Here is a 56,237-nt window from a genome sequence, read left to right as displayed (position 1 = left end):
ACGGGAACAGCCTGGAGAAGTTCTACGGCAAGCTCGGCTACCGGGTCGTCGGCAGCCACCCCCGCGCGGTCCGGGTCGCGCCGGACGACTACCGCGACGAGATCATGCTGGTGAGAGACCTGTAGCGCCGGATCCCGCTCCTCAGCGGGATCCGGCGCCGCGGTTCCCCACTATTGGCGGCCCCGGCGAGCTATCCGCATCAGCGTCACGCCCAGACCGACCAGCAGCCCGGCCAGGGTCAGCAGCAGGACCGACGGCCCACCGGTGTCCGGCAGTCCACCGGCCGCTCTCCTGACACTGGTCTGCGCGGCCGGCTGAGCCCCGACGGTCACCCTCACCTGCGAGTCCACTGTCACGCCCTCGGTGTCAGTGACCCGGTACGGCTGCTTCGCCGTACCGGTGAAGCCCCGCTCCGGAACGAACCTGACCGACCCGTCGGTACCGACCGTCCACCCGCCGACGTTCGGTACGGTCACCTGCTTCCCACAGGTGGCCGGCCCGGTCACCAGGCAGACACTGCCCGGGTCCCAGGCCGCGCCGCGGGTCGCGACGTCGTTCAGGAGCGGGTTGACGACCACCGGGTTGCCGAGACTTCCGGTACCGCTGTCCGGGATGGCCTTCGCCCCGCTGGGAGCACCGACGGTGATCTCCAGGCGAGCCGTGTCCGACGTCCCGTTCGCATCGGTCACCCGATAGGTGATCGATCTGGTGGTACCGGTGAAGCCCTTCACCGGGGTGTATCCGACGGTGCCGTCCGGCCGGGCCACGAAACTGCCCTCCTCCGCGACCGTCACCGAAGTCTTGTCCTTGCCGTCCGCCGGGTCGCGCAGCACGACCGACTCGGTCACCAGAGGCGCCGACGGATCACCTGCCTTGTCGTTGCCGAGCACCGCCACCACCACGCCCTGCCCGTACGGCGTACTCGCGCTGTCGTTCACCGCGACGGGCCGGACCGGCAACACGGTCACCGAGACCGTCGAGCGGGCCGGGTTCCGGTTGCTGTCCTTCACCTCGTACGCCGTCGGCCGCGTGCTGCCCACGAAGGCAGTCACCGGGGTGAAGGTGATCTTGCCGTTGGCAACGGCATAGCTGCCCTGCCCCTGCACCGACACCCGGTCGACCAAGTCACCCGAAGCGTTCACCAGCAGCAACGTCGCCGGGTCGAGCGTCGCACCGGCACCGGGCTTGTCGTTGGTCAGCGGGTCGAAGGTGACCGCGACCTGTTGCTTGGTCTCGGTCACATCCGGTAGCGCGACCGGCTTCGCGCCGACGGTCACCACCAAGGTCGCCGTACCGGCGCTGCCGTTCGTGTCGCTGACCTGATAGGTCACCGGTGTCGCCGGACCTGTCCAGCCGCCCCAGGGCTGCAGCCGGATCGCGCCGTCGGGCTGCACCGTATAGGTGCCCTGGCCCGCGACCAGCAGGCTCGCCACCGGATCACCGGTCGCGAAGTCGATCAGCCGGACGCTGGCCGCATCCAGCGGCGAGCTCGCGTCACCCGGCTTGTCGTTCGCCAGCACAGGGACGGTGGCCGGGGTGTCGAAAGCGGTCGTGGCCGCGTCGTCCGCGGCATCCGGAACGATCGCGGTGACCGTCACCGTCACTGTCGAGGTCGCCTTGTTGTTCGCCGTGTCCGTCACCCGGTAGGCGATCGAACTCGGTCCGCTGAAGGTCGGCACCGGATCGAAGGTGAGCTTGCCCGTCACCGCGTCGACCTTGTAGGTGCCCTGTCCGGCGACCGTCGCGGTCTTCCCCCACGCTTTGCCGTCGTAGAGCTCGACCGAGGTCTTCTCCAGTTCGGCGTCCGTGCCGGGCCGGTCGTTGGCGAGCGGCTCGACCAGCGCGTTCACGTTCTGTCGCGTGGTGCTGGTGTCGGGCTTCGCCTCCGGCCCCTTGCCGACCGTGAGGAAGAGCAATCCGTCGGCCGGCGTGCCGTTGGCGTCGCTGATCCGGTACGTCGCCGGCGTCGTCATGCCCTGGTAGTCCTTGACCGGCACGAACGTGACGGAACCGTCCGGCTTGGCCGTGTAAGTGCCTTCCCCAGGCTGCGTCACCGTCTGCTGGTACTTCGTCGCGTCGGCCGGGTCCTGCAGCAGCAGGCTCGTGGGCACCAGCGGAGCACTTGGATCGCCGGGCTTGTCGTTGGTCAGCACGTTCAGCGTGATCGGCCGGTTGAACGGGGTGATCGCCGAGTCGTCGACGGTGAACGGCTGCACCCCGGTGACCGCGATGCCGAGGGTCGACGACGCGGTGTTTCCCTGCGAGTCGGTCACCTGGTACTGGATCAGCCGCCCTCGACCGCTGAAGGCCGGGACCGGGTCCAACTGGATCGAGCCGTTCTTCTGCACCGTGTACTTGCCCTGCCCCGGAACCGTCGCCGTCTTGCCGAATCTCGCCGCCCTGCCGATGCCTTCTGCTGCCGGTACGTCGGGCAAGCCGATCACCACCGAAGCCGGATCGAGCTTCGCGCCGGTCCCGGGCTGGTCGTTGGACAGCACGTCCACGGTGACCGTGACGTTCTGCAGGGTGGAGCCGTTGTCGGCCCGCGCGACCGGCGGCAGCCCGACGGTGATCCACACCTCAGCCGTCGCCGTCGTGCCGTTGTCGTCGGCAACCTGGTAGGTCAGCGCGGTCCCCGGCCCGCTGAAGCCGGCAGCCGGCACGAACGCCACCACCCCGGCCCGCGCGGTGTAGACGCCTTCGTCCTTGATCGTCACCACGGTCTTGAAGAGTCCGTCGGCCGGATCTTTCAGCACCAGACTGCCGACGACGAGCGGCGCGCTGAGGTCACCCGGCTTGTCGTTGCCGAGCACCTTGACCGTCGCCGTCGCGCCGTACGGCGAGGTGGCGGTGTCGTCCTCGGCGGTGGGAACGATCGGCGTCACCCCGACCGTGATGGTCGAGCGGGTCGCCTGGTCGAACCAGTCGGAGACCCGGTACGTCACCGTGGTCGCCGTACCGGTGAAGGCCGGCAGCGGATCGAAGCCGACCGTGCCGTCCGGGTTCACGTGATAGGTGCCCTGGCCCGCTATCGTGACGACCTTCTTGAGCGAGCCGTCGGCCGGATCGATCAGTACGACGCTGAGCGGGTCCAGGCCGGTGCCCTGGCCGGGCTCGTCGTTGACCAGCGGGTCGAGGGTGACCGGGTCGTCCTGCTTGGTGGTCGCGGTGTCGGGTTTGGCCGCCGGTGGCGGCGGCTTGGCCACGGTGACCGTCAGCTTGGCCGGAGCGAGGGTCCCGTTCACGTCCGAGACCGTGTAGGCGAGCGCCGTCGCGACCCCGGTGTACGTCGGCAGCGGGTCGAACTGCACCTTGCTGTCGGCCACTACTTTGAAGGTTCCTTCGCCGTCGACGACCACCGTGAGCTGCGGCCTGTCGGTCAGCGGGTCGATCAGCTTGAGACTGCTCGGCACCAGCGGCACGGCGGGGTCGCCGGCCTTGTCGTTGGCGAGCACGTCCACGATCACGATCCGGTCGTACGCCGTACCGGCGGTGTCGTCCGTCGCGTCCGGCTGCACCTTGGTGACCTCGAGGGTGAGCGTCGCCCGGCCGATCGCACCGTTGCCATCGGCCACCAGATAGGTGATCGGCGTGGTCCTGCCGCTGAACGCCGGGACCGATTCGAACAGCACCCGGCCGTCGGGTTTCGCGGTGTACTTGCCCTGCCCAGCGACGACCACCGTGGTCACGGGTTCGGCGCTGACGCGGCTGGCGGGCATCGCGGCCGGAGTCTGACCCACCGGCGGGACGCTGGCTGCCGAGATGGCGGCCGGGTCCGGGGCCAGCAGCCGGAGGCTTCCGGGCACGAGCGTGGCGCCGGTCGGACCGGGCTTGTCATTGTCGAGCACCTGCACGAAGACCGAGCCACCTTGCAGCAGGGTGGTCCGGTCAGGGTTGGCCACCGGCGGTCCGGGCGCGTCGACCGAGACCGTGAGCTGGGCCCGCGCCGCAGTTCCGTTCTTGTCCAAGACCTGGTAGACGAGCGGGGTAGTGACACCGCGGAAGCCGTGCTGCGGCCCGAAGCGGACCTTGCCTTCGGCCACTGTGTACGTCCCCTGCCGGGGCACGGTGACCTGGTCGACGAGCTTTCCGCCGGCCGGATCGACCAGTTTGAGGGTAAGTGGGTCGAGCGGCGCTTCCGCGGTGCCCGGCAGATCGTTGTCGAGAACCGCAACCTCGACCGGGGTGTCGAACGGCGTGCTGACCGAATCCCCCGCGGCCTTCGGCGTCACCGGTGTCACGGTGACGGCCAAGGTCGACTCGGCGACCTGGCGGGTGCTGTCCGTGACGCGGTAGCCCAGCGTCGTCGCGACGCCGGTGAACTGTGGCAGCGGCAGGAAGTCGACGGTGCCGTCGGGCTTCACCACGTAGGTGCCCTCGTCCGGGACGATCACCTTCTTCGTGAAGGCTTCGGCGGCCGTCCGGAACGCGGCGTCGGCCGGATCCCGCAGTACCAGGGAGCCGGGGACCAGCGTGACGCCCGGCGCGGGAACGTCGTTGGCGAGCGGGGTCAGCGCCAGGCTGACGTTCTGCAGGGTGGTCGCCTGGTCGGCAACCGCCACCGGCTTCGCCGGCAGTGCGACGGTGACGGTCAGCTTCGCGGTCGCGGTCGTGCCGTTGGTGTCGGCGATCCGGTAGGTGACCGGCTTGCCTGGTCCGACGAACCCGGGCACCGGCTCGAACGAGATCCGGCCGTCGGGTTTGGCGACGTACTTGCCCTCGGCCACCACATTGACCATCACGCCGCACTTGTCACCGCTGACCAGGCAGAGCGTCCCGGGCGTCAGCGGGCTGGCCGGATCGCCCGGCTTGTCGTTGCCGAGCACATCGGTCGTCACGCCGGTGTCGTACGGCGTCGCTGCCGCGTCGTCGAGAGCGATCGGCGGAGGTGGTGGCGCGATGACGACCGGGTGGTCCTCGACCTCTCCGGTGTCCGCGGCACCGATCACCTGAGCCGTCGAATAGCCGGCCCGCACGCGCGCGTACGTCGTACCGGCGGTGAGCTTCGGCAGGGTCGGCCAGGTCAGCGTCACGGCACTCCGGCCCGCGGCGAAGGTGGCACAGGCACGCTCACCGGTGTCGAACTTGCCGTTCTTGTCCAGATCGATCCAGCCGCAGACGTGTCCGGCCTTGCTCGCTCCGCTGAGCGCGACGGCGGCAGAGTAGCTCTTCGCCACGGTGACCAGCGGCTTGAAGACGACCCCGTCGTCGGCCTGGTCCTGAGTCGCCGGGCCGGTGGTGCCGTTCGCGACGGTCCGGTTGTCCTCGGTCGCGTCGCCGCCCAGCCGGAGATCGCCGAGCACCGACCAGGCCGCGCCGTACGAAGCGGGCGCGTCGCCGAAGTCCTCGCTCGCGGAGGCGACGACGGAGAACGCGTCGGCGGAGGAGGCGGTGTTGAACGCCGGCAGCTTCGGGTTCTTGGTGAAGACGGCAGTGAGGTCGAAGCTGATCGACTTGGCGACACCGTTGACCCTGACCGATCCGCAGGCCGCGGTGGCCACGGAGTCGGGCCCCTGGCCGGTGTCGGTGTTGACGCAGTTCGGGCCGGCGTCCGGGTTCAGCGGGCGGATCGAGTCGGAGCCGACGGCCAGGTTGTTGCCCTTCCCAACCTTCGTCAGGCTGAGACCGGCGGTGGTGAGGCTGAGCACCGCGTGCAGTTCGGACTGGGCACTGACCCGGTCGTTCGTGGTCTGTGTGACCGCGCCGCCGATGCCGGCCAGATGCAGGATCGGGTTGCGGACCGGCTGAGAGAAGGTGATCGTCAGGGTGCCGCGGTGGCCGCAGGTGCCGATCGCGGCACAGCTGCCGGTGTTGACAAGCAGATCCTGGGCCGGGGTGGTGCGCGCGATCGCCGGGTCGTAGGTCTGGCCGGTACTGCCCCGGACGCCGGCGGTGGTTGCGTCCAGCAACTCCGTCTGACCGGTGACGGTGATGGTCTGGGTGAGACCGGAACCGGGCATCGTCGCGGTCGCCGTGTTGCCTTGGGCAAAGGGGGCCGAGGGCACCTGGTAGGCAATCGCCGGACCGGTCACGGTGGTGGCCAGCAGCGCGACGCCGAGTGAGGCCGCGGAGAGAACCACGGGCAGCCGATGGCCGGACCTCGTCATACCCACGCCCTCCCGAGCACTCACGTTTCCGCATGCGTCGGCCTCGGGGCGAGCGGGCCAGCGTAGAGCTAACGCTCTACGCCGGTCCGATGTTACGCGGGATCAGCCGGTGAGTTCGTAGATCCGGACCCGCTGCCAGCTGTGTCGGAGAACGGCGAGCTTCTCCAGCTCCGGCGAGACCGGTCCACCGAAGGAATCGGCGTACACCCAACGGACCTGGTACCGCTCACGCAGCAGCCGCAGCACCTCGGGAGTCGGACGGTAGATCGCCTGGTTGGTCAGCTCGACGCGCTCGGGCCAGGGCGACGGCTGCTGGTTGTAGCGCAGGCCGCCGACGCCGTGGTTGACCATCGCCTGCGAGGTGTAACCCCAGCCTTCGAGGAAGGTCCGGCGGCCGGCGATCCCGCTGACCAGGTAACCGCGGGCGTCGCAGCCCGGTCCTTGTTTCGGGGCGGGACGGCACCAGGTGTTGCTGACCACGACGTCCGTCGGCTCGGAGTTCTTCGCGAGCCAGAGCGCGGCGGCCTCCTCGTCGGGATAGACCCACCAGGTCGCCGAGGTGAAGGTCTGCGCCTGCTTGCCACCGTTGAGGTGCAGGTTCTGCTCGAAGATCCTTGCCGACGGCACCACCAGCAGAGTCAGCAGCACCAGCAACCCGCCGAGGCCCGCCAGCCGTCGTACTCGCTTGCGCAGCAGGAACCACCCGACCGTCAACACCGCGGTCACTGCGGCGACAACGAGCAGTGGCCGGGCAACCAGCGCGATCCGCCGCAACTGCGATCCCACCGGGACTGCATCGGTGGTCAGCAGGATGAAGGCGAACAGTGCACCGAGCACGACCGCGACGGCACTCAGTCCGAGAAGTACTCGACGCCTGTTCTCCTGCGGGTAGGAGCTGACCATGACAGCTGCGAGCCAGCCGACTGCCGCGAGGCTGAAAGGCACCGCGCTGTGGACGAAATAGGCCTCGCTGATCGACGGGTGGTCCACCACCAGGAAGCCGGCCCAGCCCGCGATCAACGCGCCGAGCAGGAACCAGCCGACCGGATCGCGACGCAACTCCCGCTTGCCGAGCAGCCCGTAGCCGACCACCGCGAGCAGCTGACCCAGCAACAACAGCGCGGTGACGACGACCACCCCACCGATCGACAGCAGCTGCCCAGATGTCAGCGCAGGCAGAATCGGCCCGCCCTCACCAGCCAGTGTCTTGTCACCAGTGGCTGCTGCATAGCCGCCCTGCGTCTTGACCACAGCCAGCAACTGCAGACCAGACCCGCTCGTGCTACCCGCGACCGTGACCATCGTCCCGACAGCCGCGGCGACCAGCAGCGAGCCCGCAGTGATGAACCGCCACGGCAGCCGCCGGTCGCGAATCAGCAGGAACAGCGCAGCCAGTCCCACCGCGCCGACCAGGATCGGCAAGGTCGTCGGCTTGGCGCCGCCCCCGACCACAGCGACCGTGAACGCGAGCAGCCACAAGCCCTTGCCGACCTCACCTTCGAACAACAGGTGGATCAGGAACACCGCGGCCGTAGTACCGGCGATCATCCCGAACGTCTGCGACGGACTCAGCAGACTCAACGGCGGCGACAGGTTCACCGCCGTGTCGATGAACAGGAACAGCTGCGGCCCAGCCAGCGCGGCAGCAGCCAGTACGCCGGTCCACCACGCGCGGCTGACCGTCCTGGCCAGTGTCGCGCACACCAGCAACGCCACCAGCAGTTGCGGCAGCAACCACAACCGGAAGAGCACCACGATCGGTGACAGCCCAGTGATGTCCACCGCCGCGGCCATGTCCGCGTTGGCGAACCAGTGGTACTCCAGCGCCTCGCCCGAGACCTGCGGCAGCTCCGGCGGCACCGATCGGGTCAGCTCGTTCAGCATCGACAGGTGGTAGAGCAGGTCCTGGTAGTACGACGTACCATCCGGGGGCGCCGGGTGGTACTTCATCGTGCCGAGCACCGTCCCGCCGAGCAGGATCGCCGAGGCGATCACCATGCCCCACGTCCACAGCAACGGCAGCGGCTTCGGCTCCAGGATCCGCCAGTGCTTCCTCAGCCGCGGGACCGCGGCGAAGGCGATCAGCACCAGCGCCGGCCAGACCACCAGCGCCCGTTGCCAGCCGAGTGCTGTGAAGATCGCCCAGCCAACCAGTTGGTACGTCGCTCCGACCGCAGAGCCGAGTCCGAAGTCCTCGGCCCAGTTGCCGGTACTCCGCCAGAGGGCACGCAGGATCAGGATTCCCGGCAGTGCCACCGCCAGCGCGAAGTACACGGTGTACTTCGCGATCGGGCCGACCGGGACGTCGAGCGAGATCAGGGCGAGGACGGTGACGACGTACGGGAGCAGCCACGGCAGCAACCGTGGCTGCAGCCGTAGGAGGGAACGCGTCATCTAGTGGGGACCTCGTCGCGGGCATCACGCCCGGCGTCGTCGAGACTGTCGTAGCCGATCAGGAACTGCGGGCGCCCCTGACTCGACTGGAACAAGCGGGCGACGTACTCCCCCAGCAGACCGAGGCACAGCAACTGGATCGCGCCGATCACGCTGACGGCGAGCACTGTCGAGGTCCAGCCGGGGACGGTGTTGCCGGACAGCTTGATCACCAGCGCGCTGACGGCGAACAGGCCGGACAACAGCCCGCCGAGCAGACCGAACCAGGTGGCCAGCCTCAGCGGCGCCGCCGAGAAGGCGGTCACGCTGTCGAAGGCCAGCCGGAACATCTTCGACCAGTTGTACTTCGTCACGCCGGCCGCCCGCTCCGCGCGAACGTAGGCGACCTCCGCGCTGGGAAAGCCCAGCCACGGGATCACTAGCCGGAAGACTCGGCCGTCCTCGGGCAGTGCATTGACCGCTTCCACGACCCGGCGCGAAACCAGCCGGAAGTCAGCGGCGTCGAACGGAACGTCCTTGCCGACCAGGCGGCACATCAGGCGGTAGTACAGCCGGGCGGTGGTGCGCTTCGGCCAGGAGTCGCTGGAGCGGTCGGAGCGGACGCCGTACACGACGTCGACGTCCTGGTCCCGCGCGGTGGCCAGCAACTCGGCGATCACCTCGGGCGGATCCTGCAGGTCGGCGTCGATGGTGACCAGGTACCTGCCGCGGGCGCGCCGGAAGCCGGCCGACTGCGCGGCCTGGTGACCGGAGTTGCGAAGCAGCCGGACGACGCGGAGCTGACGCCACTCGACGGCGGCCGCGAGCAGCATCGGGGCGGTCGCGTCCCGGCTGCCGTCGTCGACGACCAGCACCTCGTAGCTGATGCCGAGACCGTCCAGCAGGGGGCGCATCCGCTCGAAGAAGATCGGCAGTACCTCTTCTTCGTCGTACATCGGCACGACGACGGAGAGTTCGGGATCCGGCATGTCCGGTGTCCTCCACGACTGAGCTGGCTGGTCCCGTTCGAGCGGATCGGGTCGGCTGGGTTGGCAGGGGGTGAAAGTAGCAGGTCTCAGGTCGGGGGCGAGACGGCGACGGCCCCGGTACGCCGGGGATCGCCGACCGTGAGCAACCCGTCGACCGGGTCCCAGAAGGCCGCCGCGACGCCGCCGAAGTACATCGAGTGCGGCGGCATCGGACGGCTCGGCAGACTGCTCACGAAGCCGGAGTCGGCCAGATCCTCCTCGTAGTCCACGACGATGTCGTCGCGCACGCGAACGTGCAGCCGGGGATACTCGACGGCTTCCTGCAAGGACAGCCCGCCGTGGGTGTAGAGCGCGTAGACCTGCGCGATGGCGGTCGGGATCCGGTCGGAACCTGGCGAGCTGATCGCCAGCACCGCGCCGTCGCTGTCGCGGCGGGCGACACTCGGCGCCATGTTGGACGTGAGCCGCGTGCCGGGCGCGAGGCTGTGCGGGCCGCCGTGCAGAAGCTCCTGCTCGCCGAGCGCGTTGTTGAGCCAGATGCCGGTGCCCGGGGTCATCACGCCGGAGCCGTAGCCGGACGAGACGGTGATCGCGCAGGCGTCGCCTTCGTCGTCGACCACGGAGACCGTCGCGGTACTGGGTGAGCCGAGAGCGCGCAGATCTCCGGCAGACGCGAGGTCGAGCAGCTTCTGCCCTTCCAGCTGACGCACGTCTTCTTCGGCGAGCTCGGCCAGCCGACGACCGAGCACCGCGTGCTGGACCTCGATCAGGCGCTCCAGCTCGGCCGGGTTCCACGCGCCCTGCCCCGGCACGCCGTCGAGCAGCGCGAGAATGGCGGCCGCCGCGACCCCGCCCACCGCGGGCGGCGGGTTGGTCGCCAGGCGCCAGCCGTTCTGCCGGACCATCAGGGCCGGCCGCACGATCGCCTCGTACGCCGCGAGGTCCGCGGCGGTCAGGATGCCGTCGTTCTCGGCCATGTCGCGGACCAGCAACTCCGCCAGCTCACCGGTGTAGAGCGTCTCGGCGCCTTCGGCCGCGATCAGCTCGAGGGCCTCGGCCAGCTCAGGGATCACCACCGTCGTACCGGCCTTGATCACCTGGCCGTCGGCCTCGTGCACGACACCGTGGCTGGGCTGGTGCCAGCCGAAGATGATCTCGTGGGTGTAGCCGAGGTAGTAGCCCGAGGTCCGGCTGAGCGGGAATCCCTTCCGCGCGACCTCGATCGCCGGCCGGACCACCTCGCTCCACGGCGCCTTGCCCGAGCGCTGATGCGCCAGGTCGAGCGCCTTCATCCCACCCGGCGTCGCCACCGAACCGTGGCCGATCGTGGTGGTCGTCCCGCCGCCGTAGTCGGTCGTCACGTCCCAGACGCCCTGCCCGAACTTGTGCTCCGGCAGGCCACGCCCAGGCATCTCCACCCAGCCGTCGATGGTGACAGCCTCGCCACCCTTGACCTGCAAGGTGACGAAACCACCCGAAGCCGGCGAAACGACGCCGATCTCGTTGACCATCGTCACCAGAGTGGCAGCGATAGCAGCGTCGACCGCGTTACCGCCTTCGGCCGCGACCCGCACGCCGGCCTCGGCTGCCGCGGCGTTCGGAGCCGCCACCGCCACCCGCGGGTTGCTCATCGCTCCGGCGCGTTCGTGCCGTTCGCGACCGCCCGGCTCGCGGCACCCGCCCGGTTCGCGGCACCCGCCCAGTTCGCGGCACCCGCTCGGCTCGCACCACCCGCCCGGCTCGCGGCGCCGGACCCGCCTCGCGCCTGCGGGGCGCGAGACGGCTCGACAGAGATGCTTCGTACCGGCGGGAAGGCCGGAGCGATCCTGTTCACCGGCTCAGCCGACGCGCTGAACTGCGCCGAAACGGTCGACCGTCACCTGGACGGCCGCCTGCCGAGCGGCGCTGACCTCGGTCTCGGTCAGCGTGCGGTCGGCGGCACGGAAACGCAGCGCGAAGGCGAGCGACTTCTTGCCCTCGCCGATCTGCTCGCCGGTGTACAGGTCGAACAGCCGGATCGACTCCAGCAACTCCCCCGCACCTTCGACCAGGGCCGCCTCGACCTCGGCCGCCGCGACCTCCGCCCCGACGATCAGCGCGACGTCCTCCTTGGCGACCGGGTACGACGAGAACGGGTGCGCGACCACCGACGACGGACCGGCCGCCATCAGCGCGTCGAGATCGAGCTCGACCGCACTCGACCGCGCCGGCAACCCGAACGCCTGACACACCTTGGGATGCAGCTCGCCGGCGTGCCCGATGACCTGGTCACCGACCGAGACCTCGGCGCAGCGGCCGGGGTGCCACGGCGCGAGCTCGACGTTGCGCAGTACCGGCTCGACACCGACCACGGCGGCGACCGACCGGGCGATCTGCACCGCGTCGGCCCAGCCCGACGGCTGCCCCTTGCCCCACCAGCCGGTCGGCGTGCGCGAACCGCTCAGCACGACTCCGAGGTGCAGGGGCTGGTGCGGCAGCGCGTCGTACAGCGCCTGGATCTCTTCGTCGCTCGGCCGTTGCGCGACCGACGGCAGCGGCGCCGGCTTCGACTCCGCGCGCGGCAGGAACACCAAGCTGGTCTGGAAGATCGCCAGATCGGTGGCTCCCCGGCCGGCGTTGCGCTCGGCAGTGCGCAGCAGCGTCGGCAGCAACGTGGTCTGCATGGACGGCTCTTCGTCCGACAACGGGTTGGCGAGCTTCACCGTCGTCCGGCGAGCGTCGTCGGCCGGCAGCCCCATCGCGTCGAAGTCGGCGTCGCCCACGAACGGGTAGGAGACAACCTCGGTCAACCCGGCGCCCACCAGCGCGGTGGCGATCCGGCGGCGACGCTGCTGGGCAACGGTCAGCCCCTTGCCACCAGGCGCCTTCGGCAGCACCGACGGCACGTTGTCGAACCCGAACAGCCGGATGACCTCTTCGGCGAAGTCGTTGGGGTCCCGCAGATCAGGCCGCCACGACGGCGCGGACAGACTGATCAGGTCGGAAGGCGCAGGAAGTGCAGTGGTCTCCTGAACAGTGCAACCGACAGCCCGAAGGTGCTGAAGGGTTTCTTGGACGGAGATGTCGGCGCCGGCGACGCGAGCCGCGTGGTCGGCGCGAATCGTCACCGGCGCAGGCAGTACGTGCGTGTCGATGACGGTCTCGTCCGGCAGGATCGTGCCGCCGGCCAGCTCGGCCAGCAGGTCGGCGACCCGCTGGGCGGCGTACCGCGGGAGCTGCGGGTCGACCTCACGCTCGAACCGGCGCGACGCCTCGGACGACAACTTGTGCCGCCGCGACGACCGCGCGGTCACGATCGGGTGGAAGTGTGCCGCCTCGATCACCACGTCGGTGGTGGCGGCGGAGATCTCGGTGGACGCGCCGCCCATCACGCCGGCGATGCCGATCGGGCCGGAGTCGTCGGTGATCAGCAGGTCCTCGGCGTCCAGCTCCCGGGTCTGGTCGTCCAGCGTCATCAGCTTCTCGCCGGCCGTCGCGCGCCGTACGACGAGGTCGCCGGTCAGCCGGGCCTTGTCGTAGCCGTGGATCGGCTGCCCGAGCTCCAGCATCACGTAGTTCGTGACGTCGACCCCGATCGAGATCGGCCGCATCCCCGACATCACCAGCCGCTGCTGCAACCACCGCGGCGACGGCGCCGCCGGGTCGATCCCGGTGACCGTGCGGGTCACGAAGACGCTGCACGCCTCGGTGTCCTCGACCCGCACCGGATAGCCACCGGACTGCGAACCGGTCAGCGTCAGCGTGGCCGGGTCCTTCAGCTCCACCCCGTACGCCGTGGCGGCCTCGCGGGCGACCCCGCGAATCGACAGGCAGTAGCCCCGATCCGGCGTCACCGCGATGTCGAGCACGTCGTCGCGCAGCCCGAGCAGCTCGATCGCGTCGGTCCCGACCTCGGCCTCCCCCGGCTCCAGCACGACGATGCCGTGCGTGCCGTCGTCGCCCAGACCGAGCTCCGACGAAGAGCAGATCATCCCGCTGGAGACGTGCCCGTAGGTCTTGCGCGCCGAGATCGCGAACCCACCGGGCAGCACGGCACCCGGCAGCACGACGACGACCAGGTCGCCGACCTCGAAGTTGCTCGCACCGCAGACCACCCACTGCGGCTCGTCGTTGCCGATGTCGAGCGAGCACCAGCGGATGGTCTTGCCGTTCTTCTGCGGCTCCGGCTCGTAGCTGAGCACCTTGCCGACCACCAGCGGACCGGTCAGGCCGCCGCCCGCCTCGTCGACGGTCTCGACCTCGAGCCCGGCACGGACCAGCTTCTCGCCGACCTCGCGGCCGGTGACGCCGGCCGGCAGCTCGACGTACTCACGAAGCCATGACAGTGGGACCCGCATCAGATCTCCATCCCGAACTGGCGGCTGAACCGCACGTCACCCTCGACCATGTCCCGCATGTCCTCCACCCCGTTGCGGAACATCAGCGTCCGCTCCAGGCCCATTCCGAACGCGAATCCGGAGTACCGCTCGGGGTCGATGCCACACGCCTGCAGCACTCGCGGGTTGACGACTCCGCAGCCGCCCCACTCGATCCAGCCCTCACTGCCACAGGTGCGGCAGGGCCGCTCCGGGTTGCCGACCGACGCGCCCCGGCAGACGAAGCACTTCAGGTCGACCTCGGCCGACGGCTCGGTGAACGGGAAGAAGTTCGGCCGCAACCGCGCCTCCAGCCCCTCCCCGAACATCGACACCACGAAGTGGTCGAGCGTGCCCTTCAGGTGCGCGAGCGTGATGCCCTCGTCCACCACCAGGCCCTCGACCTGGTAGAAGACCGGCGTGTGGGTCGCGTCCAGCTCGTCGGTGCGGAACACCCGGCCGGGACAGATCACGTAGATCGGTGGCTTGCGGGTCAGCATCGACCGCGCCTGCACCGGTGAGGTGTGCGTCCGCAGTACCGTCCCGGACCCGGGCGGGTCGACGAAGAAGGTGTCCTGCATCTGCCGCGCCGGGTGGTCGGGCTGGAAGTTCAGCGCGTCGAAGTTGAGCCACTCAGCCTCGATCTCGGGGCCCTCGGCGACGTCCCAGCCGAGCGCGCTGAACACGTCGGCGACCTGCTCGGAGATCAGCGACAGCGGATGCCGCGCGCCGAGCTCGGGGGAGTGCCACGGCAGCGTCACGTCGACGCGCTCGGTGGCCAGCATCCGCTCCTCGTGCTCGGCCTCCAGCACCGCGAGCCGAGCGGCGAACGCCTCGTTGATCACCTTGCGGGCGGACCCGATCCGCTGACCGGCCTCCTTGCGCCCCTGCGGCGGCAACGCACCGATCTCGCGGTTGGCCAGCGCGATCGGTGACCGCTCGCCGAGATGCCCGGCCTTGGCCTCCTGCAGAGCGGCCAGATCGGCTGCCTTCGCGAAGGCAGCCAGAGCCTCGTCGCGCGCCCGCTCGACCTCGTCGGCATGCAGAGGAGTGACCTCGACGGGGTCGTAGTTCTTGTTGGGACCGGACATGACTCTCTTCCCGGGGTAGCTGATCACCGATTTGCTCAAAGCAGTCTAGGAACCCACAGGCCCCGAACGTGAATCGGCCGTCCACAACCCCCGGTCCCGGGCGGCAGAGCCTGCTCGACGGACTGCAAGCTGGACTCGAGAAGTAGCCATCAGCCGCGCCCGACACGCTGCCTGGAGTGGTGCTCACGACCGGCGGCCCGGCGCAGATGATCAGGTCGCACCGCGGCCATCGCGGTCTGCCCGCGCGAAGCACTCGGCCCGACGACCGCCTGCTCGTCGAGGTAGCCATGGCCGCCCATGAAGTCCCCGGGGTAACGGTCGCCGTGCCGGTCGCGCCAGTAGGCCCGGGCCACTCGGACCGCAGCCGTGCTGTTGATGTCGAGGTCGTAGTCACTCGGCTCCGGCTCGAGACCGAGCCTGTACATCGCGTCGTACGGACGGCGCAGCGGCCTCCTCTCGTCGCTGCCGAACCACTCCCGCATCCGTTCCAGCGCGTCCGGCTGGCCGGCCAACTCCGCCTCGGTGGGCAGCGTCTTGCGCAGACCTGAGAAGAACCCGGCCGCGGTGCCCTTGAGCCGGATGTCGACCTGTGATGCCTTGATCCGGTCCTGGTCGAGCGCATTCAGCAGTTCGCCGGCGAACTGCTGGTACAGCCTGGGGGTCAGGCCCATCGGCGACTTGCCGGTGAGCATCCACCGCACGTGCCGCGGATCGATGCGCAGGAATTCCAGATCCCGGCGGGCAATGCTGTAGCCGGAGTCGTCGCGCGGCCACCACGGCGGCACTTCCTCTTTGTCGTCGAGGATTCGCCCGATGCGGGCATCCAGCTCGTCCGGCGCTCGCGGTCGCGCCGCGACCAGGTGCGGCTGCCGATCAGGACCGACTGCCCGCGTCGCCCCGGAAAGGCTGCCGGCAGGCGCCGAACCGGCGACCACCGCCGACCGCTTCCGCTCGTCGATCAGCTGATCGGACACGACACCATCCACCACCGCCTGGTGATCGCCAGGCAGCGTCACCCATCTTTTCTGGCTCAGCAGCCCCATCCCGGTCATCGGGAGCGAGACCACATCCCGCGCCGAGTGCCGCGCGGCGAGGATCACGCCTGGCTTTCGCCGTGCCTTCAGCCAGTCCGCGATCACCTGACGGTCAGGCGACCAGCCGGCCAGCGGTCGCTGCGGAGCCTCGACGACCTGGCCCGGATTGGTCTCACCCCACGGCGGCCGTTCCTCGGCCGACCAGATCTGTGCCCGGTACGAGACCAGTTCGGTGATCCCGCGCGCTTGCAGAAGCTCCTGGGTCATCGCGTACTGCGTCCGCACGAAGTCGGTCAACGCATCCGTGTTGTACCTGAGCTCGCGCTCCACTTTCCACCGGGTATCACCATCCAGCTGCGAGCGCCGTACCCCGGACAGCCCGAACTCACCAGCGGTGATCTCCTGCAGCGCCAGCGCCCGGGCATTGTGACTCGAACCGTGCGACCAAGCACCCATCAGCTCGCTGGTCGCGATCATCCGCACGAGACGCTCAGCCTCCGCGGTGTCCATCCGGATGGCACGATGCGCAAACGGCCGGTACTGGGTGGAGCCGAGCTCGTCCGAGTGCAGTACGTCGGCACCCTTCGACGGATAGCGCTCGTCGTACGGGAGCAGCACGTACCGGCTGTCACCCAGCCGGCCGACCATGTCGCTACCGACGACGAGGCCCGTTGCGGCCAACGCCAGCTCGAGGGTCGACGAGCGCATCCGCGCAGCCAGCGCCTCGACCGCGATGGTCGTCGCCTGCGGCGTACCGATGACCCGGCCATTGTCTGTCAACAGTGCCTTGCCGAGGCGCTCGTACCCGAGCCGCTCGTCCGATCCGGGCGGTGGTATCGCGTCAGTGGCCATCGAGGAACTCCTGCGCCTCCCGGCGCAGCTGCGCCGGCGCCTCCTTCCAGACCATGGTGTCCATCAACGCACGCAGCTTGACCGCTCTGACCTCCCGCGGCGCATCCGGGCGCACCTGGAGGTACCGCCACACCCCGTCCAGCTCCGCCGGCAGATCCCAGTCGAGGTCCAACGCGGTCGCCGCGGCGGTGGCTGGATCTTCGGGAACGACCAGCACCTCGTCGGCTGTGGCCGGTGGCTCGATCTCGACCAGTCTGAGCCCGAGGTGGTCGATGGCAGCGCGGAACGCGGCGCGCTGGGTCTCGACGAAGGACGCGGACGGCCTGTCACCCGTTGTCTGGAAGAGCGTGAACAGCCAGGCTTCGCCGTTCATGCAGGCCAGGTCGAGGACGAGCTCGACACCGTCGGGGTCGGTCAGCCTCCGGTGCGCCAGGCTGTCCGCGGCACCCGGTGGCTCGGTCCGGGGGCCCTCGGTCAGGCCGAACGTCTCCCGGAGCCAGCTGACCTGGTCTTCGGACAGTTCGCCGGTGGAGAGAGCCTGAAGCGCGGGCCACAGCATGTCGGAGGTCCTTTCGTCGGCAACACGTGACGAAAGCCTTGCACACCAAGGGCGTTCAGTGAGTTGAGTTATCCACAGGGGGCAGGTGGATCGGATTGGTCCAGGCGCGGCCGCCGGCGGCGTCCTCGACGGTGATCCGGCAGTGGGTACCGCGGAAGAGGGCGAGCGGGAGCGCAGCCTCGGTCAGATCGATGCTTTGGGCAACTTCCGCGCCGGGGTGACCGCCGCTCAGCAGGATCTTCGTCGCGGGTGAGCAGCGAACCACGACCACATCGTCTTCGATCCGGACGTCGTACAACTCCGGGCCGGTACTGGAGTAGAAGTGGCCGGCCTTCAATGCGGCCAGCAGCGCGTCCGGGTCGAGGGTTTCGGTGCGGACGTGGACCCACGCCTGGCACGGAGGTGGGTCCTGGGGCTGTAGATGCGCGTCGTCCGCGGCGTACGTGGTGAGTCGGTGGCCGCGGTTCAGCAGAACATCGGTGAGGTGCCAGCTGTCGCCACGGTTCTCCCGGTCGGCGAGCGCGTTGTAGACCTCGACCGAATGCGCCGCGTCCAGACTCTCCGCATCGACCGCCGTCAGGAGTGAGGCCGACGGATGGGCCATCCCGATGAACGCCCCCGCGGCCCGCGCCCGGCGCGCGAGCTCAGGTCCCGTCTCCGCCTCCGCCGGCGGCTCGAAATCCAGCGGCAGACCCACCGCCACGATGTGCCAGGACTGCCCGAGCTCGGTGCGCGGCGCGTGCAGCTCCGCGCCGATCAGAGTCGTGAATCCCGCCGACCGCAACTCCCGAGTGTCCGTCACCGGGAACCCGTACTCCGGCCGGAAGTGGTCGGTGATCGCCACGAAGTCGTAGCCGGCCTCGCGATACACCCGCGCGGTCCGGTCCGGCGACCAGGCGCCATCGGAGCCGTTCGAGTGGGTATGCAGGTTCCCCCGCCAGAACTGCCCCGGAATCCCGAACGGCAGGACAGTCATCGACGCTGCGCGCGGGCCGAGGCGTAGAGGCAGACAGCTGCGGCGGTCGCCAGGTTGAGGCTCTCGGCGCGGCCGTAGATCGGGACCTTCACCGATCGGTCGACGATCGCGTCGAACCCGTCCGGCAGACCGTGCGCCTCGTTGCCGAACAGCCAGACCGACGGCTTCGCGAGGGTGCCGTCCTCGATGCACTCGTCGAGATCGGAACTGCCGTAACCGTCCGCGGCGAGCACCTGCAAGCCCTGCTCGCGCCACGACTTGGCGGCGGTGACGATGTCGGCCTCGACCGTGATCGGCAGGTGGAAGAGGCTGCCCACGCTGGCCCGGACGGCCTTCGGGTTGTGCGGATCGACCGATTCGGCCGACAGTACGACGGCGTCCGCGCCGGCCGCGTCCGCGGTCCGGATCAGCGTGCCGACGTTGCCCGGATCGCGCACCTGGACGCCGACGGCGACCAGCCGCGCGGTGCGCGGTACGGCGGCCTCGAGCGAGACGTCGACCAACTGGCAGACGGCCACGACGCCTTGTGAGGTGACCGTCTCGCTCAGCGCCTCGATGGCCGCGCGGTTGACGTCGTACCAGGGGACGTCGGCGATCTGGGCCAGGTCGCGCAGGTCCCGGTGCCGGGTGGCGACATCAGGCTCGGCGTAGACCTCGACCACCAGTTCGCGGTGTTCGAGCGCCTCGCGGACCGCCTGCGGACCCTCGGCCAGGAAGCGGCCGGACTTGCGCCGGAACGCACGAGTGGCGAGCCTCCGGGCCTGCTTGATCCGCACGGACTGTGCGGTCAGCAGACCTGGGCTCGCCACTGTGTGGATCGCGATGTCGCCGAGGGAACGTCGCAGCTCAGGCTGCGGCGTCGCTCTTCGCGTTCACGTCGGCCGGCAGGGCCGCCTTGGCCAGCGCCAGCAGCGCCGAGAACGCCGCCGGGTCGTTGACGGCCAGCTCGGCCAGGATCTTGCGGTCGACCTCGACCTCGGCCAGGCGAAGACCCTGGATGAGGCGGTTGTAGGTCAGGCCCTCGGCGCGAGCCGCGGCGTTGATGCGCTGGATCCACAGCTTGCGGAAGTCGCCCTTGCGCGCCTTGCGGTCCCGGTAGGCGTAGACGAGCGAGTGGGTGACCTGCTCCTTGGCCTTGCGGTACAGCCTCGAGCGCTGGCCGCGGTAACCGCTGGCCTGCTCGAGGACGACGCGACGCTTCTTGTGGGCATTCACTGCCCGCTTCACGCGTGCCATGAGGTGTTACTCCTTGACTATCTGCGCCGGAGAAGGTGGTCCACCCGGCGGGGGTGTTCGGGGTGGGAAAGGAGCTCAGATACCGAGGAGCTTCTTGGCCTTCTTGACGTGCGAGGTGGCGACCTCGACGGTGCCCGACAGGCGGCGCTTGCGCTTGGTCGACTTCGCCTCGGCGAGGTGACGCTTGCCGGTCTGCTCGCGACGCAGCTTGCCCGAACCGGTCACCCGGACGCGCTTCTTCATCCCCGAGTGGGTCTTCATCTTCGGCATGGCTGTGTACTCCTGGTTATCTTCGTTGACTCGATCGGGTGATGGCTCCGGCCGTCACGACCGGAGCGACACGTCACTCCGGGTCGAGGTTGTCTGCCGGACCCTTCGGCTTCTTCGTGGCGCCGGCGGCCTGCTCGTCCTCGTACTGCTTCAGTTGCGCGGCGCGCTCCTGACGCTCGGCCTCTTGCTCGGCCTCGTGCTCGGCGAGCTTCTTGGCCTTCTCGGCCTCGACGTCCACGCGTGCCTCGGACTTCTTCTTGTGCGGTCCGAGCACCATGATCATGTTCCGGCCGTCCTGGCGCGGCGAGGACTCGATGAAGCCGAGCTCGCTCACGTCTTCGGCCAGCCGCTGCAGCAACCGGAACCCGAGCTCGGGCCGGGACTGCTCACGTCCGCGGAACATGATGGTGATCTTGACCTTGTCACCGCCGCGCAGGAACCGGACGACGTGACCCTTTTTGGTCTCGTAGTCGTGCGGGTCGATCTTCGGCCGCAGCTTCATCTCTTTGATGACGGTGTTGGTCTGGTTCCGGCGGGACTCGCGCGCCTTCTGCGCGGTCTCGTACTTGTACTTGCCGAAATCCATCAGCTTGCAGACCGGCGGGCGTGCCGTGGCCGCAACCTCGACCAGGTCGAGATCGGCTTCCTGTGCCAACCGAAGTGCGTCCTCGATCCGGACGATGCCTACCTGCTCACCGTTCGGTCCGACCAGGCGCACCTCAGGTACGCGGATGCGCTCGTTGACGCGCAGTTCAATGGTGATGGGTCCTCCTGGGTTGTTCGTTTACTGGTGCCACCCGGTGCTCACCCCGGGGCCGGAAATGACAAAGGGCCCCGTGTGTTCACACGAAGGCCCAATTCCCAGATCGACGGCTCCGCAACCCCGTCACCGGGAGTGCGAGCCGTACAATTCGCCGCGGCCCTCCGGCCTGGACCGGGGAACTTCGGCGTGACCGGGACCCGCCGACTCTTCATCAGCTGGGTGGGAGGTGGCCCTCCGCTTTGACCAGAACCGCTGGCGTCCCTCGAGTATTCCGCTCAGGGGTCACCTTCGGACCTGGTCGGTCGCCATGCAAGAGTAACAGCATGAGCGACCAAGTCTCCACTCCGCCTGCCAGCACCCCCGTACCGGACGCCGTCGAGCCCGAATCGCCGGCCGAACACCAGGTGGATCCGCTGTCGACGGTGTCGCGGGACATCGCCGAGGTGCCGAGCGTGGAGATCATCTCCACCGCCGCCCTGCACCTGATGAGCGCGGCAGCGGTCCACCTCGGCCTGGCCGAGGACCTGCCCGAGCACCGCGACCTCGACGAGGCCCGGTCCCTGATCGACGCGCTGGCCGGTCTGCTGGACGCCTCGGCCCCGTCGCTGGGTCACCACCACGCCGCTCCCCTGCGCGACGGCCTGCGCTCCCTCCAGCTCGCGTTCAAGGAAGCGTCGACCATCCCCGACGAGCCCGGCACGGGTCCTGGCGAGAAGTACACCGGCGAGGTGCACCCGGCCGCGGCCTCGCGGCCGAAGTACACCAAGCCGCTGCCGGTCGCGGAGTAGCGGGCGGGGTTCTGCACCGACGCTGGGGAGACGAGCAACTTCCTGCTGGTGTGCGGCGGTTCGATCGCGGCGATCCTGGTGCTGCTGGGGATCAGCCTGGCGATCTCCAGCTGGGTCTGCCACGGCAGGTCTCCGCGTCGACTGGTGACGGCATCCCCGCGGTAGTCGTCGTCTGGGCCGCGGGCCTGATCTTCCTGACCGGCGGCCGGCTGCTGGAGAAGCAACTGGCCGACCGTCCCGGCTACGCCGACTACCAGTCCCGTACGAGCTTCTTCTTCCCCCGCCCAACGCGGCAGCCGTAGAGGGCGACGAAGAAGACCCAGAGGTAGACGGTCTCGCCGGCGAGGCGCTCGGTGAGGCCGACCGGCCCGAGACCACCGAGGGCGGCGACCAGGCCCACCAGGCCGAGCAGCGACACGACGGCAGTCACCGACGCGGTTCGCGCGGCGAGCGGCGCAGCGGGACGGAGGGCTCGCGCGCTGACGAACAGGACCGCGACGGTGCCGAGGAAGACGGGGACGGCCAGGAGCGAGTGGAGGGCGAGGTCGACATCGCCCGGGACCAGGCAGGTGGCGATACCGAAGGTCGCGATGACCACCCAGAGGACGACGAGCGAGCGGGCTGCCCGCGGACCGGCGTACAGGGGGCGGAGCAGGATGCCCCCGGCCGCCAGCAGGATCCAGACGACGATGCCGCCGACGTTGAACCAGGCGTGGCGGGGAGAGCAGGAGGCCAGGACGCCACTCGGACGCTGCTCGATCGTGCAGGTGGTCCAGCCGAGATCGCTGATGGTGTGATCGAGGAACTGGTAAGGGACCGGCCAGGCGCTCGCGACGAACACCTGCAACCCGAAGTACAGCAGCGGGGCCAGCAGCCAGCAGATCCTCGCCGCCGGCCACTGTCGTCGATCCATCGCTGCAGCTTAGTGACGAACCAGGCCTACCCCTTGACCGCGCCCTCTTCGACGCCCTTGAAGAAGAACCGCTGACAGACGGCGAACACGATCACGATCGGGACGAACGCGATCATCGTGCCCGCGGCGATCAGCCGGGGGTTGTTGCTGAAGGTGCCGGACAGGTACTGCAGACCGACGGTCAGCGTGTACTTGTCGGGGTCGGTCAGCACGATCAGCGGCCAGAGGAAGTCGTCCCAGGCGCCGATGAAGGCGAAGATCGCCACCACGCTGATCGTGCCGCGGACGGACGGCAGCCCGATGTGGATCAGCCGCTGCCAGACGTTCGCGCCGTCGACCACCGCGGCCTGGTCCACCTCGATCGGCAGCGAGCGGAACGCGTTGTACATCAGCAGCACGTTCAGCGCGCCGATCATGCCCGGCAACGCCACCCCGAACAGCGTGTTGGCCAGTCCCATCTCCCGCACCGTCACGTACTGCGAGATGATCGTGACCTCACCGGGCAGCACCAGCGTCGCCAGGAACAGCCCGAGCACGATCTTGCGGTACCGGAACTCCAGCCGGGACAACGCGAAGCCGGCCAGGGTCGACCCGATGATGTTGCCGCCGACCACCAGTACGGCGACCTGCAGCGAGTTGCGCATGTAGTCCCAGACCGGGATGGTGTCGGCCACCGCCGCGTAGTGCGACAAGGTCGGCTGGGACGGCAGCAGCCGCGGGATCCGGGTGTAGATGTCCTCCCCCGAACCCTTCAGCGAGGTGGACAGCTGCCACAGGAACGGGCCGATCGTGATCAGCAGCACGAAGGCCAGCAGCAGGTACCGCGTCGCCTTCTCCGTCGGGGAGATCGAGTTGAAGCCGGTGGTCGCGCGCTTGCGGCGGCCGCGCTTCGGCGTACCGGGGTCGTCCGGTACGGCGACCGGCCGTGCCGGGTCGGTGACGATGCTCATGCGTCCGCCGCCTTCTTGTTCAGCCGGGCCAGCGCCAGCATCGGCACGACGGTGACGAAGAACAGCACGATCGACAGCGCGGAGGCGTAGCCGAGGTTGCCCTCGAAGCCCTGGCTGTACTGCTGGATCAGCATCACCACCGAGTTGTCCCGGCCGCCCGGGCCGCCCTTGCCGCCACTGAGGATGAACAGCTCCGAAAAGACTCGCAGGGCCGACACGGAGATCAGGATCGAGATCAGGATCATCGTCCCGCGGACTCCGGGGATGGTCACGTTGACGAACCGGCGGAACGCCGAGGCGCCGTCGACCGCGGCGGCCTCGTGCAGTTCGCGGCCGACGTTCCCGAGGGCGGCCAGGTAGATGATCATGTAGTAGCCCAGGCCCTTCCAGATCGTCAGGCTGATCGCGCTGAACAGCAGCAGCCACTGGTCACTGAGGAACGGCAGCGGCCCGGAGATCACGCCGAGCTTCTCGGCCAGGCCGTTGACCAGGCCGCGATCGTCCAGGATCCACTGCCAGATCAGCGCCACCACCACGGCCGACGCGACCACGGGGGTGTAGAAGGCGGTCCGGAAGAAGGTGATCCCGGGCAGCTTCTTCTCCACCAGCAGGGCGAGCAGCAGCGGCAGGATGGTCAGGAACGGCAGGCAGACCACCATGTAGATGACGCTGTTGAGCAGCGCCCAGCGCAGCTGCTCGTCGTGCAGCAGGGCCTCGAAGTTCTTCAGTCCGACGAAGGTGCCGCCGCCGATCGGTTTGGCGTTGGTGAACGACAGGATGACGGTGTTGATCGACGGCCAGAGGTTGAACACCAGCAACCAGGTGAGGGCCGGGATCACCAGCACCCAGGGCGTGAACCAGCGGTGGTAGCGCATCGGTCAGGACGCGAGCAGCTGGTTGGCCTTGGCCACCGCGGCGTCGAGGGCCTGCTTCGACGTCACCTTGCCGGCGATCGCGAGTGAGATCTGCTGGTTGATGAAGTCGTTGGTCGCGCCGCTGATCACCGGCGGCTGCAGCACCTTGGCCTTGGCCAGCGACTCGAACGCGAGCACCTTGGCGTCGGACTCCGGCGTCCCGTCGCTCTTGGAGAAGAACGGGTCGTTGGCCGAGGCCTTGGTGGACGGGAAGATGTTGACGATCTTGGCGAACGCGGCCTGGTTCTCGGCGTTGGTGACGAACCGCGCCAGCGCGATCGCGGCGGCCTGGTTCTTGGTCTTGGCCGAGACGGACAGGCCCTGGACGTACAGCGCCGGGGTGTCGAGGGCGGGCGACGGGACGATCTTGCCTTTCAGCGAAGGGTTGTCCTTGGTGAAGTCCTGGATCGCGTTGCCGCCACCGGTGGTCCAGGCGACCTTGTTCTGGGTGAAGAGCTTGGAGTTGCCCAGGTACTCCTGGGTCAGGATGTCGCGCGGCAGGTAGCCGGCCTTGTAGGCGGCGGCGTACTTGTCCAGCAGCGCGGCGGCCTCGGGGGTGTTGAAGGTGAAGGACTTGCCGTCGTCGGCCAGCACCTTGACGCCGGCGTTGGTGAGGTCACCGATCCCGGGCAGGCGGCTCATCATGTACTCCTTGCCGCCCGACTTGTCGTGCATCACCTTGGCGGCGGCGAGCAGTTCGTCGAAGGTCTTCGGCGGGTTCTTCACGTCCAGGCCGACCGCGGCGAACTTGGTCGCGTTCCAGTAGTCGATGTCGGTGTTCAGGTACCACGGGTAGCCGAAGGTGCCGTCCTGCCCCTGGTACCTGTACGCCGCGACGCCGCCCTCGACGTACTCCTCGGCGATCTTCGGGTCGGCCGCGCCGACGTCGAGCAGCATCGACTGCTTGGCCAGCGGCAGTGCGAAGTCCGGCGGCAGGTTGACGACATCGGGCAGTTGGCCGGCCGAGGCCTGGCTCAGCACCTTCTTGTCGTAGCCGTCACCGGGCTGGTCCAGCCAGGTCACCTTGGTGCCGGGGTACTTCGCCTCGAAGGCTTTGACCACCCCTTCCACGTACGACGTGAACTTAGGCTTGAGCGCCCAGGTCTGGAAGCTGACCTCGCCCGTCACCGCCGCGTTCGCGTCGACCGTCGGCTTGCTGTCCGACGACGTGTCGTCGGACGAACCGAGGCCACAACCAGCCAGAGTGAGGGCCGCGACGGCGACTCCTGCCACTGCGGTAAGACGACGACTACGCATGAAGATCTCCTGAGGTGATAAACCGGTATAGCTCCTGCACTATCCACATCGTAGAATCCGCTGTCAAGGGGGACATCGACGCGAAGGAGGGGCTCCGATGGCACGACCGACCATTGCGGACATCGCCGACAAGGCGGGCGTCTCCAAGGGCGCGGTGTCGTTCGCGCTGAACGGGCGGCCGGGCGTCAGCGACGCGACCCGGGCCAGGATCCTGCAGATCGCCGAGCAGATGAGCTGGCGCCCGCACAGCGCCGCCCGCGCGCTGGGCGCCTCGCGGGTGGACTCCGTCGGACTGGTGATCGCCCGGCCGGCCCGCACGCTGGGGGTCGAGCCGTTCTTCGCGCACCTGGTCTCCGGGCTGCAGTCCGGCCTGTCCGCGCGATCGATCTCGCTGCAACTGCTGATCGTCGAGGACACCGAGGCCGAGATCGAGGTGTACCGGCGCTGGACGTCGGAGCACCGGGTGGACGGCGTGATCCTGGTCGACCTGACCGTCAGGGACCCGCGGATCGATGCGCTCCGGGCGCTCGAACTGCCCGCCGTGGTGATCGGTGGCCGCGGCGGCAAGGGCGCGCTGGCCTCGGTCTGGGCCGACGACCGGGACGCGATGCTCGCGATCGTCGACTACCTGGCCGCACTCGGTCACCGCCGGATCGCCCACGTCGCCGGTACGCCGAACTTCCAGCACACCCAGCGCCGGATCCGCGCCGTCCGCGACGCCGCTCCCCGGCTGGGCCTGATCGACGCGCCGTCGCTCACCACCGACTTCAGCGACGCGGAGGGTGCCGCCACCACCCGCAAACTGCTCTCCCAGCCGAACCGACCCACCGCGATCGTCTACGACTCCGACGTGATGGCGGTGGCCGGCCTCGGCGTCGCGATGGAGATGGGCGTCTCCGTCCCCGGCGACCTGTCGATCGTCGCCTTCGACGACTCGATCCTGACCCAGTTGATGCACCCGGCCCTGACCGCGCTGTCCCGCGACACCTTCGACTTCGGCCGCCAGGCCGCCGAGGTCCTGCTCGACCTGATCGCCGACCCCACCAAGCTCGTCAACCTCCGCACCGCCGACCCGGTGCTGACCGTCCGCGAGTCGACCGCTCCCCCCAGCCACTGACCCGCTCCCGCGGACTTCCCGCGGTGCAGCGCCGCTCAGCCGACGCGGCGGCGCTCGCCGCGATCGAGCCGGCCCCGACCACCGGCCCGGCAGCTGACTGGCGATTTATGCTAAACCGATTTAGCATCTGATCCATGCTCTCGGATCCCGCCACGCCACGGTTCGGCGCGAACTACGTCCCGTCGTCCGGGTGGTTCTACAGCTGGCTCGACTACGACCCGGCGGCGGTCCGCCGGGATCTGGCCGACCTGGCCGGGCTCGGCCTCGACCACGTCCGGGTGTTCCCGGTCTGGCCCTGGATCCAGCCGAACCGGGCGATCATCCGCGAGCGCGCGATCGACGACCTGCTCGACCTGATCGACGCCGCCGCCGAGCACGGCCTGACGGTGGCCGTCGACCTGATCCAGGGACACCTGTCGAGCTTCGACTTCCTGCCGTCCTGGGCGCTGACCTGGCACAAGAGCAGCCTGTTCGAGAGCGAGACGGTCCGCGACGGCCTGATCGCGTACGTCGACACGGTCGCCCGCGCGGTGGCCACCAAGCCGAACGTCTTCGCGATCACCCTCGGCAACGAGGTCAACAACCTCTGGCCGGACAGCTCCACCACCCCGGACGCCTCCACCCGCTGGGCTCACGACTTGTTGCTCACCCTGAAGAAAGCGGCGCCCGGCGTACTCGCGCTGCACTCGGTGTTCGACGACGCCTGGTACCGGCCCGACCACCCCTTCCTCCCGGCCGACGTCGTCGACCTGGGTGATCTGAGCACCGTTCACTCGTGGGTTTTCAACGGGGTCTCACGGGTGGACGGTCCGCTCGGTCCGGCGACCCTGACGCACGCCGACTACCTGGTCGAGCTGGCCGCCGCCACTTCACTGGATAGTTCAAGACCTGTCTGGCTGCAGGAGATCGGCGTACCGGGCCCCGACATCCCGGCCGAGCTCCAGGCGGAGTTCACCCGGCGTACCGTCGAACTGGTCGTCCACAACCCGGCACTGTGGGGCATCACCTGGTGGTCGTCGCACGACATCGATCGCCGGCTCCTCGACTTCCCCGACCGGGAGTACGACCTCGGTCTTTTCACCGTCGATCATCAGCGCAAACCGGCCGCCCAGGCGTTCGCCGACGTGATCGCCGAGATCCGCTCCACCGGCGTGACCCCGCAAGCGGCTTCCACCCTGCAGGCCCCGATCAACCCCCGCACCGACCCGGCCCGCCGCGCGGAACTGGCCCCCGGCAGCCCCTTCCACCTCGCCTGGGTCGCCGCCCGCGCCGGCGGCCCGGTCCGGATCAAGCTCCCCTAGGGCGGGAGACAGAAGCTAGCGCTCGATCAGCACCTGGATGCCGTCCAGGACACGATCCAAGCCGAAGTCGAAGTCGTCGTCGAGCGTGTCCTCGTACTCCTGGTTCGTGTACATCGCGAGCACCCGGTCGAGGCCGGCGGACCGCAACCGCGGTACCAGGAACTCGCCGACGGCAGCCGACTCGACCGGCGTCGAGTCGCTGGCAGTCAACTGGCGCGCGAGGCTCGCGTAACTCCGGGCGTACCCGTCGAAGAGCAGCGCGCATCCGAGCGCGTCATGCTGACTCAGGCCGGTATCGGCCAGCACCTCCAGCAGGGTCTCCAGCCAATGCAGCAAGTTGGGGGTCACCGGCGCTCCGCGGATGGGCACCTCCAGCAACCACGGGCGTTCGGCGTACCGGTCGACCTGCGCCTTCACCCAAGCTCGGCATCCTGCCCGCCAGCCGGGGGCCGCCAGGACGTGCTCCGGTGCCCGCCCCCATGCCTGCTCGGTCACCAGCACGATCAGTTCGTCCTTGGAGCTGACGTAGCGGTAGAGCCCGTTGGTGCTGACGCCAAGCCGCGCCGCGATCCGCTGCAGCGAGATCGCCTCGAATCCCTGGCTGTCACCGAACTCGATGCCGATGGCCACGATCTGGTCGACCGTGAAGCCGGGCTTCGGTCCGCGTCGCTGCAGGGGCTGGACACCCCAGGACAACGCCAGCCCGGGCGGTAGCTGCGCCGGCTCTTCGCTCATGCGCCCATCATCACTCAGCGGTGGAGATCCATCCGTAGCCGCCGTCTTCCAGCTTGACCACCTGCAGACCGGCAGCCAGCCGGCGTACGTCGTCCGTCTCCAGTACTGCGGCCGCCGGCCCCGCCACGTCGAGCACGATCGCGGCGGCACCCTCCTGGATCGCGGCGGTCGCCACCAGTTGCGACTGAGCCGGCATCGGCCGCGCCTCCGGGCTCCAGCGCGCCAGACTCGCGGTACTCGTGAACGCGAGCAGCGCGTTCCGGCCGTCCTGCCCCTGCAGCAGCGCGACCGCCATGTCGGAACTCTTGTCGTGCGCGAGCCCACGCTCGTCGTACTCGACCTCGCCGAGCATCGCGACCACCGGCACCAGCAGACGCGCCCTGGTCAGCGCGGCCAGGATCGCGCCCTGGTCCCCCGCGGCCAGCGCCTGGGCGAGCGCGGGGTCGGCCGATCCGTCGTCGTCGTCGAATCCGGTGAAAGCAAGACGCCGTTCTGGTTGCACCCGGCCATTGTCCGCTCAGCCTTCCCGGAGGGTGGTTTCAGGGTGGGGTCAGGGCCGTTCCCCCCTTGGTTCCCGGCGCAGGTGTGCGAGCCTGGAGCTGTGCCTGACTTCAACGATCTGACGCTGCTGCCGTTCTGTGTCGGCCTCACGCTGCTCGGCCTGATCGGGTCCTGGGCCGCCTGGCGGCGCCGCGGACTCGCCTCCGGGACCCGTGGCGTGGCCTGGTCGCTACTCCCGGTCTCGCTCTACCTGACCGGGCTGCTCGAGCTGCTGTGGGACGTGGTGCGCTCCGTCAGCAGCTGGATCACGCATCTGATCTTCTCCCCCACCGTGTGGGCCGGCGTGGCGCTGTTCGGCGTCTCGGTCGTGCTCTACGTCGTCTCCGGCGTGGCCAAGGGCCGCGGTGGGAACAAGGAGAAGGCAGCCAAGCCCCAGTCGGCCACCCGGCCGGCCTCTGACGCGGTCGGCGAACTGACCGCCGGCGGCCCCCCGCCGGCCAGTGCGGGCCGGCCCGCAAAGACCCCGCAAGCCGCCAAGGCCCCGAAGGCGGCGAAGGGTCAGGAATCGTCGGAGTTCGACGAGATCGAGGACATCCTGAAGCGCCATGGAATCAACTAATCGCCTGACCAGCGACCCCCTGACCGACCAGCCCCCGGCCACCCGGCCGGTGACCATCGACAGCCTGCTCGACCACGTCCAGGCGGCTCCCGCCCGGCTCGGCAAGACCCGGCTGATCAGCATCGACGGCCCGGCGGGATCCGGGAAGAGCACCCTGGCCGACCGCTTCGCCGCGCGTGCGGAGGCGCGCGGCCTGCACACCCGGGTGCTCCGCATGGACGACCTGTACGACGGCTGGGACGGCGCCGTACGAGGCTTCGCGCTGCTGCGTGACCACGTCCTGACCCGCCTCGCGGACGGTCGCGAGGGCCGCTACCGCCGCTACGACTGGAACGCCAACGCGTACGCCGAGCTGCACCTGGTGCCGGTCACCGTCGAGCTGCTGATCGTCGAGGGTGTCACCTCGTGCGACCGCGACGCCGACGCGTGGCAGTCGCTCAAGGTCTGGATCGAGACCACGAACGAGGTCCGCCTCGACCGGGGCATCGACCGCGACGGCGAGGCGCTGCGGGACCGCTGGCTCGACTGGATGCGCTGGGAGCGCGACCACTTCGCCACCGAGAACACCAGGGCCCGCGCCAACCTGGTCGTCGACGGCAACCCCGACGTACCGCACGATCCTGAGCTCGAGCTGATCGCCAGGTCGGTCAGTCTGGCGCACGACTCGGCGGCGTCGTGACCAGCCCGTCCCAGGACCAGCGCGGGATGCCCAGACCGGCCGGGATCTCGTCGTCCGGATCGTGGTACCGCCCCAACGACTCGGTGGTCGCCCAGGCGAAGTAGTCGTGCAGCACGCCACGAAGGCGCTCGTCGTCGGCCAGACCGGTGTCCACCAGCGCCTGGTCGAAGCAGGCGATCGCGAGCCGGTCCATCTCCTCGTGCGGACCGTTCCCGCTGTGCATCCGGACCACGGTCGTCTCGTCACCGCCGAGTGCCGAGAACGCCGGCGGCCCGCCGAGCGCCTCCGACCAGTACGCCGCCAGCCGACCGGTGTGCTCAGAGTGGAACCCATGCTGGAACGCATGGCTCACCACCTCGTCGGCCAGGACCCGCTCGTGCCACGCCCGCGCCAGCCGCAGCATTCCGTCGGCACCACCGGCAGCCTCGTACACCGTCTCCATGCGCCTCAGGCTGTCAGCCGACCCGCGAACCTGCCAAGACCCAGATCCGGACGTGCGCGAGGATGGAGGCATGAGCGTCCTACCATCGGGTGAGCAGTGGACCGTCCAGGCCGGCGAGTACTCCGGCACCGTGGTGAGCGTGGGAGGCGGCCTGCGCGGTCTCTCGTACGCCGGCCGCGAAGTGCTGATCGGGTATCCGGAGGACCAGCCGGCCCGCGCCGGGATCGGGCAGCACCTGTTCCCCTGGCCGAACCGGATCACCGACGGCAAGTACACCTTCCAGGGCGTCGACCAGCAGCTCTATCTGACCGAGCCCGCGCGCGGCAACGCGATTCACGGCCTGACGCGCTGGGCCAACTGGGAGCGGGTGGACGACGGCAGCGACGAGTCGTACGTCGAGCTGGCCTACCGGCTGCACGGGCAACCGGGGTACCCGCACCAGCTCGACCTGACGCTGGTCTACCAGCTCGACGCGACCGATGGCCTGACCGTTACCGCCGGTGCGACCAACATCGGCGCCGGCGACGCGCCGTACGGGTACGGCGCTCATCCCTACCTGACGGTCGGCCGGCAGATCGACGAGTGCGAACTGGAGTTCACGGCGGCCAGCTGGCTGAAGGTGACGCCGGAGCAGTTCAGCCCGGTCGGTCTCGAACCGGTCGCCGGTTCGAAGTACGACTTCGGCCAGGCGCGCAAGCTGCAGGACGTCGAGATCGACAACGCGTTCACGGACCTGCCGCCGGTCTGGGAGGTGCGGCTGACGGATCCGGCGACAGGCAACTCGGCGCGGCTCAGCAGCGACACCCGCTGGATGCAGCTCTACACGGCAGGCGCGCTGGATCGGGCCGGGCTGGCCGTCGAGCCGATGACCTGCCCGCCCGACGCCTTCGTCAGCGGCGACGACCTGGTGGTCCTGAAGCCGGGCGACGAGCACACCACCAGCTTCAGGGTCAGCGTCTAGGGGGTTTCTGTCTGGCCCGCGCCGTGGGAGCGGGCGACGGTGGCCAGTTCCTTGGCCGCCTTGCCCGCTCGCGCGCCTTCGGACGCCTGCACCGCCAGGACACCGAAACGGTTGCCCTCGGCATCGAAGAGCTGGAGCCACGGGTCACCCGAGCGGAACCGCAGGCCCTTCACGTCGCTCCACTCGAACTTGTAGGTGCGAAACACGTTCCGCACCTGCAACGAGTCCTCGTACGCCGTGACGCGCACCGTCGCCATCCGGTACAGCAGATAGAGCACGGTGCCGAAGAACGCCAGCAACGTGATCCGCTGGAACAGCGTGAACGTGTCGCGCGCGTCGTCCGACAGCTGGAACCAGACCACCCCGAAGACGGCGACGATCGACAGGCCCATCGCGCCGGCCATCATCGCGATCGCCCAGGGGCGGAAGCTCCACAACGCGGTCGACGTCATCGCGTCAGATCCGGCAGGCGTGAATGTCCGTAGTGAGGATGGCACGGGCCCCGACCTCCCAGAGTTGGTCCATGATTCGCTGCGCGTCGGCTCGGAGCACCATCACCCGGACGGCGACCCAGCCTTCCCGATGAAGCGGCGACACCGTCGGCGACTCCAGGCCCGGCGCGACCGCGTTCGCGGCCTCCACCGCCTCGGCGCGGATGTCGTAGTCCATCATCACGTAGTTGCGCGCGACCAGGACGCCTTCCAGCCGGCGTACCAGCTGGTCGAGCCCGGCCGGCTGCTCGACGCCGTGCCGGCGGATCAGCACCGCCTGGGACTTGAGGATGACGTCGCCGAACACCTCCAGCCCGGCCTGCCGCAGCGTCGTACCGGTCTCGACGACGTCGGCGATCACGTCGGCCACGCCGAGCTGGACCGCGGACTCGACCGCGCCGTCCAGCTTGACCACGGACGCGTCGACGCCGTTCTCGGCCAGGTGGTCGGTCAGGATGCCCGCGAACGAGGTGGCGATCCGCTGACCCTGCAGGTCCTTGACCGACCGCGCGACACCCGGCCGGCCCGCGAACCGGAAGGTCGAGCCGCCGAAGCCGAGCTCCAGGATGGTGTCGGCGTCGGCGTGCGAGTCGAGCACCAGGTCGCGGCCGGAGATGCCGACGTCGAGGGTGCCCTCACCGACGTAGACGGCGATGTCGCGCGGGCGCAGGTAGTAGAACTCGACGCCGTTGTCCGGGTCGGTCAGCGACAGGTCCTTGGTGGTCCGGCGCTGCCGGTAACCGGCCTCGGTCAGGATGGAGATGGCGGCTTCGCTCAGCGAGCCTTTGTTGGGTACTGCGACGCGCAGCATGGGAAGGCCAATCTGTCAGAGGTGAACCGGGTCTTCGGTGCGCTCCTACAGATGTCGGTACACGTCGTCGAGGCTCAGGCCGAGCGCATGCATCATCACCTGCGCGTGGTAGAGGAGCTGGCTCAGCTCCTCCGCGGCCCGGTCCTTGCCCTCGTGCTCGGCGGCCATCCAGGACTCGGCGGCTTCCTCGACCAGCTTCTTGCCGATCGCGTGCACGCCGGCATCCAGCGCTGCCACCGTGCCGGAGCCTTCCGGTCGGGTCAGTGCCTTCTCGCCCAGCTCGGCGAAGAGTTCGTCAAAGGTCTTCATCGCGGCCCCAGCCTAGAGGGCGGCCGGTGGAAGGTTGCGGTCAGGTCTCGCTCCCCGGACTTTCCCGCTGTGGCGGGGTGGTTGCCGGCGGGTCACCGGTATGACTTCGGGGACGGGCGTTCGGCCCGGGATCACGCCGAAATGTCGTCCCCGTCCGGCCTGCGACGGTGACGGTCTGCGCCCGGATTGGCCGAGGATGGGCGGTATGAGAATCCGTTCCCTGGGTGTGACCCCTGGCAGCCTGCCGACCGGCCGGCTGAACGCGATCACCGATGTGCCGGGAGTGCTGGTCGGCCAGACGACCCTGGCCGACGGCGACCTCAACACCGGGGTGACCGCGATCGTCCCGCCCGGCTTCGCCACTGGGGTAGCGGCGGCGGTTGCTGTCGGCAACGGGTACGGCAAGCTGGTCGGGTCGACCCAGGTGGACGAACTCGGCGTGATCGAGACGCCGATCCTGCTCACCGGGACGCTGTCGGTCTTCCGTGTCGCCGATGCGCTGCTGACCTGGCTGCTCGATCGCGACCCGACCGCCACCAGCCTCAACCCGATCGTCGGCGAGACCAACGACGGCTACCTCTCCGACATCCGGGCCCGGCCGATCACTCCCGAACACGTCTTCGCCGCGCTCGACTCCGCCTCCGCCGATCTCCCCGCTGAAGGCAACGTGGGCGCGGGCACCGGCACCGGCGCTCTCGGGTTCAAAGCCGGCATCGGTACGTCGTCGCGTCAGGTGTCCGGCGGAGTGGTGGGAGTGCTGGTCCAGGCGAATTTCTCCGGAACCCTGACAGTGCTCGGAACTCCTGTCCCGCCGCTGGTGCAGAAGCCGGCTCCGGAGGGCAACTCCTGCATGATCGTGGTGGCCACCGATCTGCCGGTCGACGCCCGGCAACTCGGCCGGATCGCCCGGCGGGCCGTCTTCGCGATGGGCCGGGTCGGATCGGACTTCTCGCCGGGAAGCGGTGACTACGCGATCGCCTTCAGCACCAGTCGCGCGGCGCCGATCCGGGATCAAGGCTTGAAAGAAGCCTTCCATGCAACCACCGAAGCGACGGAGGAGGCGCTGCTCAACTCGCTGACGACGGCGTCGACCGTCACCGGCTTCAACGGCAACACGCAGTACGCCGTACCGCATGAACTGATCAGGAATACAGCGCGCTGACCGCCCCGGCCAGGCGTTTGAGCTCGGCACGCAGTTCGGCCGGCTCCAGCACCTCCAGCAGACCGCCATAGCGGATCAGCTGTTCCGCGGCGTTGCCCACCGACTCGATCGGTACGGCGACCGTGACGCTGCCGTCCTCGGCCGGTTCCGCGCCGGTGTCGCCGATCGCCTTCAACAGCAGCGTCGCGGACAGGTCGGCCAGTCGCGCGACCAGTTGCGGTGCGATCCGCACCACGGCCTCGGACGTGAACCGCTGTTCCTCGAAACGGTCCAGGTGTGCCTGCCAGAACTTCGCCAGCTCGAATCCGGCGGGCCGGTCGAAGACCTCCTCGGTCGGCGCGAGCTGCAGGATGTTGGACACGCGGTAGGTCCGCACTCCCCCGGGCGCCGCGGCCACGACGTACCAACTGCCGTTCTTCAGCACCAGCCCGTACGGTTCGAGCGTCCGCTCGACCTCGCGCGGCGCTTCCCACCGCCGATAGATCACCTTGATCCGGCGATCCTCCAGCACCGCCGAGGCCACCGACGACAGGTACGGCGAGTCCTCGGCATCCCGGTACCACGCGGGCAGGTCGAGGTGGAACCGGTTCTTCAGCCGCCCGGCGCGATCCCGTTGATCCGGTGCCAGCGCGGCCAGCAGCTTGAGTTCGGCCGCACTGGTCTGCTCGGTCAGGCCCAGCGCCGCCGCGGGGCCAGGCATTCCGACCAGGAAAAGCGCTGCTGCTTCGCCTTCGTTCAACCCGGTGAGTTTCGTCCGGTAGCCGTCGACCAGGCGATACCCACCGGCTCGCCCTTGGTCGGCGTAGACGGGAACTCCAGCCGCGGCAAGCGCCTCCACGTCTCGGTAGATCGTGCGCAGCGAGACCTCGAGCTCCTCGGCCAGTTCACGCGCCGTCAGCCGGCGGCGGGTCTGCAGCAGCAACAGGATCTGCAGCAACCGGCTCGAACGCATGATGCGAGATTACCGCCGAACACTGCCATTCACTGTCAGGTTTGGGCGGGAGGCTGAGGCCATGAGCACATTCACCAAGGAAACCGCCGACTTCGACTTCCTCGACGGGCACTTCGACGTTCGGCACCGGACGCTCGCCAAGGTCTTCGTCGGCAGCGACGACTGGCAGGAGTACGCCGGCACCTGCAGCGCCCGGACGTACTTCGACGGCGCGATCAGCATCGACGAGATGCAGTTCCCGACCAAGGCGTCGTCCGGGATGTCGGTGCGTTTGTTCGAGCCTTCGACCAAGGAATGGACCATCTACTGGGTGAGCAGCACCACGATGAAACTCAACCCGCCGGTGAAGGGTCGCTGGTCCGAGGACGGCAGTTCGTGCTGGCTGGTCGGCGAGGAGGAGCTCGACGGCAGGCCGATCCTGGTGAGCTATGCCTGGTCGGACGTCACCGAGACGACCGCGCACTGGGAACAGTCCTTCTCCGGCGACGGTGGCGAGACCTGGGAACTGAACTGGGTGATGGACTTCACCCGGCGCGACACCGAGCCGCCGCGGGTCGGCACCCCCAAGCTGACCGGCGACTTCGACTTCCTGGTCGGCGAGTGGGACACGCTCAACGAGCGTCGCAGGCCGGCGCTGGGCGAGCCTGCCACCTGGTACGAGGTGCCTTCCAGAATGAAGGTCACCACGTTCTTCGACGGCGCGATCAGCTTCGACGAAGGCTGGTTTCCGACCGAGGGTTTCCGCGGCGCGACGTTGCGGCTGTTCGATCCTTCTTCCAGGACTTGGTCCATCCATTGGATCAACAGCCTGCGGGGAAAGCTGGAGTCGCCGGTGATCGGCGCGTTCGGCGACGACGGTCTGGGCGTCTTCGAAGGTCCGGAGGTGTGGGAAGGCCGGCCGATCGACGTCCGGTTCGTCTGGACTCCCGGCACGACCGAGGCGGCCTGGGAGCAGTTCTTCTCGACCGACAACGGTGAGACCTGGCAGAGCAACTGGAAGATGCGCCACACCAGAACACAATGACCAGAAGGGCTGCGTGAGCAGGAGAGCGGCTGTTGCGCCGCCCTCCTGCTGGCCCTACAGGGCGCGGCTCGCGACCAGCGTGGCGAGCGCCGCCTGGGTGGACTCGTAGCCCTTGTCCTCACGGCTGTCCGGAAGACCGGCGCGATCCAGCGCCTGTGGGTCGTTGTCACAGGTGAGCAGGCCGAACCCGACCGGTACGCCGGTGTCGAGCGCCACCCGCATCAGCCCGTCGGTGGCCGCCTGGCAGACGTACTCGAAGTGCGGAGTGTCGCCACGGATGACGACGCCCAGGGCAACGACCGCGTCGTACCCGCTCTTCGCCGCGTGCAAGGCCGCGACCGGCAGCTCGAACGACCCCGGCACGCGAACCACCTTGTAGTCGGTGACTCCGGAGTCGGCCAGCGCCCGCTCGGCGCCGGCGACCAGGGAGTCGGTGACCTTCGGGTGCCACTGCGCTGCGACGACCGCGACCCGGACGCCGTCAGCCTGCGGGATCTCGATGATGGGTGCTCCGCTGCCCGACATCAGAGGGCTCCGTTCTCGTCAGTGCCGGTGGGCAGCTGGTCACCGTTGCCGTCCGGCAGGTGATGGCCCATCCGGTCGCGTTTGGTCTGCAGGTACCGCAGGTTGTGCTCGGTCGGGTCGATCGAGATGCCGCGACGCTCGACCACGTCGATGCCGTAGCCCTGGACCCCCGACAGCTTGTGGGGGTTGTTGGTCAGCAGCTTCACCGAGGTGATGCCCAGGTCGGCCAGGATCTGCGCGCCGGTGCCGTAGTCACGGGCGTCCGCGGGCAGCCCGAGGTCCAGGTTCGCGTCGACCGTGTCGCGGCCGGCGTCCTGCAACTCGTACGCCTGCAGCTTGTGCAGCAGGCCGATCCCCCGGCCCTCGTGCCCTCGCAGGTAGACGACGACGCCGCCCTCGGTCGCGACCTGACGCATCGCCTCGTCGAGCTGCGGACCACAGTCGCAACGCAGCGAGCCGAACACGTCGCCGGTCAGGCATTCCGAGTGCAGCCGGACCAGGGTCGGCCCGTCACCGATCTCACCGCGAACCAGTGCCAGCTGCTCGGTGCCGTCGATCGTGTTGCGGTAGCCGTGAGCGACGAAATCGCCGTACCGGGTCGGCAGCGTGGTCGTCGCGACCCGCTTGATCTGGCTCTCGGTCCGGCGCCGGTAGCGGATCAGGTCTTCGATCGAGACGAGAACCAAGCCGTGTTCATCGGCGAAGGTCCGCAGGTCGCCGCCACGCTTCATGGTGCCGTCGTCGTTGACGAGCTCGGCGATCACCGCGGCCGGCCGCAGCCCCGCGAGCCGGGCCAGATCCAGCGACGCCTCGGTGTGCCCGGGACGGACCAGTACGCCGCCCTCCCGCGCCCGCAGCGGGAAGATGTGCCCCGGCTGCACCAGGTCGTAGGACTCCGACGCCGAGTCGGCCAGCACCCGGATCGTCCGGGCCCGGTCCGCCGCCGAGATGCCGGTGGTGACGTTGTCGCGGGCATCGACCGAGATCGTGTACGCCGTCCGCAGCCGCTCGCGGTTGTGCGGCGTCATCAACGGGATGCCCAGCCGGTCGAGCTCGGCCGCCTCCATCGGGACGCAGACCACGCCCGAGCTGTAGCGGATCAGGAACGCCAGCAGCTCCGGCGTCGCCTTGGAGGCCGCGAAGATCAGGTCTCCCTCGTTCTCCCGGTCCTCGTCGTCCACCACGATCACCGGCCGGCCCGCCCGGATCTCGTCGATCGCATGCTCGATCGTGTCGAGCTTCAGTACCTCGCCCATCGGTCAGCCCACCGTTACTGGCTCAGGAGTGGCCGTCGCGGCCGACTCACGATTCTGGATCCGCCACCAGGAGACGAATCCGAGGACACAGAAGAGCCCGTAGACGACGTACATCGCCGCGGACGGGTAGAACTTCGCCTGCACCAGCAGCGGTACGCCGACCACGTCGACGGCGATCCAGATCAGCCAGAACTCGACGAACCCCCGCGCCATCCCGTACGTCGCCAGGATGGAACCGGTCAGGATCCAGGCGTCCCACTGCGGTCCCCAGGAACCCAGCGCCTTCAGTACCGGGTAGGCGATCGCGTAGAGAACCACTGCCGCGCCGAGCAGCTCGATGCGCTGACGCGTCGTCGCCCAGCGAGGCTGTACTCCGGTGGCCGCGCCGCCGTGGCGGGTCTGGTACCAGCGGTACCAGCCGTAGAGGCTGACGAGCGCGAAGAAGACCTGCCGCCCGGCCTGGCCCCAGAGGTCCTTGTCCTGCGGGGTGTCGAAGAGTCCGCCGACGAAGACCGTGAACAGCAGCACGTTGCCGATGATGCCGACCGGCCAGGCCGCGACCAGCCGGCGCATGCCGAACAGCGCGCTGCCCAGCCCGAACACGTTGCCGACGATCTCGCGGACCAGCACCGGCGAGTTGCCGATCGTGACCTGGGAGTGCAGCAACCAGTCGAAGAAGTTCATTCGTTGCCTCCAGCAAGTGATGTTGCCGTGGCGCCTGCGGGTGCGGTGCCGGCAGCCGCGGTGCCCGCGGTACCTGCGGTGAGCAGGCGCTCGACGTACTTGGCGATCACGTCGACCTCGAGGTTGACCGTGTCGCCGAGCTTGTTGCCGCCCAGCACGGTCAGCTCGAGCGTGGTCGGGATCAGGCTGATGCCGAAGGTCCCGGTGGAGTCGTTCACGTCGGTGACCGTGAGCGAGACCCCGTCGACGGCGATCGAACCCTTCTCCGCGACGTACCGGAGGATCTCGGGGCCGGCAGCGATCCGCACGACCTCCCAGTGCTCGGCCGGTTCGCGACTGGCGACGGTGCCCACGCCGTCGACGTGACCCTGGACGATGTGGCCGCCGAGCCGGGCATGGGCCGTGACCGCGCGCTCCAGGTTGACCTTCGAGCCCTTCTCGACGGCGCCGAGGCTGGTGCGCTGCAGCGTCTCGCGCATCACGTCCGCGGTGAAAGTGCCGTTGCCGTGCTCGATCACCGTGAGGCAGCAGCCGTTCACCGAGATCGAGTCGCCGTGACCGGCGTCCTCGGTCACCTTCGGGCCGCGAATGGTGAGCCGGGCCGCGTCGCCGTCCAGCAGGTCCAGGGACTCGACCGTACCGAGTTCCTCGATGATTCCGGTGAACATCTACTTCCCTCCCAGGGGAGTCAGGGTGAGGCGGACGTCGTCGCCGAGGCGAGTGACGTCCGCAAGGTTGAAGCGCCGCAGGTGGTCGATAGATTCCGCGCCCAGGTCGCCGATCGCGGAGAAGCCCGAGCCGAGGAAGGCCGGCGCGACGTACGCGACGATCTGGTCGACCAGTCCGGCCCGCAGGAACGCGGCGGCCAGCGTCGGGCCGCCCTCGAGCCAGAGGTGCCGGATCTGGTGATCGTCCAGCTGCCGGAGTACCTCGGCGGGGTCGTGGGTGGGGAGCAGCAGCGTCTCGGCCCGGTCGTTGCGGACCTTGGCGGTCGGCGGGATCTCACGATCGCCGACGACCACCCGCAACGGCTGTCTGGCCGCAGGCTTGTCGTGCTCGTCGCGGACGGTCAGCTCCGGGTCGTCGGTGAGCACGGTCTGGGTGCCGACCGCGATCGCGTCGCACTCGCCACGCAACCGGTGCACGTCGGCGCGGGCGATCGAGCCGGTGATCCACTTGCTCGACCGGTCCGGCGCGGCCGAGCGGCCGTCGAGAGTGGTGGCGAACTTCCAGGTGACGAACGGTCGTCCCTGCCGCACGCTGTGCAACCAGACATGGTTCACGGCTTCGGCTTCGTCTTGAAGCACGCCTTGTTCCACCCGGATGTTTTTGGCGGCAAGCTTCTCGGCACCGCCGGAGGCCTGCTTGTTCGGATCCGGTACGGCGTACACGACCCGCGCGACGCCGGCCGCGATCAGCGCGTCCGAGCACGGCCCGGTCCGGCCGGTGTGGTTGCACGGTTCCAGGGTCACGAACGCCGTACCGCCGCGGGCGCGGTCGCCCGCCATCCGGAGGGCTTCGACCTCCGCGTGCGGGCCGCCGGGGTAGGCGTGGAAGCCCTCGCCGACCGGATGACCGTCACGACCGGTGATGACACAACCGACGACCGGGTTCGGATGGGTGCTGCCGACGCCGCGCGCGGCGAGCTCGACGGCACGACGCATCCAGGCGATGTCGATCGGCGAAGCGTTCTTCACTGACAGGTCCCTCGTTGTCACGGACGCGCACCGGGGCCATGACAACCGGCGCACGCACGGACCCGTCGCTCGAAAACGGCTCGCCTGAGCCGCGTCCGGACGTCGGAGCGCACGCCGATCGCGTGCGCCTCCCATCCGGACTTTCACCGTCGGTCCTGGAATTCCACCAGGTCAACCGGCCGAGATACTGCTTCGGCCGGGTCGCGGACTGTAACCGCCGGCTCGGAATTACACCGACCCCGGAGCACGCGAGTGGGTTCACTCGTACTTGAAGTGTGCCACGCCGCGAGAATCGCGCCAGGAGGTGGGTCACATCGTGAAACCCGCTTCGCTCCACCCTGACCAGCGGAGTTCGGTTGCCGGTCGAAGCGGAACCTGCCGCTGTGACGATCAAGCTGGCGGTGCTCGGGAGCGATGGGGTCGGCGGCTGCTTCGAGGCCGGCTGGCCGCGGCTGGCAGGAGGACGCGCGGTGGCAGCCGGATCACCTTCGGGGAGTGCACCTGCACTGTGCTCTTCGTGGACACCAGCCGTAGTCGTCGCCGCTGGTACTCCGTGGAACGCGTGGTGCGCACGCCGAGATGCGCACCCTTCGCTCAGCGCAGTAGCAACCAGATCGCGCCGGCCAGCAGCACGGTCGCGCCGGTGAAACTGCCGATGGCGACCCAGAGCAGTCCCCGGTTTCGACCTCGGCTGCTGGCTCGTTTATCGGCGAAGTCGGAGACTTGCGGTGACTCGTCAGTGATGGGCGCCGCGGAGTTTGTTGCCGTTGGCGCGGACCTGGCGGCCGCGGTAGGCGCATCGGGTACGACGGGAGCGGTGATCGAGTTCGGTGCCGTGATCGGGTTCGGCGGGGCGGCCGGGGTCGGCGCGAGAGTGAAGGCGGACGCGGCAGTTGGGGTGGGGGCTGGGCTCGGAGTGACTGAGCTAGGTGCGGCGCCGGCGGCGGACGCGGCGGTTCCGCCGTGAGCGGCGGACGCGGCGGTTCCGCCGTGGGCGGTGGCCGTTGCGGGGCCGCTGGAGGTCCATCCCGTGGACGCGGCGGTTCCGCCGTGAGCGGTGGCCGTTGCGGGGCCGCTGGAGGTCCATCCCGTGGACGCGGCGGTTCCGCTGCGGGCGCTGGCAGTTGCGGGGCCGCTGGAGGTCCATCCCGTCGGAAGGGGTGGCAGGTGGTCGAAGACTTCGGGTGGATCAGGTTGCGTGGTCCAGGGGGTGGCGCCCGGTGATGGGACCAGGTTTGTCGCGGCGAGCAGGCGACCGGCGGCGGCCGCGGATTCGGGGCGACCCGCCGGGTCTTGTGCTGTCAGCAGGCGGATCAATTCCCAGAATGCGCCGCTCTCGCCGGTCGGGAGATTGCCCTGGATGTCCGGGCGTTCACCGGTGAGGAGTTCAGCGGCTACGGCGCCGACTGTGTAGAGATCCTGGCGGGGATCAGGATCGGCGCCTGCCAGTTGCTCGGGCGCGAGGTAGCCGGGGGTGCCGAGGACGGTGCTGTGGCGGGTCATGCGCGGTTCGTCGAGGAGTCCGGCGATGCCGAAGTCGGAGAGGCGCAGCCGCGGAGTCGCCGTACCGGTTGGGTCCAGCAAGAGATTGGCGGGCTTCAGGTCGCGGTGCACGATGCCGGCGGCGTGCACCGCGGACAGCCCGTGCAACAGTTGGTCAACCAGCACTGCGACGTACGACTCAGGCAGCGGCCCGTGGTCACCGAGCAACGTGGCGACCGACCCGCCTCGCACCAGGTCCATCGCGAACACGACCTTGTCGTCGTCCGCCGCCCAGCCGTGCGGCGCCACCACATGCCGGTGCTCGATCCGCAGCGACTGCTCCCGCACGAACCGCAGCAACGTCGCCGCGTCGTGCTGCCCCAGCACCTTCGCCGCGACATACCCCTCGCGCCGCAGATCCCACGCCCGCCAGACCGACCCCATCCCGCCGGTCCCGACCAGATCGATCAACCTGTACCGCCCAGCGAACGCCTCCACCCGCAAGAAGGTACCGGAGCCGGTGTTCACGAGCGCTGATCGCGCGGCCCGGACTGCGGGGTTGTCGGTGCTTGGAATGGACGGTGGGTGTGCACAACGACAGGCAGTAGTCGGTGTTCCTTGGTGCGGACGCCAGTTCGTGAGCCTGACGCCGGAGGATGAGGAGGACTACTGCCCGTCGTTGTGCGGGTGCGGGTGCGCGGGCTCGGGCGCATCTGCGGGTGGGTCAGTGGTTGGTCGGGGGTTGGGGGCCGTCGGGGTTGCTCGGCCAGGTGTTCTGTGCGGGGTGCTGGTTCGGCGGGTACTGCGGGTGGGGTTGTTGCGGGCCGGCGGGTGTGGGGGACGGCTGGTTGCGGAGGCGGAAGGCGGCCCAGGCGCCGACGAGGATGAGGAGGAGGGCGCCGCCGGAGAGGAGGGCGATCAGGGTCATGGGGGCACTGTCGTTGCCTGAGGGGTTGTTGCGGTCGTTGACCGGTCCCCCGGCCTCGGTCTTCTCGTCGGAGGGCTCGCTCGGCAGGGCGGAGGTCGGTGCCGACGTCGGGGTAGGAGTGGCGGTCTCGCCCGTTACCGGGGTGGCGCCGTCGGTGTACTCCGGTTTGCCGGTGCCTGCGGTGCCTTGCAACCCGATGGTCAGGGTCATCGGCATGGCGAACGCTCTGTCGCTGTCCTTGCGGCTCAGGCCTACGGCGACGTAGTACTCGCCTGGGGTCGCCGTGCCTTTGTCCTGATTGTTGGCACCGTTGCGGTTGAGGTAACGGACCTCTTTCATCGTGATGCCCTGGATGATGCCGCTCTTGCTCAGTACGCCGCGTTTGCCGCTGCCGGGCGCTTCCTTGGCGAAGACCGAGTAGACGTCCTCACCGATGGGCGAGATCAGGGCGAGGTCGACGTAGCGGATCGTTCCGCTGGCCTTCGCGAGCGCACCGCCCAGCTCGGGCACGGTGACCTGGGCCTGGATCCGTTGGCCCCAGTCGACCTTCACCCGGTAGAGCTGCATCTCACCGGGCATCATCGTGGTCTTGAAGCTGCCGGCGGTCAGCAAGGGCGCGTCGGCGAAGCTCGATCCGGGCGTGACGTCGCGCGGTGTCGTGCCGGGCATGGAGATCCATTGCGGGTCGCCTGCTTCCTCCGGCAGGTTCACGGTCGAGGCCACCGGCGGCTCCTCGTTGATCCTCAGCTCGTAGGGAACGCCCTTGAGCTGGTCGAAGTCCTTGCCGGGCGAGACCGTGAGAACCATCTGGGCAGACTCCGAACAGGGCTTCTGCCAGTCAGACCAGCTCGACGCGGTCCCGGTCGCGAGTCCCTGATGACCCTCGAAGGCGCGCGGGTAGCTCCAGCCACATCGCTTGCCCTCGGTCGTGTTGAGCTTGACCTCGGACTGGATGACCAGGTCGCCGCCGGCCGGGCGGCGGAAGCTGACGCCCGCTCGGAGGGTGGAGCCGGCGATGGTCCGCTTGATCAGGTAGTACTTCGCCGTCGGTGCTCCGGTGAAGGAGTCCGAGTAGTGACCGGGGGCCAGCACGGGAGCGCCCTCTTGCTGGGCCGCGCCGACCACCGGCGTACCGGAGATGCGGAACGGGCGGAAAGCTCTGGTGGACAAGCGATCCAGGCCGGCTTCGAGGTCGATGGTGGAGTCGGCGTCGTAGTAGTCGCCGCGGCCCTCGCGGGCCACGCACTGCAGCTGACTGCGTGCCTTCGCGCCGACCCGGAACCCGACCACGTCGATCTTGAGATCGATGCCCTGCTTGGCGATCTCCTTGGCGACCACGCACGGGTCCGGGGCGCAGGTCGCCTCTCCGTCGGAGACGAGCACGATCGTGCGCTGACCGGTCGGCCCGAGATCCTTGGCGGCCTGCTGCAGCGAGTAGCCGATCGGGGTCTCACCGAACGGCTTGTAGGTCGAGATCGCGCTGAGCAGCTGCGGCCGGTTACCGGTGGCGATCGGCACAGCGAGCTGGGTGTCGGTGCAGGCGCCCGGCTGGTTCTTCTCGAAGACGGTCGCGCCGTACACCCGCAGACCTACCTGGGCATTGCCGGGGAGTTTGCCGACCACCTGGGTGAGGGCGGTGCGGGCGGCGACGATCTTCGTCTTGCCGTCACCGGCCGGCTCCTTCATCGACCCCGACGAATCGAGCACCAGGACGAGCTTGCCCGTGTCCCCTGGCTCGGGGTCCGCTTGCGCCGCGCCGATCGGCAAGCACGTGAGCAGTACGGCGGTGAGCAGCGTCAAAGCCGCGGGGCGGCGGAGTCCCTGCGATCGCTTCATGTTTCCTCCCGGTGGATTCGCTATCGCAACCTTTACAGTTTGCTATCGCGAATGTCAAGCGCGCTCCGCTGGCGCCTCATCTTCGCTGGTGCGAAGATGAGGCGGTGGAGCAGAACGAGCAAAACCTACGCCAGCAGACGGAGCTGTACGGCGAACCCCTGGGCGTCCTGGTACGCCGGATCGGCGGCACCCTCGGCCTGACCCAGGCACGGCTCGCCGAGACGATCGGCCTGTCCGCCCCCATGCTGTCCCAGCTGATGAGCGGCCAACGCGTCAAGATCGGCAATCCGGCCGTGGTGACACGCCTGCACCAGCTGGACGGTCTCAGCGCCCGATTCACTCAGCAGCAGCTCGCCGCCGAGGAACTCACCGCGGAACTCGATCAGATCCGCAGCAGCACCGGCGCCTTCACCCGCCCCACCAGCATCACCGCGATCGAGGCACCCGCAGCCGTCGCCAACACCCAGCCGGCCCCGCGGGACGTAGTACGAGAGATCCAGAGCTTGATCCGCTCCCTCGCTTCAGCCGACGAGGTCCAGCAAGCCGCCGCCCTCATCGCACCTCGATCCCCCGCGCTCGCAGATCTACTACTGACCTACGGCACCGGACGAACGGACGACGCGGTCACCCACTACGAACGTCACCGCTGACCCTCGGGGAAGTCACCGCCTGAAATTGCAACACCGTTACGATGCGTAATGACCTGATGACGGCATGGCAGACTCCGGGACTGGAAGCTTTCAATACCACGCACGGAGTAGACATTCCGGCGCCGTCTCATCCGGGATCGCGGTGGAATGCGTCGCCGGCAGGCGGCGTTACCGTCGTTCGGTGGGCCATCCCCACCTTTCCCCGAATCGCTTGTACTAAGGAGACACCCGTGCGCGCCATCAGCGCCTTCCGCCGTCTTGCCGCTCTCGGTACGGCCGTCACCCTGGCCGTCGCGCTGGCAGCCTGCGGCAGTGACGACAAGACCGATGCCTCCGGCCCCGATCTGGGTCTGATCCAGTCGGGCACGCTGCGGATCGGCACCCTCACCGACGCGCCGCCGAACGTCTACCTCAAGGACGGCAAGTTCACCGGCTTCGACAACGACCTGATCACCGCGGTGGCGGCGAAGCTGAACCTGAAGCCGGAGTTCGTCGGCACCGACTTCTCCGCGCTGCTGTCGCAGGTCAACGGCGGCCAGTTCGATCTCGGCAGCTCGTCGATCACGATCACCGAGGCACGGAAGAAGACGGTTGCCTTCAGCAATGGCTACGACTTCGGCTACCTGGGGCTGAACACCACCAAGACCTCCGGGATCACCAAGTTCGACCAGCTCGGCGGCAAGCGCGTCACCGTGGTCCAGGGCACCGTCCAGGACGACTACGCCACCGAGAAGGGCCTCGACCCGGTCCGCGTACCGAACTACAACGCCGCCGTCGGCCAGCTCAAGGCCGGTACGGCGGACGCGTGGATCTCCCCGGCCGAGATCGGCGAGAAGATGGCCAAGGAGCAGGGCGGTGGCGTGATCGTGCTGGCCGCCAAGGAGCTCAGCTCCGCGCCGACGGCGTACGCCGTGGCCAAGAGCAACGACAAGCTGCGGGCGGCGGTCGACAAGGCACTCGACGAGGTCATTGCCGACGGCACCTGGACGAAGCTGATCGAGCAGTACTACCCGGGTCGCCCGGTGCCGGAGACGTTCAAGCCCGGTAGCGGCAACGTCAAGTTCACCGCCCCCAAGGCCGCGGCCAACCCGGCCGGCTGATGGACATCTGGTCGACCCTGAACGACACCTTCCTCGACTGGGAGTCGATGAAGGCGGTACTGCCCGAGATGCTGAGGGTGGGACTGGTCAACACCCTGGTCTTCGCCGCCGCCTCGGTCGTGCTGGGCACTGTGCTCGGCATGATCGTGGCGGTGATGGGGTTGTCCCGCAGGTGGTGGCTGCGGTGGCCCGCGAAGATCTACACCGACATCTTCCGCGGCCTGCCCGCGATCCTGACGATCCTGCTGATCGGCCAGGGGCTGTCGCCGATCACCCGGCAGTGGTGGGGACCGAATCCGTACCCGCTGGGCATCCTCGCGCTCTCCCTGATCGCGGCCGCCTACATCGGCGAGATCTTCCGCTCCGGCATCCAGAGTGTCGAGAAGGGCCAGCTCGAGGCCTCGCGGGCGCTCGGTTTCAGCTACACCTCAGGCATGTGGCTGGTCGTCATCCCGCAGGGCGTACGCCGGGTGCTGCCGGCGCTGGTGAACCAGTTCATCGCCCTGATCAAGGAGTCGAGCCTGGTCTACTTCCTGGGCCTGCTCGCCAGCCAGCGAGAGCTGTTCCGGATCGGTCAGGACGCGGCGGCGACCAACGGCAATCTGTCCCCGCTGCTGCTGGCGGGCATCTTCTACCTGATCATCACGGTGCCGCTGACCCATCTGGTCAACCACTTCGACCAGCGGCTGCGCGAAGGCCGTCCCACCGAACCCGAGGTCGAGGAGCTCGCCCATGCCGACCATCGTTGAGACCGCCGCCAGCCTGGAGCTGACCGGGATCGAGCTTGCCTTCGGCAACAACAAGGTCCTGCGCGGCGTCGACCTCTCGGTACCGGCCGGCAGCACCGCCTGCGTGATCGGACCGTCCGGTTCGGGCAAGTCGACGTTGCTGCGGGCCACCAACCGGCTGCTCGAGCCTTCGGCCGGTGACATCAGGCTGGGCGGCGAGTCGGTACTGCGCACCAACCCCGACGTCCTGCGCCGGCGGATCGGGATGGTGTTCCAGCACTTCAACCTGTTCCCGCACATGACCGTGCTGGACAACATCACGCTGCCGCTGCGCAAGATCAAGAAGCTCACCTCCGAGGGTGCGGTCGAGGCGGCCCGGATCCAGCTCGAACTGGTCGGTCTGAAGGAGAAGGAGTCGGCGCGCCCCGGCAACCTGTCCGGTGGTCAGCAGCAGCGGGTCGCGATCGCCCGGGCGCTGGCGATGAAGCCCGAGGTGATGCTCTTCGACGAGGCCACGTCGGCTCTCGATCCCGAGCTGGTGAAGGGCGTCCTGGCCCTGATGGCCGATCTGGCCGCCGCGGGGATGACGATGATCGTCGTCACGCACGAGATGGGGTTCGCCCGGCAGGTGGCCGATCAGGTCGCGTTCATGGATCGCGGCGTGGTGGTCGAGGCCGGCGTACCGGAGCAGGTGTTCACCGCGGCGGAGTCACCGCGGTTGCGGCAGTTCCTGTCCCAGGTCCTGTAGGACAGGGGCTCAGGAAAGGGCGGCGATCAGCGGTACGACGTCGGCGATCGACTCGACGATGCGGGTCGGGCGGTAGGGGAACCGCTCGACCTCGTGCTCGCCGGTCGAACCGGACAGCACCAGGATGCTGCGCAGGCCGGCTTCGAGGCCGCTGATGATGTCAGTGTCCATCCGGTCACCGATCATCACCGAGGTCTCGGAGTGGGCGCCGATCCGGTTCAGGGCGCTGCGCATCATCAGCGGGTTCGGCTTGCCGACGAAGTACGGCGCGACGCCGGTGGCGCGGGTGATCAGCGCGGCGACCGACCCGGTGGCCGGCAGCGGACCCTCGGTGGACGGGCCGGTGGGATCGGGGTTGGTGGCCAGGAACCGCGCGCCGCCGGCGATCAGCCGGATCGCCCGGGTGATCGCCTCGAAGGAGTAGGTGCGGGTCTCCCCCAGGACGACGTAGTCGGGCGCGCGCTCGGTCAGCACGTACCCGACCTCGTGCAGCGCCGTCGTCAGGCCGGCCTCGCCGATCACGTACGCCGTCCCGCCGGGCCGCTGGTCGTCCAGGAACTGCGCCGTCGCCAGCGCCGAGGTCCAGATCGCCTGCTCCGGGACATCGATGCCGCCGGCAAGCAACCGGGCGCGCAGGTCGCGCGGGGTGAAGATCGAGTTGTTCGTCAGCACCAGGAACCGCTTGCCGGAGGCCTGCAGCGAGCCGATGAACTCGCTCGCTCCCGGGATCGCCCGTTCCTCGTGGACCAGCACGCCGTCCATGTCGGTCAGCCAGCTCTCCACCGGCTTGTGCTCGGTCATCACCGCGCTCCTTCGCTCAGCCTGCCGGCGTCGGTCGCCAGCGAGCGGAGCTGGTCGATCATCAGGTTGGGGTTCTCGGCCTGGTAGACGGCCGAGCCGGCCACGAAGACGTCGGCACCGGCGTCGGCACAGCGCTCGATGGTCTCGGTGGAGATGCCGCCGTCGATCTCGATCCACAGGTCGAGGCCGTGTTTGGCGACCAGGTCCCGGGTGCGGCGGATCTTCGGGACGCAGACGTCGAGGAACTTCTGGCCACCGAACCCCGGCTCGACGGTCATGATCAGGATCATGTCGAACTCGGCCAGGATGTCCTCGTACGGCTCGATCGGGGTCGCGGGCCGGAGCGCCATCGCGGCCCGGCCGCCCTTGGCGCGGATCTCGCGGGCCGTCCGGACCGGGGCGCTGCAGGCCTCGATGTGGAAGGTGACGCTGGACGCGCCGGCCTCGACGTATCCGGGGGCCCAGCGGTCCGGGTCCTCGATCATCAGGTGACAGTCGAGCGGTTGCGCCGCGGCCTTGGCGAGCGACTCGACGACGGGCAGGCCCAGCGTCAGGTTCGGGACGAAATGGTTGTCCATCACGTCGACGTGCAGCCAGTCGGCGTTCGACACCGCGGCCGCCTCGTCGGCCAGCCGGGCGAAGTCGGCGGACAGGATGCTGGGTGCGATCTGGATTCCCATGGAACGACAATCTACCGGCGGGGCCGGCGGGCTTCGATCACCCGGTGAGCCAAGCCCGTACCTCGCCCGTCGTCCGCGCCACCGCGACACCTGCGGGAAGCGGCGGTCGCTCGATCAGGACGACCGGGATCGACAGTTCACGAGCCGCCGCCAGCTTGGCCGACGTCATGTCACCGCCGCTGTTCTTGGTCACCAGTACGTCGATCCGCCGGGTCCGGAGGAGCTCCAGCTCCGCTGCCGGCTCGTAGGGACCGCGATCCAGGATCAGCTCACACCAGGTCGGCACGGGGTCAGGTGGGTCGACGCACCGGGCGAGCGTCCAGAGGCCGGTATGGGCGAAGGCTGCGAGGCCTTGTCGTCCGATGGTGAGAAAGACCCGGCCGCCCGCTAACAAAGCGGGTAGGAGGGCGGCGGCTGCGGCGCTGTCTGAGGTCCAGTGCCAGGTGTCGCCTGGTTGCTGCTGCCAGCCTGGGCGGCGGAGTACTAGCAGGGGCAGGTCCAGTGCGCTGCAGGCGGCTGCTGCATGGGCGGTCATCATGGCCGCGAACGGATGGGTGGCGTCGATCACGGTTTGGATGCCGTGATCAACAAGCCATGAACTAAGCCCTTCGACTCCCCCGAAGCCGCCGTGGTGAAGGGCACCTACCGGGAGGCGCGCGTCGCGGGTGCGGCCGGCCAGCGAGGAGATGACGTCGTGGTCGGGCAGCAGCTCCGCTGCCAGGCGGCGGGCCTCTCCCGTACCGCCGAGCAGCAGGATCTTCATCGGTCGCGAGTGGTCGAGTACAGATGACTGTCGGGAAAGGTCTCGGCGGCGAGGACCTTGCCGACGATGATCACCGCGGTACGCCGGACGCCGGCGGCGCGCACCTGGCCTGCGATGTCGGCGAGAGTGCCGCGCAGCGTCAGTTCGTCGTCGCGGGAGGCGCGGGCCACCACGGCGACCGGGCAGTCCGCGCCGTAGTTCGGCGTCAGTTCGTCGACGACCCGGTCGATCTGCTGCACGGCGAGGTGCAGGACCAGAGTGGCCCGGCTCTGCCCGAGCGTCGTCAGGTCCTCCCCGGCGGGCATCGCGGTGGCGCGGCCACCGATCCGGGTCAGGATCAGCGTCTGGCCGACCTCCGGGACCGTCAGCTCGCGACCCAGTGATGCCGCGGCCGCGGCGTACGCGGGGACGCCGGGTGTCACGTCGTACGGGATCTGCAGAGCGTCGAGCCGGCGCATCTGCTCGGCCATCGCGCTGAACACGGACGGGTCGCCGGAGTGGAGTCGCGCGACGTCGGCGCCTGCTTCGTGGGCAGCGGTCAGTTCGGCGATGATCTGGTCGAGGTTCAGCTCCGCGGTGTCGATCTTGCGCGCGCCGACCGGGCAGTGGTCGAGCAGCTCGACCGGTACCAGCGCACCGGCGTACAGGCAGACCGGGGAGGTGGCGATCAGATCGCGGCCGCGGACGGTGATCAGGTCGGCCGCGCCCGGTCCGGCCCCGATGAAGTGGACGGTCACTCGGTCACGCTCCGACGGGTCGAGGAGGGGGCGGTCACTTGGTCAGGCTCCAGATCGTCACCGGCATCGCGGGGCGCCAGCCGGTCATACCGCCTACCGCGGAGGCTCGCTGGACGGCGAGGCGGACGAGGTCGCCGCCTAGTTCGGCGTACCAACGGGCGATCAGGGACTCTGTCTCGAGGGTCACGCCGTTGACGACGAGCCGGCCGCCTGGGCGGAGCGCCTGCCAGCAGGCTTCGATCACGCCGGGAACCGTCGCGCCGCCGCCGACGAAGATCGCGTCGGGTGCCTCCAACCCGTCGAGCGCCTCGGGCGCTGCCCCGACGACCGTGCGGACCGCGACTCCGAGTGTGGCGGCGTTGCGGTCGAGGCGTTTCGCGCGGTCGGGGTCCTTCTCGATCGCGACCGCACGGCAGCTCGGGTGGTGCCGCAACCACTCGATCGCGATGCTGCCCGCGCCACCGCCCACGTCCCAGAGCAACTGGCCGGGGACAGGCGCGAGCCGCGAGAGCGTCACCGCGCGGACCTCGCGCTTGGTCAGCTGCCCATCACTCTCGTACGCCGAATCAGGCAGGCCGGGGGTGGTCGGCAACAACTCGGTGCCCTGGCAGTGGATACCGATCACATTGAGCGCATCGGCCTCGTGCCCCCACTCGTCGGCTCTGGTACTGCGTACGCGCTCAGCCGCCGATCCCAGCTGTTCGAGCACGCTGAACTCGCTGCCGCCGTACCCGCGAGCAACCAGCAACGCGGCGACCTCGGCCGGAGTGTGCGCACCCCAGCTCAGTACGACGAGTCGCTGGCCGGGCTGGATGTGCGGTTGCACGAGCTCCAGCGGATGACCGACCAAGCTCACCACCTGCACCTGCTCTTGCGCCCATCCCAGCCGGGCGCAGGCCAGCGAGACGCTCGACGGATGCGGGATCACCCGCACCGCCTCCGCGCCCAGCATTCTGGTCAGCGTGGTGCCGATCCCGTGGAACGTCGGATCGCCGCTGGCCAGCACGCAGATCCGCCGGCCGCGGTGGGTGGCGAGCAGGCCGGGCAGCGACTCGGAGAGCGGCGAGGACCAGGCGACCCGCTCACCATCGCCGTCCGGCAGCAAGGCGAGTTGGCGGGTGCTGCCAAGTACTACGTCGGCAGCGTTGATGGCTTGCTGCGCTTGGGGTGAGAGGCCAGTCCACCCATCAGCGCCGACGCCGACGACGGTGAGCGGCTCAGGCATTGCCGAGGATCCTGGTGACGGTGATCTCCACAACCACTCGCTGTGGGTTCACCCGGGGCTGGCGGTAGCGCTCGGCGTACCGGCGTACGGCGTCAGCTACTCGCTCGGGATCGTCACTGACCACCGCGCGGCCTTCCAGCGTCGACCACCGGCGCCCGTCGACCTGAGTGACCGCGACCGCAGCACCGGCCGCTCCTGCCGCGCGGATGTGCCGGGCCTTGTGGGACGTTCCCGAGCAGATCACCCGGGCGATCCCGTTCTCCGGATCGATCGTCACCCCCACCGGCGTCGCGTGCACGGTCCCGTCCTGCCGGACCGTGGCCAGCACGCACAGGTGCCGCTCGGTCCAGAAGTCCACGAACGAACCTGATCGCTCACTCAGCAGTTCCACCCAGTGATCGTAGACACCGAGGCCGGGTCGCCGGGCGATCACCGTGGCGGTCTTCGTCACAGCGCGGGAGAGGACCACCAGGCTTCGGACGCGCGTCTGCGGCCGAGATCCCGTAGGACCTCAGCCGCAGACCCGTCCGTACTAGCGCAGCGAGCTTGCCGCCACCTCGTCCAGCACCTGCTGGAGCAGCGGGTTCACCTTGGTGTCGGCGGCCTTGGACTTCGGCAGGTGCACGGCCTTGCCGTCCACCGGGCCCTTGACCGGGTAGACCGACAGTTCGGCCGGCAGCGGCGTCGTACCGCAGACCTGATTCTTGCCGGGCAGTTCGCCGGTGAAGACGAACTTGTCACCGATCGCCTCGGCACACGACGACGCCGAACCGATGTACTGACCGTGCTGACCCTCGTCGTCGATCGCCACGAACCGCGTGACGGCCTTGGTGTCCTCGTGCGTGCGCAGCGAGCCCTCGTACGCCGTCGCCGGGTCGAGCTCGGCCTGCACGATCAGCATCCGCGGCGACCCCTTGAGATCCAGCTTGCGATCCTGCGGGGCGTACTTCCAGTAGGCACACATCGGGACGCCGTTCATGTAGCCGAAGAAGTCGTACTTCTTCGCCATCTTGTCGGCTTCCTTGGTGTAGAACTTCGGGTCCTTGTTCCAAGCCGTGTCGTTACAGCGCACGGTGGTCCCGATCGCTCCCAGGTTCACCGTCTGGTCGCCCGAGGTCGCCCGGGCGGCCTCGGCGCGGGCGTCGGCAATGACGTCCTTCAGCGAGTCCACCTGGGTGGCGGCCTCCGCGGCGGCCGTGGCGGCAGCGGTGACGCCGTACCGGGTGCGCAGCGCGGCGAGCGTGTCGAAGGCCTGCAGGTTCGGCGCGAGCCGGGCCCACGCGCGGTCCACGTGCCCCAGCTCCACCTCACCGGAGGCCGACGGCGCCTTGGTGAACTCGTCGTGCACGAGGACGTCGAGAGTGGCCCGGATGAAGCGCGTGTTGCCGTAGATCGCGCTGTAGATCAGACCGTCCAGGTTGTCACCGCGGACGTTGCTCTCGCCGGCCTTCACCAGCGTCGTCAGCGAGGCACGGATTCCGTTGTACTTGGCGGTCACCTGGGCCGGCGTACTGCCGAGTCCGGTGATCTGGTCGGCGTGCCGGGCGATCCACGGGAACAGCTGGGTGTCGCGGCGGCGCTGACCCGAGAACGGGTCGAAGTTCACGTTCTGCCACTGGGTGTGGGTCCAGTCCATGTTCGAGTCGAGCACGAACCGGCCGACCCTGGCCGGATAGGTGTCGGCGTACCAGCCGCCGAGCCAGGTGCCGTACGAGTAGCCGATGAAGTTCAGCTGACGGGCTTTGAACAAGGCCCGAATGAAGTCCATGTCGTAGACGGTCTGCTGGCTGCTGACGAACTGACCGAACTCGGTGGCCGCACAGGCCTCGGCCTGCAGCTTCGCCTCGGCCTCCTCGACCCGGTGGGTGAGCTTGGTGCGCTCCTTGTAGTCCGGCGTCACCGGCAGCGCGTTCAGCGCCTCGGCGGTCGTGAGGCACTGCAGCGGAGTACTCGCACCGAAGCCGCGCGGGTCGAAGCCGACCAGGTCGTAGTCGGTGAAGAGCTGGGTCTTCCTGGTGGCCAGCGAGGCCGACAGCGAGAGACCGGCTCCACCTGGGCCACCGGGGTTGGTGGCCATCAGCCCCTTCGACGTCCCGATGGCCTTGCTGTACGCGATGGCGACCTGGACGTCCGGGTGCGCGTCGGGGTTGGCCCAGTCCATCGGGACGTTGACCTTGGCGCAGTTCGTGGTCGGCGCCTGCGGGTAGAGGCGCTTGACCGCGGCGTCGAACGAGCAGACCGACCAGGTGATCGGCTGGTCGAGGTAGCGCTGCGGGATGGACGGTACCGCTGGGTCCTTCGGACCGGCAGCACTGGCCGTCGTAGCAGTCGTGGCAGTCAGGAACGGGACTACCAGCGCCACGGCGGCGGCCGCGGCGATCTTGCGGGGGCTGAGCACGCTAAAGGCTCCCTGCTTCAGGCGGACAGGAAAGCAGCAACGTAAGCGGCCGAGGGCCCTGAGCAACAGGCATTGACCCGTCCTTGGACACACGTCAAGGGCAAACCCGCGCCTAGAGCTCGTGAACCGTGAAGATCGTGCAATAGACGGGCGGGGACTCCAGACCGGGGTAGTAGAGCCGGCCGGCCTCGTCGGTGACCTTGAAATAAGCCGTGGATGCTCCAACCTGCAGTGGCGCCTGCAGCGTCATTCGAACCGTCACGACCTCGCCCGGTACGGCGTCTGGCAGGCGGGCACGCGCGGGCGACCGGAGCCAGCCCGGCGTACCGGCTGCGCCTTGTCTGGTCAGCCAGCGGTCACGCCAGCAACTCTCGCCGCTGTTGCGGATCTGCCAGGCCTTCTCGAAAACCTGGTCGCGCCGGATCCGGGTGCCGTCGGGCACGGTCTCGCCCACCAGCTCCGCCCGGTCCTCCGGGTGGTGATCGGCAGGCACCGAACCGCCCAGGAGCATCGGGTGCGGCACCGAATCCCGGCGGCGCGTGTCCCGCATGGACGTGTCCTTGCCGGCCCGGACCGCCGCGTCGAGCTCGACCAACTGGTTCACCAGCGCGGTGCCCGCGCCGAAGGACACGTCGTACCACTCGATCAGCTCGCGGCTCGGCTTGGTGTGCCCACGCTCGACCCGGGACAGATGGCCCTTGTCCCAGCCGGACAAGGTCGCCGCTCTGGTCAGCGGAACCCCCGCGGCCTCCCGCAGTTCCCGCATCCGGCAGCCGATCACGAAGCGAGCCTGAGCTGGTCGCACGACGCCACTCCCCGCTCTCACGGTCAGTAATCTCCTCACTTTACCAAGTGATGGTTAGTGAGTTCCTGGTTGCCTACTGCGACAACGTACTCACGCTCTGATTCCCTGCGAGTGAAGCACTTCTCCAGAAGGGACCACCCTCATGCGGACCGCCCTCCTTCGCACCGTCTCCCGAATCACCGCCACCGCACTGCTCGGCGGCGTCGCCGTCGTCAGCGGCGCGACCCTCCCCGCGTACGCCGCGACCGGCACCGTCGTCACCGACTCCGGCACCGGCGTCACCATCCGCTCCGGCAACGCCACCAGTTTCGGGGCCGTCGGCACCCAGCCGAACGGCTCGGTCCAGATCGACTGCCAGCTCTACGGCGAGCCGGTGACCGGCAAGTTCGGCCGGAGCATCGTCTGGGACCACATCCCCGGCAAGGGCTTCATCTCCGACGCCTACGTCAACACCGGCAGCACCGGCCTGGTCGCTCCGCTCTGCGCGACCAACCCGCGAGCCGACAAGGCGATCGCCTGGTACGCCGCCCGGAACGGGTCGACCGCGTTCCAGGGGTACTGCGAACTGGCCGCCGAGAACTCCTACGGCAAGTCCGGCATCTGGGCCTCCGCCAAGGCTGACTGGAACGACGCCGTCGCCCGCGGCGTCGCCCACCGCGGCGA

At 69.0% G+C, this 56,237-nt stretch carries 54 protein-coding genes and 1 riboswitch (2 of these 55 cut by a window edge); of the genes, 15 read left to right on the top strand and 39 right to left on the bottom strand.

Going from position 1 to position 56,237, the window contains the following annotated elements; translation table 11 throughout:
* Positions 1-125: the final stretch of a GNAT family N-acetyltransferase gene (locus tag OX958_RS11005; protein ID WP_270137180.1), read on the top strand. The gene continues 394 nt to the left of window position 1, outside the view; 125 of the gene's 519 nt are visible here — the last part of the coding sequence; its start codon lies off the left edge, out of view; its stop codon occupies positions 123-125.
* 45 nt (positions 126-170) lie between these two features.
* Here the strand turns inward: OX958_RS11005 and OX958_RS11000 are convergent, their stop codons facing one another.
* The 13 genes from OX958_RS11000 to infC form a co-directional block, all read right to left on the bottom strand.
* Positions 171-6,107, bottom strand: coding sequence for an Ig-like domain-containing protein (locus OX958_RS11000; protein WP_270137179.1), 5,937 nt, complete (start codon positions 6,105-6,107; stop codon positions 171-173).
* A gap of 102 nt (positions 6,108-6,209) precedes the next feature.
* Positions 6,210-8,501, bottom strand: coding sequence for a hypothetical protein (locus OX958_RS10995; protein WP_270137178.1), 2,292 nt, complete (start codon positions 8,499-8,501; stop codon positions 6,210-6,212).
* Positions 8,498-9,469 (bottom strand): glycosyltransferase family 2 protein, encoded by a 972-nt coding sequence (locus OX958_RS10990; protein WP_270137177.1) that lies wholly within the window; start codon positions 9,467-9,469, stop codon positions 8,498-8,500. The genes OX958_RS10995 and OX958_RS10990 overlap by 4 nt, the downstream gene beginning before the upstream one ends.
* 86 nt (positions 9,470-9,555) lie before the next feature.
* On the bottom strand, positions 9,556-11,100 hold the full coding sequence (locus tag OX958_RS10985) for a gamma-glutamyltransferase (protein ID WP_270137176.1): 1,545 nt from the start codon (positions 11,098-11,100) through the stop codon (positions 9,556-9,558).
* Between the two features lie 207 nt (positions 11,101-11,307).
* Positions 11,308-13,806, bottom strand: a complete 2,499-nt coding sequence (pheT, locus tag OX958_RS10980; RefSeq protein ID WP_270137175.1) for a phenylalanine--tRNA ligase subunit beta — start codon at positions 13,804-13,806, stop codon at positions 11,308-11,310.
* The gene (gene pheS / locus OX958_RS10975; RefSeq protein ID WP_270137174.1) at positions 13,806-14,915 is read right to left on the bottom strand and encodes a phenylalanine--tRNA ligase subunit alpha; all 1,110 of its coding nucleotides are present in this window, start codon (positions 14,913-14,915) and stop codon (positions 13,806-13,808) included. The genes pheT and pheS overlap by 1 nt, the downstream gene beginning before the upstream one ends.
* 149 nt (positions 14,916-15,064) lie before the next feature.
* Positions 15,065-16,801, bottom strand: coding sequence for a hypothetical protein (locus OX958_RS10970; protein ID WP_270137173.1), 1,737 nt, complete (start codon positions 16,799-16,801; stop codon positions 15,065-15,067).
* The gene (locus tag OX958_RS10965; RefSeq protein ID WP_270137172.1) at positions 16,791-17,360 is read right to left on the bottom strand and encodes a hypothetical protein; all 570 of its coding nucleotides are present in this window, start codon (positions 17,358-17,360) and stop codon (positions 16,791-16,793) included. The genes OX958_RS10970 and OX958_RS10965 overlap by 11 nt, the downstream gene beginning before the upstream one ends.
* Before the next feature lie 55 nt (positions 17,361-17,415).
* The gene (locus OX958_RS10960) at positions 17,416-18,336 is read right to left on the bottom strand and encodes a CehA/McbA family metallohydrolase (RefSeq protein WP_270137171.1); all 921 of its coding nucleotides are present in this window, start codon (positions 18,334-18,336) and stop codon (positions 17,416-17,418) included.
* A complete protein-coding gene (locus OX958_RS10955; protein WP_270137170.1) occupies positions 18,333-19,145 on the bottom strand; it encodes a TrmH family RNA methyltransferase in 813 nt (270 codons plus the stop codon). Before OX958_RS10955 ends, OX958_RS10960 begins: the two co-directional genes overlap by 4 nt.
* A gap of 37 nt (positions 19,146-19,182) precedes the next feature.
* On the bottom strand, positions 19,183-19,572 hold the full coding sequence (gene rplT, locus OX958_RS10950) for a 50S ribosomal protein L20 (RefSeq protein WP_270137169.1): 390 nt from the start codon (positions 19,570-19,572) through the stop codon (positions 19,183-19,185).
* A 75-nt stretch (positions 19,573-19,647) separates the two neighbouring features.
* On the bottom strand, positions 19,648-19,842 hold the full coding sequence (gene rpmI, locus OX958_RS10945) for a 50S ribosomal protein L35 (RefSeq protein WP_270137168.1): 195 nt from the start codon (positions 19,840-19,842) through the stop codon (positions 19,648-19,650).
* A gap of 73 nt (positions 19,843-19,915) precedes the next feature.
* Positions 19,916-20,605 (bottom strand): translation initiation factor IF-3, encoded by a 690-nt coding sequence (gene infC, locus OX958_RS10940; protein ID WP_442913289.1) that lies wholly within the window; start codon positions 20,603-20,605, stop codon positions 19,916-19,918.
* Between the two features lie 323 nt (positions 20,606-20,928).
* On the opposite strand from infC, the gene OX958_RS10935 reads away from it, so the two are divergent.
* Together OX958_RS10935 and OX958_RS10930 are read left to right on the top strand one after the other, a co-directional pair.
* Positions 20,929-21,393 (top strand): DUF1844 domain-containing protein, encoded by a 465-nt coding sequence (locus tag OX958_RS10935; protein ID WP_270137166.1) that lies wholly within the window; start codon positions 20,929-20,931, stop codon positions 21,391-21,393.
* A 50-nt stretch (positions 21,394-21,443) separates the two neighbouring features.
* Positions 21,444-21,695 carry a hypothetical protein gene (locus tag OX958_RS10930; protein WP_270137164.1) on the top strand — a complete coding sequence of 84 codons (252 nt, stop codon included), beginning with the start codon at positions 21,444-21,446 and terminating at the stop codon, positions 21,693-21,695.
* Here OX958_RS10930 and OX958_RS10925 read toward each other — a convergent pair.
* From OX958_RS10925 to OX958_RS10910, 4 genes are read right to left on the bottom strand one after another with little or no spacing between them, the layout of a single operon-like run.
* Entirely contained in the window at positions 21,644-22,306 is a 663-nt protein-coding gene (locus tag OX958_RS10925; RefSeq protein WP_270137163.1) for a DUF998 domain-containing protein, read from the bottom strand. The two genes, OX958_RS10930 and OX958_RS10925, sit on opposite strands and share 52 nt — an antisense overlap.
* Positions 22,307-22,332: 26 nt before the next feature.
* The gene (locus tag OX958_RS10920) at positions 22,333-23,256 is read right to left on the bottom strand and encodes a carbohydrate ABC transporter permease (protein ID WP_270137162.1); all 924 of its coding nucleotides are present in this window, start codon (positions 23,254-23,256) and stop codon (positions 22,333-22,335) included.
* A complete protein-coding gene (locus tag OX958_RS10915; protein ID WP_270137161.1) occupies positions 23,253-24,131 on the bottom strand; it encodes a carbohydrate ABC transporter permease in 879 nt (292 codons plus the stop codon). Before OX958_RS10915 ends, OX958_RS10920 begins: the two co-directional genes overlap by 4 nt.
* Positions 24,132-24,134: 3 nt before the next feature.
* The gene (locus OX958_RS10910; protein ID WP_270137160.1) at positions 24,135-25,427 is read right to left on the bottom strand and encodes an ABC transporter substrate-binding protein; all 1,293 of its coding nucleotides are present in this window, start codon (positions 25,425-25,427) and stop codon (positions 24,135-24,137) included.
* A 97-nt stretch (positions 25,428-25,524) separates the two neighbouring features.
* Here OX958_RS10910 and OX958_RS10905 point away from each other — a divergent pair, with 97 nt between their 5' ends.
* Entirely contained in the window at positions 25,525-26,544 is a 1,020-nt protein-coding gene (locus OX958_RS10905) for a LacI family DNA-binding transcriptional regulator (protein ID WP_270137159.1), read from the top strand.
* Between the two features lie 134 nt (positions 26,545-26,678).
* A complete protein-coding gene (locus OX958_RS10900; RefSeq protein ID WP_270137157.1) occupies positions 26,679-27,845 on the top strand; it encodes a glycoside hydrolase 5 family protein in 1,167 nt (388 codons plus the stop codon).
* Positions 27,846-27,860: 15 nt separating this feature from the next.
* Here OX958_RS10900 and OX958_RS10895 read toward each other — a convergent pair whose 3' ends face one another.
* Positions 27,861-28,580, bottom strand: coding sequence for a TetR/AcrR family transcriptional regulator (locus OX958_RS10895; protein ID WP_270137156.1), 720 nt, complete (start codon positions 28,578-28,580; stop codon positions 27,861-27,863).
* 10 nt (positions 28,581-28,590) lie between these two features.
* Positions 28,591-29,082, bottom strand: coding sequence for an SseB family protein (locus OX958_RS10890; RefSeq protein WP_270137155.1), 492 nt, complete (start codon positions 29,080-29,082; stop codon positions 28,591-28,593).
* Between the two features lie 99 nt (positions 29,083-29,181).
* On the opposite strand from OX958_RS10890, the gene OX958_RS10885 reads away from it, so the two are divergent.
* Positions 29,182-29,700 (top strand): hypothetical protein, encoded by a 519-nt coding sequence (locus OX958_RS10885; RefSeq protein ID WP_270137154.1) that lies wholly within the window; start codon positions 29,182-29,184, stop codon positions 29,698-29,700.
* Positions 29,687-30,379, top strand: coding sequence for a uridine kinase family protein (locus OX958_RS10880; RefSeq protein ID WP_270137153.1), 693 nt, complete (start codon positions 29,687-29,689; stop codon positions 30,377-30,379). Before OX958_RS10885 ends, OX958_RS10880 begins: the two co-directional genes overlap by 14 nt.
* On the opposite strand, the gene OX958_RS10875 is transcribed toward OX958_RS10880, so the two are convergent.
* Positions 30,348-30,821, bottom strand: coding sequence for a group II truncated hemoglobin (locus OX958_RS10875; RefSeq protein ID WP_270137152.1), 474 nt, complete (start codon positions 30,819-30,821; stop codon positions 30,348-30,350). The two genes, OX958_RS10880 and OX958_RS10875, sit on opposite strands and share 32 nt — an antisense overlap.
* A gap of 70 nt (positions 30,822-30,891) precedes the next feature.
* Between OX958_RS10875 and OX958_RS10870 the strand changes: the two genes are divergently transcribed.
* Positions 30,892-31,782, top strand: a complete 891-nt coding sequence (locus tag OX958_RS10870; protein WP_270137151.1) for an aldose 1-epimerase family protein — start codon at positions 30,892-30,894, stop codon at positions 31,780-31,782.
* Here OX958_RS10870 and OX958_RS10865 read toward each other — a convergent pair.
* Genes OX958_RS10865 through OX958_RS10855 form a run of 3 tightly spaced genes read right to left on the bottom strand, consistent with a single transcriptional unit; the run spans position 31,779 to position 33,393 of the window.
* Positions 31,779-32,234, bottom strand: coding sequence for a PH domain-containing protein (locus tag OX958_RS10865; protein WP_270137150.1), 456 nt, complete (start codon positions 32,232-32,234; stop codon positions 31,779-31,781). The genes OX958_RS10870 and OX958_RS10865 overlap by 4 nt on opposite strands.
* A 4-nt stretch (positions 32,235-32,238) precedes the next feature.
* Complete coding sequence (hisG, locus tag OX958_RS10860; protein ID WP_270137149.1) at positions 32,239-33,084, bottom strand: ATP phosphoribosyltransferase; 846 nt, start codon at positions 33,082-33,084, stop codon at positions 32,239-32,241.
* Between the two features lie 45 nt (positions 33,085-33,129).
* Positions 33,130-33,393, bottom strand: a complete 264-nt coding sequence (locus tag OX958_RS10855) for a phosphoribosyl-ATP diphosphatase (RefSeq protein WP_270137148.1) — start codon at positions 33,391-33,393, stop codon at positions 33,130-33,132.
* A 205-nt stretch (positions 33,394-33,598) separates the two neighbouring features.
* Between OX958_RS10855 and OX958_RS10850 the strand changes: the two genes are divergently transcribed.
* Positions 33,599-34,555, top strand: coding sequence for a P1 family peptidase (locus OX958_RS10850; protein ID WP_270137147.1), 957 nt, complete (start codon positions 33,599-33,601; stop codon positions 34,553-34,555).
* Here OX958_RS10850 and OX958_RS10845 read toward each other — a convergent pair.
* Positions 34,536-35,507 carry a helix-turn-helix transcriptional regulator gene (locus OX958_RS10845; RefSeq protein ID WP_270137146.1) on the bottom strand — a complete coding sequence of 324 codons (972 nt, stop codon included), beginning with the start codon at positions 35,505-35,507 and terminating at the stop codon, positions 34,536-34,538. The genes OX958_RS10850 and OX958_RS10845 overlap by 20 nt on opposite strands.
* A 61-nt stretch (positions 35,508-35,568) precedes the next feature.
* Here OX958_RS10845 and OX958_RS10840 point away from each other — a divergent pair, with 61 nt between their 5' ends.
* Positions 35,569-36,531 (top strand): hypothetical protein, encoded by a 963-nt coding sequence (locus tag OX958_RS10840; RefSeq protein WP_270137145.1) that lies wholly within the window; start codon positions 35,569-35,571, stop codon positions 36,529-36,531.
* 54 nt (positions 36,532-36,585) lie between these two features.
* On the opposite strand, the gene ribH is transcribed toward OX958_RS10840, so the two are convergent.
* The 7 genes from ribH to OX958_RS10805 all read right to left on the bottom strand — a co-directional run bounded on the left by ribH (position 36,586) and on the right by OX958_RS10805 (position 44,939).
* The gene (ribH, locus tag OX958_RS10835) at positions 36,586-37,056 is read right to left on the bottom strand and encodes a 6,7-dimethyl-8-ribityllumazine synthase (RefSeq protein WP_270137144.1); all 471 of its coding nucleotides are present in this window, start codon (positions 37,054-37,056) and stop codon (positions 36,586-36,588) included.
* Complete coding sequence (locus OX958_RS10830; RefSeq protein ID WP_270137143.1) at positions 37,056-38,312, bottom strand: bifunctional 3,4-dihydroxy-2-butanone-4-phosphate synthase/GTP cyclohydrolase II; 1,257 nt, start codon at positions 38,310-38,312, stop codon at positions 37,056-37,058. The genes ribH and OX958_RS10830 overlap by 1 nt, the downstream gene beginning before the upstream one ends.
* Positions 38,313-38,315: 3 nt before the next feature.
* The gene (gene pnuC, locus OX958_RS10825) at positions 38,316-38,996 is read right to left on the bottom strand and encodes a nicotinamide riboside transporter PnuC (RefSeq protein WP_270137142.1); all 681 of its coding nucleotides are present in this window, start codon (positions 38,994-38,996) and stop codon (positions 38,316-38,318) included.
* The gene (locus OX958_RS10820; RefSeq protein ID WP_270137141.1) at positions 38,993-39,664 is read right to left on the bottom strand and encodes a riboflavin synthase; all 672 of its coding nucleotides are present in this window, start codon (positions 39,662-39,664) and stop codon (positions 38,993-38,995) included. Before OX958_RS10820 ends, pnuC begins: the two co-directional genes overlap by 4 nt.
* Positions 39,665-40,693: a bifunctional diaminohydroxyphosphoribosylaminopyrimidine deaminase/5-amino-6-(5-phosphoribosylamino)uracil reductase RibD gene (ribD, locus tag OX958_RS10815; protein WP_270137140.1), complete on the bottom strand. Its 1,029-nt coding sequence runs from the start codon at positions 40,691-40,693 to the stop codon at positions 39,665-39,667.
* A gap of 119 nt (positions 40,694-40,812) precedes the next feature.
* Positions 40,813-40,944: riboswitch (FMN riboswitch) on the bottom strand.
* A gap of 343 nt (positions 40,945-41,287) precedes the next feature.
* Positions 41,288-42,673, bottom strand: coding sequence for a protein kinase domain-containing protein (locus OX958_RS10810; protein ID WP_270137139.1), 1,386 nt, complete (start codon positions 42,671-42,673; stop codon positions 41,288-41,290).
* Positions 42,674-42,899: 226 nt separating this feature from the next.
* Entirely contained in the window at positions 42,900-44,939 is a 2,040-nt protein-coding gene (locus OX958_RS10805; protein WP_270137138.1) for a vWA domain-containing protein, read from the bottom strand.
* Between the two features lie 104 nt (positions 44,940-45,043).
* On the opposite strand from OX958_RS10805, the gene OX958_RS10800 reads away from it, so the two are divergent.
* The 4 genes from OX958_RS10800 to OX958_RS10785 all read left to right on the top strand — a co-directional run bounded on the left by OX958_RS10800 (position 45,044) and on the right by OX958_RS10785 (position 48,165).
* Complete coding sequence (locus tag OX958_RS10800) at positions 45,044-45,589, top strand: DNA-binding protein (protein WP_270137137.1); 546 nt, start codon at positions 45,044-45,046, stop codon at positions 45,587-45,589.
* Positions 45,590-45,819: 230 nt separating this feature from the next.
* Positions 45,820-46,689 (top strand): ABC transporter substrate-binding protein, encoded by an 870-nt coding sequence (locus OX958_RS10795; RefSeq protein WP_270137136.1) that lies wholly within the window; start codon positions 45,820-45,822, stop codon positions 46,687-46,689.
* Positions 46,689-47,438: an amino acid ABC transporter permease gene (locus tag OX958_RS10790; protein ID WP_270137135.1), complete on the top strand. Its 750-nt coding sequence runs from the start codon at positions 46,689-46,691 to the stop codon at positions 47,436-47,438. Before OX958_RS10795 ends, OX958_RS10790 begins: the two co-directional genes overlap by 1 nt.
* Positions 47,422-48,165 carry an amino acid ABC transporter ATP-binding protein gene (locus OX958_RS10785; protein ID WP_270137134.1) on the top strand — a complete coding sequence of 248 codons (744 nt, stop codon included), beginning with the start codon at positions 47,422-47,424 and terminating at the stop codon, positions 48,163-48,165. The genes OX958_RS10790 and OX958_RS10785 overlap by 17 nt, the downstream gene beginning before the upstream one ends.
* A 9-nt stretch (positions 48,166-48,174) precedes the next feature.
* Here OX958_RS10785 and OX958_RS10780 read toward each other — a convergent pair whose 3' ends face one another.
* The 8 genes from OX958_RS10780 to OX958_RS10745 all read right to left on the bottom strand — a co-directional run bounded on the left by OX958_RS10780 (position 48,175) and on the right by OX958_RS10745 (position 55,574).
* Positions 48,175-48,966 (bottom strand): HAD-IIA family hydrolase, encoded by a 792-nt coding sequence (locus OX958_RS10780; RefSeq protein ID WP_270137133.1) that lies wholly within the window; start codon positions 48,964-48,966, stop codon positions 48,175-48,177.
* Positions 48,966-49,646 (bottom strand): ribulose-phosphate 3-epimerase, encoded by a 681-nt coding sequence (gene rpe, locus OX958_RS10775; protein ID WP_270137132.1) that lies wholly within the window; start codon positions 49,644-49,646, stop codon positions 48,966-48,968. Before rpe ends, OX958_RS10780 begins: the two co-directional genes overlap by 1 nt.
* A 37-nt stretch (positions 49,647-49,683) precedes the next feature.
* Positions 49,684-50,409 carry a cobalt-precorrin-6A reductase gene (locus OX958_RS10770; RefSeq protein ID WP_270137131.1) on the bottom strand — a complete coding sequence of 242 codons (726 nt, stop codon included), beginning with the start codon at positions 50,407-50,409 and terminating at the stop codon, positions 49,684-49,686.
* Entirely contained in the window at positions 50,406-51,146 is a 741-nt protein-coding gene (gene cobM, locus OX958_RS10765; RefSeq protein WP_270137130.1) for a precorrin-4 C(11)-methyltransferase, read from the bottom strand. Before cobM ends, OX958_RS10770 begins: the two co-directional genes overlap by 4 nt.
* A gap of 34 nt (positions 51,147-51,180) precedes the next feature.
* Entirely contained in the window at positions 51,181-52,371 is a 1,191-nt protein-coding gene (gene cbiE / locus OX958_RS10760) for a precorrin-6y C5,15-methyltransferase (decarboxylating) subunit CbiE (protein WP_270137129.1), read from the bottom strand.
* Positions 52,364-52,822: a TIGR03618 family F420-dependent PPOX class oxidoreductase gene (locus OX958_RS10755; protein WP_442913257.1), complete on the bottom strand. Its 459-nt coding sequence runs from the start codon at positions 52,820-52,822 to the stop codon at positions 52,364-52,366. Before OX958_RS10755 ends, cbiE begins: the two co-directional genes overlap by 8 nt.
* Positions 52,823-52,903: 81 nt before the next feature.
* A complete protein-coding gene (locus OX958_RS10750) occupies positions 52,904-54,769 on the bottom strand; it encodes an alpha/beta fold hydrolase (RefSeq protein ID WP_270137128.1) in 1,866 nt (621 codons plus the stop codon).
* A 112-nt stretch (positions 54,770-54,881) separates the two neighbouring features.
* A complete protein-coding gene (locus OX958_RS10745) occupies positions 54,882-55,574 on the bottom strand; it encodes a helix-turn-helix domain-containing protein (RefSeq protein WP_270137127.1) in 693 nt (230 codons plus the stop codon).
* Positions 55,575-55,716: 142 nt separating this feature from the next.
* On the opposite strand from OX958_RS10745, the gene OX958_RS10740 reads away from it, so the two are divergent.
* Positions 55,717-56,237, top strand: the 5' portion of a protein-coding gene (locus tag OX958_RS10740) for a CHAP domain-containing protein (RefSeq protein WP_270137126.1). It continues 175 nt past the right edge of the window; only the first 521 of its 696 coding nucleotides appear in the window; the start codon lies at positions 55,717-55,719; its stop codon lies beyond the right edge, outside the window.

Origin of the sequence: Kribbella sp. CA-293567, assembly GCF_027627575.1 — a bacterium.
GTDB lineage: Bacteria > Actinomycetota > Actinomycetes > Propionibacteriales > Kribbellaceae > Kribbella.
This window is presented reverse-complemented; position numbering and strand designations above follow the sequence as displayed.

Bases quoted from the DNA above. Each gene is read 5' to 3' on its own strand.
- OX958_RS10905 (WP_270137159.1), top strand. From the start codon at position 25,525: ATGGCACGACCGACCATTGCGGACATCGCCGACAAGGCGGGCGTCTCC.
- OX958_RS10910 (WP_270137160.1), bottom strand. From the start codon at position 25,427: ATGCGTAGTCGTCGTCTTACCGCAGTGGCAGGAGTCGCCGTCGCGGCC.
- OX958_RS10875 (WP_270137152.1), bottom strand. From the start codon at position 30,821: ATGGAGACGGTGTACGAGGCTGCCGGTGGTGCCGACGGAATGCTGCGG.
- OX958_RS10915 (WP_270137161.1), bottom strand. From the start codon at position 24,131: ATGCGCTACCACCGCTGGTTCACGCCCTGGGTGCTGGTGATCCCGGCC.
- OX958_RS10880 (WP_270137153.1), top strand. From the start codon at position 29,687: ATGGAATCAACTAATCGCCTGACCAGCGACCCCCTGACCGACCAGCCC.
- OX958_RS10895 (WP_270137156.1), bottom strand. From the start codon at position 28,580: ATGAGCGAAGAGCCGGCGCAGCTACCGCCCGGGCTGGCGTTGTCCTGG.
- OX958_RS10840 (WP_270137145.1), top strand. From the start codon at position 35,569: ATGAGCACATTCACCAAGGAAACCGCCGACTTCGACTTCCTCGACGGG.
- OX958_RS10985 (WP_270137176.1), bottom strand. From the start codon at position 11,100: ATGAGCAACCCGCGGGTGGCGGTGGCGGCTCCGAACGCCGCGGCAGCC.
- OX958_RS10770 (WP_270137131.1), bottom strand. From the start codon at position 50,409: ATGAAGATCCTGCTGCTCGGCGGTACGGGAGAGGCCCGCCGCCTGGCA.
- hisG (WP_270137149.1), bottom strand. From the start codon at position 33,084: ATGCTGCGCGTCGCAGTACCCAACAAAGGCTCGCTGAGCGAAGCCGCC.
- pheS (WP_270137174.1), bottom strand. From the start codon at position 14,915: ATGTCCGGTCCCAACAAGAACTACGACCCCGTCGAGGTCACTCCTCTG.
- rplT (WP_270137169.1), bottom strand. From the start codon at position 19,572: ATGGCACGCGTGAAGCGGGCAGTGAATGCCCACAAGAAGCGTCGCGTC.
- OX958_RS10990 (WP_270137177.1), bottom strand. From the start codon at position 9,469: ATGCCGGATCCCGAACTCTCCGTCGTCGTGCCGATGTACGACGAAGAA.
- OX958_RS10830 (WP_270137143.1), bottom strand. From the start codon at position 38,312: ATGGGCGAGGTACTGAAGCTCGACACGATCGAGCATGCGATCGACGAG.
- OX958_RS10900 (WP_270137157.1), top strand. From the start codon at position 26,679: ATGCTCTCGGATCCCGCCACGCCACGGTTCGGCGCGAACTACGTCCCG.
- ribH (WP_270137144.1), bottom strand. From the start codon at position 37,056: ATGTCGGGCAGCGGAGCACCCATCATCGAGATCCCGCAGGCTGACGGC.
- OX958_RS10925 (WP_270137163.1), bottom strand. From the start codon at position 22,306: ATGGATCGACGACAGTGGCCGGCGGCGAGGATCTGCTGGCTGCTGGCC.
- OX958_RS10845 (WP_270137146.1), bottom strand. From the start codon at position 35,507: ATGCGTTCGAGCCGGTTGCTGCAGATCCTGTTGCTGCTGCAGACCCGC.
- OX958_RS10935 (WP_270137166.1), top strand. From the start codon at position 20,929: ATGAGCGACCAAGTCTCCACTCCGCCTGCCAGCACCCCCGTACCGGAC.
- rpmI (WP_270137168.1), bottom strand. From the start codon at position 19,842: ATGCCGAAGATGAAGACCCACTCGGGGATGAAGAAGCGCGTCCGGGTG.
- OX958_RS10850 (WP_270137147.1), top strand. From the start codon at position 33,599: ATGAGAATCCGTTCCCTGGGTGTGACCCCTGGCAGCCTGCCGACCGGC.
- OX958_RS10970 (WP_270137173.1), bottom strand. From the start codon at position 16,801: ATGGCCACTGACGCGATACCACCGCCCGGATCGGACGAGCGGCTCGGG.
- OX958_RS10805 (WP_270137138.1), bottom strand. From the start codon at position 44,939: ATGAAGCGATCGCAGGGACTCCGCCGCCCCGCGGCTTTGACGCTGCTC.
- OX958_RS10920 (WP_270137162.1), bottom strand. From the start codon at position 23,256: ATGAGCATCGTCACCGACCCGGCACGGCCGGTCGCCGTACCGGACGAC.
- OX958_RS10790 (WP_270137135.1), top strand. From the start codon at position 46,689: ATGGACATCTGGTCGACCCTGAACGACACCTTCCTCGACTGGGAGTCG.
- OX958_RS10965 (WP_270137172.1), bottom strand. From the start codon at position 17,360: ATGCTGTGGCCCGCGCTTCAGGCTCTCTCCACCGGCGAACTGTCCGAA.
- OX958_RS10995 (WP_270137178.1), bottom strand. From the start codon at position 8,501: ATGACGCGTTCCCTCCTACGGCTGCAGCCACGGTTGCTGCCGTGGCTG.
- OX958_RS10870 (WP_270137151.1), top strand. From the start codon at position 30,892: ATGAGCGTCCTACCATCGGGTGAGCAGTGGACCGTCCAGGCCGGCGAG.
- OX958_RS11000 (WP_270137179.1), bottom strand. From the start codon at position 6,107: ATGACGAGGTCCGGCCATCGGCTGCCCGTGGTTCTCTCCGCGGCCTCA.
- OX958_RS10960 (WP_270137171.1), bottom strand. From the start codon at position 18,336: ATGACTGTCCTGCCGTTCGGGATTCCGGGGCAGTTCTGGCGGGGGAAC.
- OX958_RS10855 (WP_270137148.1), bottom strand. From the start codon at position 33,393: ATGAAGACCTTTGACGAACTCTTCGCCGAGCTGGGCGAGAAGGCACTG.
- OX958_RS10865 (WP_270137150.1), bottom strand. From the start codon at position 32,234: ATGACGTCGACCGCGTTGTGGAGCTTCCGCCCCTGGGCGATCGCGATG.
- pheT (WP_270137175.1), bottom strand. From the start codon at position 13,806: ATGCGGGTCCCACTGTCATGGCTTCGTGAGTACGTCGAGCTGCCGGCC.
- cbiE (WP_270137129.1), bottom strand. From the start codon at position 52,371: ATGCCTGAGCCGCTCACCGTCGTCGGCGTCGGCGCTGATGGGTGGACT.
- pnuC (WP_270137142.1), bottom strand. From the start codon at position 38,996: ATGAACTTCTTCGACTGGTTGCTGCACTCCCAGGTCACGATCGGCAAC.
- OX958_RS10785 (WP_270137134.1), top strand. From the start codon at position 47,422: ATGCCGACCATCGTTGAGACCGCCGCCAGCCTGGAGCTGACCGGGATC.
- OX958_RS10780 (WP_270137133.1), bottom strand. From the start codon at position 48,966: ATGACCGAGCACAAGCCGGTGGAGAGCTGGCTGACCGACATGGACGGC.
- rpe (WP_270137132.1), bottom strand. From the start codon at position 49,646: ATGGGAATCCAGATCGCACCCAGCATCCTGTCCGCCGACTTCGCCCGG.
- OX958_RS10820 (WP_270137141.1), bottom strand. From the start codon at position 39,664: ATGTTCACCGGAATCATCGAGGAACTCGGTACGGTCGAGTCCCTGGAC.